This window comes from Streptomyces sp. NBC_01314, from assembly GCF_041435215.1.
Taxonomy (GTDB): Bacteria; Actinomycetota; Actinomycetes; order Streptomycetales; family Streptomycetaceae; genus Streptomyces.
In genome coordinates this window covers 7,181,216-7,238,293 of the sequence record NZ_CP108394.1, presented here as the reverse complement: position 1 = coordinate 7,238,293, position 57,078 = coordinate 7,181,216, and the positions used below count along the sequence as shown (strand labels likewise).

Sequence of the window (57,078 nt, the reverse complement as noted above, 5' to 3'; positions counted from 1 at the left end):
CCGATCTCGCGGGTGGTGCCGTCGAGGTGGTCGACGCGGGACGCCCCCGCGCCCGCCCGGACGTCGGCCGTGCCGGAGAGGGTCCACCGGATGCGGGCTCGGCGCGGGGTGCCGTGTTCGCCGGGGACGAGGAACTCGCACTGCCAGACGTTCTCCGGCAGCCGGATCTCGTCCCCGTTGCCGCAGGAGCGGACCTTGGCACGGGCGAGCCACTGCTGGAGCCGGTCGATGTGGAGCCCTGCCCTGGTGGGCGGCTGGCCCTCGGCCTGGACGACGAGGGGGATCTTGCTGTTGCCCCAGGCGTAGAAGAAGAAGCGCTCCACACGCCGGGAGTACACGGTCGTCAGGTAGAGGCGGACCAGGTGGTCCGCCGCCCTGTCCGCGTCCAGCGGGTCGTTCAGCTGGATCATCTGCGTGGTGCCCGTCCGCCACATCGGCAGGTGGTAGCCGGCGAGTTGGAAGGTCCGTTCCACGTCCCGGATGGACTCCAGCAGGGTCTCCGGGGGATCCGTGACGCTCCGCTGGTAGAGATTGACGGCCGCCACGTCGCAGTGCTGGTAGGCGCCCGCCGCCGCGAAGCGGAGCAGGTACGCGTGCGACTTCTTCTCCCAGAGGTCGGTGATCGAGGGACAGACCACGGTCGCACCCTCGTCCTCCTGCCGGATGATGAGGCTCGCGCGACGGGTCATCTCTGCGAGCGTCTCCACGCTGCCGTTGTAGTGGTGCGGGTGATTGGCCGTGATCCACGTCTCGTACGCGTCGATACGGTCGCCCGCGTGCCGCACCACCGCGCGCACGAAGGCGTCCCAGTCGGCCAGGTCGTCCGGGGGCGCGGCGCGGGAGTCCTCCTTGTAGGCGGCCTTGCGGCCGTTCGGGGCGGCCCACGGGGGCGCACCGCCGAAGACGAAGACCGTGGGCAGACCTCGCCGTTCGGCGCCGTCGAGCAACCGGTCGAGGGTGGACCAGTCGAACTCGCCCCGTTCGGGCTCCACTTGGGACCAGCGGGTCTCGCTGTCCCACAGCCGTACCGTGCCCACCCGGAACCCCGGCATGGTCCCGCTGAAGCTGTTCATCGTCATTCCGAACAGCTCGGGTTCGACCGGCAACGGCTCCTGGGTCCAACTCGCCGCCACCTCGGCCGGCACCGCGACACCGCCGTCCGCCCCGCGCCCGTCCGGGACGAGCAGGACGGCGGCCCCCAGCACGACGAGCGCCAGCGCGACGGCGAGGACGAGCCGGCCGATCAGGCGACGCCGGCCCGTGCGCGTCTTCGGGCCGGGCGGGGCCGCCGCCTCGGTGGGCGAGGCCGTCACGGTGGGCGCGGTGGCGGCGTCGGACGAGGCCGGCCCAGCGGGTCGCGCGGCCGGGAAACCGGTGTCCGGGGAACCGGTGTCCGGGGAACCGGTGTCCGGGGAACCGGTGTCCGCCGCCCCCTCCCCGGTCGCCGCCTCCCAGTACCGCAGCAGGTCGTTCAGCTCGGCCGAATCCGCTCCGCACTCCCTGGCGATCCGGACGACGGCGCCGTAGTCCCCCGGTACACCCTTGCCCGTGCAGTACCGGTGCAGCGTGGAGCTGCTGATGAAGACCCGTTGCCCCAACTCCTGGTAACTGAGCCCGCCGCGCTCCTTCAGCCGCCGTAGCGCCTCGGCCAACTCCCGTTCCCCGTCAAGCCTGTTCAAGACCCTCACCCCCGGAGACGCCCTTGCCACGTCCACCCCAGCGTCCCAGGCCCGTCCCGTCCCGGCCACGTCTTTCCTGGTCAACGGCGTGGCGCGCATCCCGCGACGGAATGGGACGCGGGAGTTCTGGCTGGTCGGCGGGGTGCGTGGCGATAGTCGGACGGCCATCACCGATCACGAATGGCCATCACCGATCGTGATCGGCCGACACGAGGAGACACATGATGAAGCTGCGCAGAAGGACTGCCGGGCTGCTGGCCGCGACCGCCGTGGCCGCCGGCTCGTTACTGGCGACCTCCGCGCCGGCCCAGGCCTACGACCCGGACCCGAGCGGCCGGTACGCCCAGGTGGACACCGGCAACTGCAACCGGCTGAACGGTGACCTGCCGGTGGAGGAGTGGGACAGCGGCTGCTTCCTGGACGACAGCCACGACAACACGTTCTTCGTGAAGGACCCCGGCGGCATAGGGGCCAAGGCGGAGCTCCGGCACGGCGGGGACCTGATCGGGAAGGCCGAGTTCCATCCCGACGACGAGCTGCTGTACCTCTACGACACGAAGGCCGACGGCGACGGGATCTACGCCCGCCTGTGGGTGGAGGGCCTCGGGTTGTCCCGTGTGTACTCGGCGACCGGCGCCTCCGATCCGATCAACCGGGACATCGCCGACGGCGCCGACGTACGGGTGATCATCTACGACGACGCCGACGCCACCGACGTGATCTACAGCGTCGGAGGCCGCGCCTGACACCTGTCTCCCGAGCCCGTACCGGCGCCCACCCGCCGGTACGGGCTCACCCCTGCGCCCGCTCCCCCGCCGCCGCCTCGAACGCTCCCCGGGCCATCCTGTGCAGCAGCTCGGCCGTGGTCGCCCGCCCGGGCAGGGACCCCGCCCGGCCCAGGTGCGGCGTCGAGTTCAGCAGTCCGAACACCGAGTGGACGGCGGAGCGTGCGGCGGGCTCCACCAGCCCGGGGTACACCTCCCGCAGCACCCCGACCCACAGCTCGACGTACTGCCTCTGCAGCTGCCGCACGAGCTTGCGGTCGCTGTCGCGGAGGCGGTCCAGCTCGCGATCGTGCAGGGTGATCAGGGGACGGTCGTCGAGAGCGAAGTCGATGTGCCCCTCGATGAGGGAATCGAGGATCGCCTCGGCGTCGCGCCCGACGGACGCCCCGCCCGCCCCGCCCGGCCGGCCGGACGCGTCGGCCCCCCGGCCTGACCCGTCGGCCTCCGCCACCCTGCGCTTCGCCCCTGTCAGCAACTGCCCGCTGATCCCCACCAGCAGCTCCGCGAGCATCGCGTCCTTGCCCGCGAAGTGCCGGTACAGACCCGGCCCGCTGATGCCGACGGCCGCCCCTATCTCGTCGACTCCGACACCGTGGAAGCCACGCTCGGCGAAGAGGCGGGCGGCTTCCTTGAGGATCTGCTCGCGGCGGGTGGGCGCGTCGGTTCTCATGGCCATGAAGTCAATTCTAGACAGGGAGGTTAGCGGTCGTTAACCTGATGGAAACGCGTTAACGCTCATTAACAGGTGACCACAGGTGACCACTGGGTGAGGGGACCGCACGATGGACCAGGCACCGGAGCTGACGACCGCGGCAGATCCCGCGGCGGAGGCGTATCGGGCCAACGAGGCCGCGCACCGCGCGCTGGGCGAGGAACTGCGGGCCAAGCTGGCCGCGGCGCGCCTCGGCGGCGGCGAGAAGGCGCGCGCCCGGCACACCGCACGCGGCAAGCTGCTGCCGCGCGACAGGGTGGACACCCTCCTCGACCCCGGCTCGCCCTTCCTGGAGCTGGCACCCCTGGCCGCGGACGGCCTGTACGAGGGCCAGGCCCCGGCCGCGGGCGTCATCGCCGGGATCGGGCGGGTCAGCGGCCGTGAGTGCGTGGTCGTCGCGAACGACGCCACCGTCAAGGGCGGCACGTACTACCCGATGACGGTGAAGAAGCATCTGCGGGCCCAGGAGGTGGCCCTGGAGAACCGCCTCCCCTGTCTCTATCTCGTGGACTCCGGCGGCGCCTTCCTGCCCATGCAGGACGAGGTCTTCCCCGACCGCGAGCACTTCGGCCGGATCTTCTACAACCAGGCCCGGATGTCGGGGGCGGGCATCCCGCAGATCGCCGCCGTCCTCGGGTCGTGCACGGCGGGCGGCGCGTACGTCCCCGCCATGAGCGACGAGGCCGTCATCGTCCGGGGCCAGGGGACGATCTTCCTCGGCGGCCCCCCGCTGGTGAAGGCCGCCACGGGCGAGGTCGTCACCGCCGAGGAGCTGGGCGGCGGCGAGGTCCACTCCCGGATCTCCGGCGTCACCGACCACCTCGCCGAGAGCGACGCCCACGCCCTGCGCATCGTCCGCACCATCGTCTCCACCCTCCCCTCCCGGGGCCCGCTCCCCTGGTCGGTCGAGCCGGCCGTCGAGCCCAAGGTCGACCCGTACACGCTGTACGGCGCCGTGCCGGTCGACTCGCGCACCCCGTACGACGTGCGCGAGGTCATCGCGCGCGTGGTCGACGGTTCGCGGTTCGCCGAGTTCAAGTCCGAGTTCGGACAGACCCTCGTCACCGGCTTCGCCCGGATCCACGGGCACCCGGTCGGGATCGTCGCCAACAACGGCATCCTCTTCTCCGAGTCCGCCCAGAAGGGCGCCCACTTCATCGAGCTGTGCGACCAGCGCGGCATCCCCCTCGTCTTCCTGCAGAACATCTCCGGCTTCATGGTCGGCCGGGACTACGAGGCCGGTGGCATCGCCAAGCACGGCGCGAAGATGGTGACGGCCGTGGCCTGCACCCGCGTCCCCAAGCTGACGGTCGTGATCGGCGGCTCGTACGGCGCGGGCAACTACTCGATGTGCGGCCGGGCGTACTCCCCGCGCTTCCTGTGGATGTGGCCCAACGCCAAGATCTCGGTGATGGGCGGCGAACAGGCCGCGTCCGTCCTCGCGACGGTGAAGCGGGACCAGCTGGAAGCGCGCGGCGAGGACTGGCCGGCGGCGGACGAGGAGTCCTTCAAGGACCCGATCCGCGCCCAGTACGAGCGCCAGGGCAGCGCCTACTACGCCACCGCCCGCCTCTGGGACGACGGCGTGATCGACCCGCTGGAGACCCGCCAGGTCCTGGGCCTCGCCCTGACCGCCTGCGCCAACGCGCCCCTGGGTGACCCCCAGTTCGGCGTCTTCCGGATGTGAGGGGGAACCGATGAATCCGACGAAGTCGATGGAACCGAAGAAGCCGACCATGTTCGACACGGTGCTGGTGGCCAACCGGGGCGAGATCGCCGTCCGCGTCATCCGCACCCTCCGCGCCCTCGGCGTCCGCTCCGTCGCGGTCTTCTCCGACGCGGACGCCGACGCCCGGCACGTCCGGGAGGCCGACACGGCGGTACGGATCGGTCCGGCGCCGGCGGCGATGAGCTATCTGTCGGTGGAGCGGCTGCTGGAGGCCGCCGCCCGCACCGGCGCCCAAGCCGTCCACCCCGGGTACGGCTTCCTCGCCGAGAACGCCGGGTTCGCGCGGGCGTGCACCGACGCGGGCCTCGTCTTCATCGGCCCGCCCGCCGACGCCATCTCCCTCATGGGCGACAAGATCCGCGCCAAGGAGACGGTACGGGCGGCCGGCGTGCCGGTGGTGCCCGGTTCGAGCGGCAGCGGCCTCACCGACTCCCAACTCGCCGACGCCGCCCATGAGATCGGCATGCCGGTACTGCTGAAGCCCAGCGCGGGCGGCGGCGGCAAGGGCATGCGGCTGGTCCGGGACGCGGAGCTGCTGGCCGACGAGATCGCCGCCGCCCGCCGCGAGGCCCGCGCCTCCTTCGGCGACGACACCCTCCTCGTCGAGCGGTGGATCGACCGCCCCCGGCACATCGAGATCCAGGTCCTGGCCGACGGTCACGGCGACGTCGTCCACCTCGGTGAGCGCGAGTGCTCCCTCCAGCGCCGCCACCAGAAGGTCATCGAGGAGGCGCCCAGTGTGCTCCTCGACTCCGCCACGCGTGCGGCCATGGGCGAGGCGGCCGTCCAGGCGGCCCGCTCCTGCGGCTACTCCGGCGCGGGCACGGTCGAGTTCATCGTCCCCGGCGGCGACCCCTCCTCGTACTACTTCATGGAGATGAACACCCGCCTCCAGGTCGAGCACCCGGTGACCGAGCTGGTCACCGGTGTCGACCTGGTGGAGTGGCAGCTCCGGGTCGCGGCGGGCGAGCGGCTGTCCTTCGGGCAGGAGGACGTACGGCTGACGGGGCACGCGGTCGAGGCGCGGATCTGCGCCGAGGACCCCTCACGCGGCTTCCTCCCCTCCGGCGGCACGATCCTGCGCCTGCGCGAGCCGGACGGCGACGGTGTCCGTACGGACTCCGGCCTCACCGAGGGCACGGAGGTCGGCTCGCTGTACGACCCGATGCTCTCCAAGGTCATCGCCTACGGCCCCGACCGGCCCACCGCCCTGCGCAGACTCCGCGCGGCCCTCGCGGAGACGGTCACCCTGGGCGTCCCGACGAACGCGGGGTTCCTGCGGCGGCTGCTGGCCCATCCGGCGGTGGTGGCGGGCGAGTTGGACACGGGGCTGGTGGAGCGGGAGGTCGAGGAGCTGGTCTCCACGGAGGTCCCGGAAGCGGTGTACGAGGCCGCGGCGGCCGTACGGCTCGACGGGCTGAGGCCTCGCGGGGACGGCTGGACCGACCCCTTCTCCGTCCCGAGCGGCTGGCGTCTCGGCGGTGCGCCCCTGCCGCCCGCCTTCGACCTGCGGGCGCCGGGACTCGAACCCGTCACCCACCACCTCCGGGGCACCCACACGGTCACCGGCGACCAGGTGTCCGTGACCCTGGACGGCATCCGCCACACCTTCCACCGCGCCGCCGACTGGATCGGCCGCGACGGCGACGCCTGGCACGTGCGCGACCACGACCCCGTCGCCGCCGCGCTCACCGGTGCCGACCGCGCCGGCGCGGACTCACTGACGGCGCCGATGCCCGGGACGGTCACCGTGGTGAAGGTGGCCGTGGGGGACGAGGTGGCCGCCGGACAGAGCCTGCTGGTGGTCGAGGCGATGAAGATGGAGCACGTCGTCTCCGCACCGCACGCCGGGACGGTCACCGAGCTGGACGTCACGCCGGGCACGACCGTCGCCATGGACCAGGTGCTGGCCGTCGTCGCGCCCCACCCGGCCGAGGAGGCCGCCGTATGAGCGGCACGGATCCGGGCCTGCCGATGACCGTCCCCGCCCCGGACCTGCCCGCGCGCGTCCGCATCCACGAGGTGGGCGCGCGGGACGGCCTGCAGAACGAGAAGAGCACGGTCCCGACGGAGGTGAAGGCGGAGTTCATCCGCCGTCTGGCCGGCGCGGGACTGACGACGATCGAGGCCACCAGCTTCGTGCACCCCAAGTGGGTGCCCCAACTGGCCGACGCGGAGCAGCTGTTCCCGCGGGTGCGCGAACTGCCGGCCGACCTCCCCGTCCTGGTGCCGAACGAACGCGGCCTGGACCGCGCCCTCGCCCTCGGCGCCCGCCGCGTCGCCGTCTTCGCCAGCGCCACGGAGTCCTTCGCCAAGGCCAACCTCAACCGCACGGTGGACGAGGCGCTGGCCATGTTCAAGCCGGTGGTGACCCGGGCGAAGGCCGAGGGCGGCCATGTCCGCGGCTATCTCTCCATGTGCTTCGGCGACCCCTGGGAGGGCCCCGTCCCGATCCCCCAGGTCGTACGGGTCTGCCGAGCACTCCTGGACCTGGGCTGCGACGAACTGAGCCTCGGCGACACGATCGGCGTGGCGACCCCGGGCCACGTCGAGGCCCTGCTCGCCGCCCTCGACGAGGCGGACGTACCCATCACCTCCCTCGGCGTGCACTTCCACGACACCTACGGCCAGGCCCTGGCCAACACCCTCGCGGCGCTGCGACACGGCGTCACGACGGTCGACGCGTCGGCCGGCGGCCTCGGCGGCTGCCCGTACGCGAAGTCCGCCACCGGAAACCTCGCCACCGAAGACCTCGTGTGGATGCTGCGCGGCCTCGGCATCGACACGGGCGTCGACCTCGGCCGCCTCGTCGCCACGAGCACGTGGATGGCCGGACACCTGGGCCGACCCAGCCCGTCCCGCACCGTTCGAGCCCTGTCCCACGAGGACGCCGAGGGCCACGAGGACCACAAGGAGCCGTGACGTTCATGAACCACCGCCTCTCCCCCGAGCTGGAAGAACTCCGCCGCACGGTAGAGAAGTTCGCGCACGAGGTCGTCGCACCCAAGATCGGCGACTTCTACGAGCGGCACGAGTTCCCGTACGAGATCGTGCGCGAGATGGGCCGCATGGGGCTGTTCGGGCTGCCGTTCCCCGAAGAGTACGGCGGCATGGGCGGCGACTATCTGGCGCTGGGCATCGCCCTGGAGGAGCTGGCCCGGGTGGACTCGTCCGTGGCCATCACCCTCGAAGCCGGGGTCTCCCTGGGCGCGATGCCGATCCATCTCTTCGGCACCCGGGCGCAGAAGGAGGAGTGGCTGCCGCGTCTCTGCTCCGGCGAGGTGCTGGGCGCGTTCGGCCTCACCGAGCCCGACGGCGGCTCGGACGCGGGCGCGACCCGGACGACGGCCCGCCTGGACGAGTCGACGAACGAATGGGTCATCAACGGCAGCAAGTGCTTCATCACCAACTCGGGGACGGACATCACGGCCCTGGTCACGGTCACCGCGGTCACCGGCCGCACCCCGGAGGGCAAGCCCCTCATCTCCTCGATCATCGTCCCGTCCGGCACCCCGGGCTTCACGGTGGCAGCCCCCTACTCGAAGGTCGGCTGGAACGCCTCCGACACCCGTGAGCTGTCCTTCACGGACGTCCGGGTCCCGGCGGAGAACCTCCTCGGAGAACTCGGCCGCGGCTACGCCCAGTTCCTGCGCATCCTCGACGAGGGCCGCATCGCCATCTCGGCGCTCGCCACGGGGCTCGCCCAGGGCTGTGTGGACGAGTCGGTGAAGTACGCGAAGGAACGGCACGCCTTCGGCCGCCCGATCGGCGCCAACCAGGCCATCCAGTTCAAGATCGCCGACATGGAGATGAAGGCCCACACGGCCCGCCTCGCCTGGCGCGACGCCGCCTACCGCCTCGTCGCCGGCGAACCCTTCAAGAAGGAGGCGGCCCTGGCGAAGCTCCACTCCTCCACCATCGCCGTCGACAACGCCCGCGACGCCACCCAGATCCACGGCGGCTACGGCTTCATGAACGAGTACCCCGTCGCCCGCATGTGGCGCGACTCCAAGATCCTGGAGATCGGCGAGGGCACGAGCGAGGTACAACGCATGCTGATCGCACGGGAGTTGGGACTGACCGGCTGACCGGCTGACCGACAGGATATGTTCGAATAACGGCCGGAGGCAGCCATGACGACCCGGCTCCGGCACCCTCCCACCCGGCCCGCCACACGCGAGCCGGGTGCCCTTTTGTCCCGCATGGAGGCTCGACCGGACCACTCCGGGGCGCCCTGCGCATTGGTGACACAACCCACAGGTTCAAGACCTGTCAACACCCCACGAACCCCACCCACCTTTGATTCACAGGCAGTTCAAAGATTAGAACGGATGGGGACCCGGGTGTTCCACTTCCTGGAACCACCCTCTGGACAACTAGTGAGGTTAGGCTAACCTACCTTCGAACTCACCCCCGGGCGACGCTTCGCCCCGTTCGAAAGTAGCCATCACATGTCCAACGCCAGAGCCGCTCACCTCACCCGCCGTGGCATCCTCGCCGCCGGTGGCGCACTCGGTCTCGGGGCCGTGCTCGCCGCCTGTGGGGACGAGGACGCGACGAGCAGCAGCACTGGCTCCGGCAAGGAGACGGCTGCCGCCAAGTCCGGCCCCTGGTCGTTCAAGGACGACCGCGGCGTGACCGCCAAGACCGACAAGGTTCCGGCGAACATCGTCGCGTTCGTGGGTGTCGCCGCCGCGCTGTACGACTACGGCATCGACGTCAAGGGCGTCTTCGGGCCGACCAGGACGACCGACGGCAAGGCCGACGTCCAGGCCGGCGACCTCGACATCGGCAAGCTCACCATCCTCGGCAACGTCTGGGACGAGTTCAACGTCGAGAAGTACGCCGCCCTCGCCCCCGACGTCCTCATCACCACGCTGTTCGACGACGCCGGCACCCTCTGGTACGTGCCCGAAACCTCCAAGGACAAGATCGCCCAGCTCGCCCCGAGCGTCGGCATCTCCGCGTACGACCGTCAGATGACCGAGCCCCTGCAGCGCATGCTGGAGCTGGCCAAGTCCCTCGGCGCCGACGTGGAGTCCGAGAAGACCGTCGCGGCCAAGAAGCGGTTCGAGGACGCGGCCGCACGGCTGCGCGCGGCCACCAAGTCCAAGCCCGACATCAAGGTGCTCGCCGGCTCCGCCAGCCAGGACATCTTCTACGTCTCCGGCTCGAACCTCTCCATCGACCTGGAGTACTTCAAGGCCCTCGGCGTGAACTTCGTGGAGCCGAGCGCCGCCGCGCTGAAGGCCAGCGGGGGCTGGTTCGAGAACCTCAGCTGGGAGAACGTCGACAAGTACGACGCGGACGTCATCATCATGGACAACCGCACGTCGGCGATCCAGCCGGACGCGATCGAAGAGGCGACGTGGAAGAAGCTGCCGGCGGTGAAGGCGGGGCAGGTCATCGGGCGTAACCCCGAGCCGATCCTGTCCTACGACAAGTGCGCGCCGCTCCTGGAGGGGCTGGCCGAGGCCATCGAGAACGCGAAGAAGGTCGGTTAAGGCCGAGGCCGTGGGTGAGCTGCGGGTCCGTTGTGGCCGGTCGCGCCCACGCGGCGGAGCCGCACATGTCAGCGCCCCCCGCCCCCGGGTTGCCTGGGGTCGCCCTCTCCCGCATACGCACCGCCCCTGATCCAGGAGCCCATCACATGACGACGGCCATAGCCGCCCCCTTCCGTTTCTTCTCTCTTCAGGTCGTACGGACGGAGCGGCTGGGGCCGTCTCTCGTGCGTGTCTCGTTCGCGGGGGACGATCTGAGGTACTTCCACTCCGACGGCCGGGATCAGTCGCTGTCCCTCTTTCTGCCGCATCCGGGGCAGGACGCCCCGGCCATCCCCTTCGAACTGGGCGACGGCTGGTGGCAGGCGTGGCGGGAACTGCCGGACGGCGTAAGGGCGGTGATGCGCTCGTACACCCTGCGGGGACTCCGCCCGGACGAACACGGCGACACCGTCGAGATCGACATCGACTTCGTGCTGCACGGGGTGGAGCCGGGGGCCGCCGTGCCCGCCGGGCCCGCGTCCCGGTGGGCGTCGGCGGCGCGGGCCGGTGACCGGGTCGTGCTGCTCGGGCCCGCCGTCGCCGACAACCGCGCGATCCGTTTCCGTCCCCCGGCGGACACCGATCTGGTGCTGATCTGGGGTGACGAGACGGCCCTGCCCGCCGCCTCGGCGATCCTGGAGTCACTGCCGGCCGGCATGCGGGCCCGGGTCTGGCTGGAGGTCCGCCACGCGGGGAACATCCAGGACCTGGCCACGGACGCCGACGCCGAGATCACGTGCCTGGTGCGGACCGAAGGGGCACCGACCACCCTCGACACCATCCGTGCCGCCCAACTGCCGTCCAGTGAGCTGCCGTACGCGTGGATCGCCGGTGAGTCCGGCCGCGTGAAGGAACTGCGCCGTCATCTCGTGCGGGAGCGCGGGCTCGACAGGCGGCGGGTGACCTTCGTCGGGTACTGGCGTGAGGGCCTGACGGAGGAGCAGTTGCGGGAGCGCGGCGAGTAGACCGAGTCACAGAGACCCCGGAGTCACTAGAGCCGTAGAGCTACTGGAGCTACTGAAGTGACCACGGTCACGGCTGAGTCCGGGTTTCTCTTGAGTTAGTTAGGTTAGCCTTACCTAAGTTGGACGACGTGATGTCACCCCCCTCACCTCTCCGTCCCGCCCGGACCGCCCCGCTCGGAGGATCTCCCCATGCGCTCGCACCTGCTCAATGACACGACCGCGGAGCGGTACCGCCGCACCGTGACCGAAGGCGTGGAGCGGGTGGCGGCCAGACTCGCCACCACCGACCGACCGTTCACCGGTGTCACCGTCGACGCCCTCTCCCCCCACATCGAGAAGATCGACCTCGACAAGCCGCTGCACGACACGGCCGCCGTCCTCGACGAGCTGGAGGACGTCTATCTGCGCGACGCGGTGTACTTCCACCACCCGCGCTATCTCGCCCACCTCAACTGCCCGGTCGTCATCCCGGCCGTGCTCGGCGAGGCCGTCCTCTCCGCGGTCAACTCCTCCCTGGACACCTGGGACCAGTCGGCCGGCGGCACCCTGATCGAGCGCAAACTGATCGACTGGACCAACGAGCGCATCGGGTTCGGGCCCTCCGCCGACGGCGTGTTCACCTCCGGCGGCTCGCAGTCCAACCTGCAGGCCCTGCTCCTCGCCCGTGAGGAGGCCAAGACCGACGACACGGCCAAACTGCGGATCTTCGCCTCCGAGGTCAGTCACTTCAGCGTGAAGAAGTCGGCGAAACTGCTGGGCCTCGGCCAGGACGCCGTCGTGTCCATCCCCGTCGACGGCACCAAGCGCATGCAGACCGTCGCCCTCGCCCGTGAGCTGGAGCGCTGCAGGAACGACGGCCTCGTCCCCATGGCCGTCGTCGCCACCTCCGGCACCACCGACTTCGGCTCCATAGACCCGCTGCCCGAGATAGCCGAACTGTGCGCCCAGTACGACACCTGGATGCACGTCGACGCCGCCTACGGCTGCGGTCTGCTCGTCTCGCTCAAGCGCCGCTACCTCCTCGACGGCATCGAGCGCGCCGACTCCGTCACCGTGGACTACCACAAGTCCTTCTTCCAGCCGGTGAGTTCGTCCGCCGTCCTCGTCCGCGACGCGGCCACCCTGCGCCACGCGACCTACCACGCGGAGTACCTCAACCCGCGCCGCATGGTCACCGAACGCATCCCCAACCAGGTCGACAAGTCCCTGCAGACCACCCGCCGCTTCGACGCGCTCAAGCTGTGGATGACGCTGCGCACGATGGGCGCCGACGGCATCGGCCAGCTCTTCGACGAGGTCTGCGACCTGGCTCAGGAGGGCTGGAATCTGCTCGCCGCCGACCCGCGCTACGACGTGGTCGTGGAGCCCCAGCTGTCCACCCTGGTCTACCGCTACATCCCCGAGGCCGTCACCGACCCGGCCGAGATCGACCGCGCCAACCTGTACGCCCGCAAGGCCCTGTTCGCCTCCGGTGACGCCGTGGTCGCGGGCACCAAGGTCGGCGGTCGCCACTACCTGAAGTTCACCCTGCTCAACCCCGAGACCACGGCCGAGGACATCGCCGCCGTACTCGACCTGATCGCCGGCCACGCCGAGCAGTACCTGGGAGAATCCCTTGACCGCGTCGCTTCCTGAACCCGCCGTGAAAACACACGACTTCATCGGCATCGGGCTGGGACCCTTCAACCTCGGCCTCGCCTGCCTCACCGAGCCCATCACCGAACTCGACGGGATCTTCCTGGACTCGAAGCCCGCCTTCGAGTGGCACTCGGGGATGTTCCTCGACGGCGCCCACCTGCAGACCCCGTTCATGTCGGACCTGGTCACCCTCGCCGACCCGACCTCCCCGTACTCCTTCCTGAACTACCTGAAGGACTCGGGCCGTCTGTACTCGTTCTACATCCGCGAGAACTTCTACCCGCTGCGGGTCGAGTACGACGACTACTGCCGCTGGGCCGCGAACCGGCTGAGCAACGTCCGCTTCAACACGACGGTGACGGAGGTGACGTACGAGAACGACGTCTACGCCGTGAGGACGGCCGACGGCGATGTCCTCCACGCCCGGCACCTCGTCCTCGGCACCGGCACGCCCCCGTACATCCCGGAGGCGGTGCGGGGCCTGGACGGCGACCACATCCACAACTCCCGCTACATGGCGCACAAGCAGGAGCTGCAGAAGAAGAAGTCGATCACCCTCGTCGGCTCCGGGCAGTCGGCCGCCGAGATCTACTACGACCTGCTGAGCGAGATCGACGTCCACGGCTACCAGCTGAACTGGGTCACACGCTCCCCACGCTTCTTCCCCCTGGAGTACACCAAGCTCACGCTGGAGATGACCTCCCCGGAGTACGTCGACTACTTCCGCGAGCTGCCGGAGCCGACCCGCTACCGCCTGACCCAGGAGCAGAAGGGCCTCTTCAAGGGCATCGACGGAGACCTCGTCAACGAGATCTTCGACCTGCTCTACCGGAAGAGCCTCGGCGGCCCGCTCCCCACCCGCCTGCTCACCAACTCCGCTCTGCACAGCGCGAGTTACGAGAACGGCACCTACACTCTCGGCCTGCGTCAGGAGGAGCAGGAGAAGGACTACGAGATCAACTCGCAGGGCCTGATCCTCGCCACCGGGTACAGGTACGCCGAGCCGGAGTTCCTCAAGCCCGTCCGCGACCGGCTGCGCTACGACACACGGGGCAACTTCGACGTGGCCCGCAACTACGCGATCGACACCACCGGCCGGGGCGTCTTCCTGCAGAACGCGGCCGTCCACGCCCACAGCGTCACCTCGCCCGACCTGGGCATGGGCCCGTACCGGAACGCGTACATCATCCGCGAACTGCTCGGCACCGAGTACTACCCGGTGGAGAAGAGCATCGCGTTCCAGGAGTTCGCGGTATGAGCGGCACCAGCGATTTGAGCGGCACGAGTGGCACGGATGGTGGGGACTTCACCTTCCGCCCCCTCGACCCGCTGAGCGACGCCGAGCTGTTGCACCGCTGGGTGACGCACCCGAAAGCGGCGTACTGGATGATGCGGGACGCCAGGCTGGAGGACGTCGAGCGGGCGTACATGGAGGTCGCGGCCGACCCGCACCAGCAGGCCCTGCTGGGGCTGCTGGACGGCGAACCCGTGTTCCTCATGGAGCGGTACGACCCCGTCCACCGTGAACTCGTCGGCCTGTACGAGCCCGAGCCCGGAGACGTCGGCATGCACTTCCTGGTGCCGCCGACGGACACCCCGGTGCACGGGTTCACCAGGTCCGTGATCACCGCCGTGATGGCGCACCTCTTCGAGGACCCGGCCACCCACCGGGTCGTCGTCGAGCCGGACGTGTCCAACAAGGCCGTCCACGCCCTCAACGAAGTCGTCGGTTTCGTCCCCGACCGCGAGATCGACAAGCCGGAGAAGCGCGCGCTGCTGAGCTTCTGCACGCGAGAGCGCTTCGTCAAGCGGCACAGCCTTGCCAGCCTTGCCGCCCGAGGAGTAGCCGTATGACCCTGTCCGATGCCGTAGCGCACCTGTCCCCCCACCGCTGGGCACGGGCCAACCGCCTGCTCATCCGCAAAGCCCTCGCCGAGTTCGCCCACGAGCGGCTCATCACGCCGGAGGCAACCGCCGACGGCCGCTTCGAGGTCCGCGGCGACGACGGCTCGACCCGCTACGGGTTCACCGCCGTCCGGCGCGCCCTCGACCACTGGCAGGTCGACGCCGACTCGATCACCCGTCAACGGGACGGCGTCGACCTCCCTCTGGCCGCCCTGGACTTCTTCATCGAGCTGAAGAAGTCCCTCGGCCTGAGCGACGAGATCCTCCCGGTCTACCTGGAGGAGATCTCCTCCACCCTCGCCGGCACCTGCTACAAACTCACCAAGCCGCAGACGCCGGTCGCCGAGCTGGTGGACGGCGGCTTCCAGGCGATCGAGACCGGGATGACCGAGGGCCACCCCTGCTTCGTCGCCAACAACGGCCGCCTCGGCTTCGGCGTCCACGAGTACCTCTCGTACGCCCCCGAGACGGCGAGCCCGGTCCGCCTGGTCTGGCTGGCCGCGCACCGCTCACGGGCTGCGTTCACGGCGGGCGTGGGCATCGAGTACGAGGCCTTCCTCCGGGACGAGCTGGGCAAGGAGACGGTCGACCGCTTCAACTCCGTGCTCAGCGAAGGGGAGTTGGACCCCGCCGACTATCTCTTCATCCCGGTCCACCCCTGGCAGTGGTGGAACAAGCTCACCGTCACCTTCGCCGCCGAGATCGCCCAGCGGAACCTGGTGTGCCTCGGCGAGGGCGACGACGAGTACCTCGCCCAGCAGTCGATCCGGACGTTCTTCAACAGCTCCAGCCCCGAGAAGCACTACGTCAAGACGGCCCTGTCCGTCCTCAACATGGGCTTCATGCGCGGCCTCTCGGCGGCGTACATGGAGGCGACCCCGGCCATCAACGACTGGCTCGCCGGTCTCATCGACAGCGACCCGGTCCTGAAGTCGACCGGCCTGTCGATCATCCGCGAGCGCGCCGCCGTCGGCTACCGGCACCTGGAGTACGAGGCCGCCACCGACAAGTTCTCCGCGTACCGGAAGATGCTGGCCGCGCTGTGGCGCGAGAGCCCGGTCGCCTCGCTCCAGGAGGGCGAGTCCCTGGCGACGATGGCCTCCCTGGTCCACACCGACCACGAGGGCAACAATTTCGCCGCCGCGCTGATCGAGCGCTCGGGCCTGACCCCCACGGAGTGGCTGCGCCGCTACCTGCGGGCGTACTTCACTCCGCTGCTCCACTGCTTCTACGCGTACGAACTCGTCTTCATGCCGCACGGCGAGAACGTCATCCTCGTCCTGAAGGACGGTGTCGTCGAGCGGGCGATCTACAAGGACATCGCCGAGGAGATCGCGGTCATGGACCCGCAGGCGGTACTGCCGCCGACGGTCGAGCGGCTGCGCGTCGAGGTCCCCGAGGACAAGAAGCTCCTGTCCCTCTTCACGGACGTCTTCGACTGCTTCTTCCGCTTCCTGGCCGCGAACCTCGCCGAGCAGGGCGTCCTGGACGAGGAGGAGTTCTGGCGCACGGTCGCCGAGACCGTCCGCGACTACCAGCACGCGATGCCCGAACTCGCCGACAAGTTCGCCCAGTACGACATGTTCGCCCCCGAGTTCGCACTGTCCTGCCTCAACCGCCTCCAACTGCGCGACAACAGGCAGATGGTCGACCTGGCGGACCCGGCGGGCGCGCTGCAACTCGTCGGCACCCTGAGGAACCCCATCGCGGACCTGTAGCCCCCGGCACGGTCCCACAACAGCAGACGGGCACCTCGGAGTACGGTCCTCCGAGGTGCCCGTCGTATGCGGCCGGTTGTTCGGCCTGGAAGACCTGGCCGAACGGGCCTGAAAAGCACGGGGCGCAGCCCCTGCTTTTCAGGGGCGCGGGGAACTGCGCGAGAAGCCCCACCGCACCCGCACCCGCCGACGCACCCGAACCCCCGCTCCCCCGAGCCCTACCGCGCAGGCCAAGGCACCTGAGGCGCACGGAAGTACCCGACCCCGAGCGCATCCCACCGAGCCCCCTGCGCGGCAAGCCGCACCTTGTACCCACCCCAGCCATGCGTCGACGCCGACGACCAGCCGAGCTCGGCAACCCCCGGCAGACGGGGAAACGCCATGTACTCGACATCCGCCGACGTCGCGAGCGTCTCGGTCCACAGCGGCGCCTCGACCCCCCGGATCGCGGAGCCGGGCGCGCCCGCCAGATAGTCGCCCGGATCCCAGTCGTAGGACCGCCGCACATCCACGTATCCGGCCCAGTCGAGCCCCAGCGGCGTGTCCTTGTCGTACTTCATGTCGAGGTAGATCCGGTCGGCGGGCGAGAGGATGATCCCCGTCCCGTTCCGCGCGGCCGCCGCGACCCGCTCCTTCTCCTCGGCGCCCGTGCTGTCCAGCCCCCAGTACTGCGCGAGCGCGCCCCGCGCCGGAGCGGCCCCGGTCAGCTGATGCCAGCCGATCACGGTCTTCCCGTACTTCTCGACGACCGGCTGCACCCGGTCCATGAACGTCACGTAGTCCTCGTGGCTGGTGGAGTTCGCCTCGTCACCCCCGATGTGTAGATACCGGCCGGGCGTGAGCGCGGCCAGCTCCCGTACGACGTCCTCCACGAAGTCGTACGTCACGTCCTTGTCGACGCAGAGGGAGCTGAAGCCGACCTCGGTGCCGGTGTAGAGCGGGGGCGCGACACCGTCGCGGTTCAGCTCGGCGTAGGAGGCGAGGGCCGCGTTGGTGTGGCCGGGCATGTCGATCTCGGGGACGACCTCAAGGTGACGCGAGGACGCGTACCGGACGATCTCCTGGTAGTCGGCCTTGGTGTAGTAGCCGCCGGGGCCGCCGCCGACCTGCGTGGAGCCGCCGTACGGGGCGAGGCGCGGCCAGGAGTCGATGGCGATGCGCCAGCCCTGGTCGTCGGAGAGGTGCAGGTGCAGCTTGTTGAACTTGTAGAGCGCCAACTGGTCGATGTGGCGCTTGACCTGGTCCACGCCGAAGAAGTACCGGGAGACGTCCAGCATCGCGCCGCGCCAGCCGTAGCGCGGGGTGTCCTTGATGGTGCCGCCCGCGATCAGCCAGGGGCCCGGCTGCACGGAGTCCTTCTCGACGGCGGCGGGCAGGAGTTGGCGCAGGGTCTGGACGGCGTGAAAGAGCCCGGCGGGCGCGCGGGCGGTGAGAGTGACACCGGAGGGGCCGCTCTCCAGCCGGTAGCCCTCCTGGCCGAGACCCGTCTCCCCGGAGGCCAACCGCAGGCGGATTCCGGCCTCTCGTCGCTCGGTGACCGGCAGCCGGTAGCCGGTCGAGGGCCGCAGGATCCCCGCCAGGTACTCGCCCACCGGGAGAACTTCAGGCCCGCCGTCCACGACGATGTGCGTACCACCGGTCAGCCGGTACGGCGTTCCGTCGGCCCGGACGGAGGCAGGGGCCGGGATCACCTGCCCGAGCGGGATGGTGGCGGCTTCGGTGTTCTCGGACACGGGCGTGGCTCCCACGATGAAGGTCCCGGCCGCCACCAGCAGCAGCGAACCGAGAAGTCGGGTCGATCTGTGGTGCGGTCTCACAACGAGCTCCTCCACCCATCGAACTGTGCGCTCCCCACCATCGCCCCTCCACCCCCTTCAGGTCTAGACCACCTCTCGCCGCAGCCGGTGGAACAATCCTGTTTCATGGCGGAAATCCTGCAGCGGGACGGCTCTTGGACCTTCGACGGCGACACACTGCGGCTGACCCCGGGCCGCGACAAGGGCGTGAGCCTGCTCCGCAGGACCCTGGGTGAACTCGCCGTCCCGCTGGGCGCGTTGGCGGGCGTCTCCTTCGAGCAGGGCAAGAAGTCGGGTCGGCTGCGCCTCAGGCTGCGCGACGGCTCCGACCCTCTCCTCCAGGCCACCGGCGGCCGGCTCGCCGACTCCAACGACCCGTACCGGCTGAGCGTCGACTCCGACCGGTACGGAGTCGCCGAGTACTTCGTGGACGAGATCCGGAACGCGCTGCTCCTGGACGAGGTACCGGCCGACGCGGTGGACGCCTACCTGCTCGCCGGCCCCGCCGTGCCGCTCTCCGTCTCCGCCGGGGACGGCACCGCGAGCTTCGACGGCGACCACGTACGCCTGGAGTGGAACTGGAAGACGGAGGACTCGAAGGCCGCGTCCGGTGCGCGGACGCTGCCGCTGGCGGACATAGCGGGCGTCGAGTGGCACCCCTCGGTCGGCCTGGAGAACGGCAGCCTCCGCTTCACCGTGCGGAACGCGCCGACGAAGGCGCCGCCCAAGTACGACCCCAACTCCGTCGAGCTGTGGGGCTTCAAGAAGGACCCGCTGATGGCCCTGGTCGCGGCGGCCGTGCAGGCCCGGCTCCCGCATCCGGCGGCCCCGGCGCCGAAGCAGCTGACACCGCCCCCGCCGGCGCCGGACCGGCCGGCCCCCGAGGAGGACCACGACGCCCTGCTGCGCCGCCTCCGTGAGCTGGGCGACCTCCACCGGTCAGGTGTGCTCACGGACGAGGAGTTCACCATGGCCAAACAGGCGGTCCTCAGACGCATGTAGGGCGTAGGACGCGTACGACGCCCATGGCGGGCGCGTATGAGAACCGCCTGCCATGGTCACTTGGCCCTGCGCGCCACCGTGAAGTGGTCGACCTGCGCCCCCGTCTCGGCGATACCGCGCACGGTCAGCGTGGCGTAGTGCCCCTTCGGCGCGGGCTTCACGTCCACCCGGAGGAAGGAGTAGTCCAGGTAGCGCACCCGTGACCACGTGACGGTCTCGTTCTGCTTGCCCTCCTTGGTGTTGATGTAGGACGGGACGGACTCGACCTCGTTCTCGTGGCCCTCGTACGACAGCGGGGCGGTGAAGGAGTAGAGGCTGCGGCCGGCCGCGCCCGCCGTCACGTACACCACGCCCTCGGTCTCCGGGTACGTCGTGCCGCCGATCGGGAGCTTCTTGGTGACCGCGCCCGCCTTGATGACGTCGGTGCGCTCGTACTGGTGGTTGTGGCCGTTGATGACCAGGTCCACCGAGTACTTCTCGAACAGTGGCACCCACTCCTGGCGCACACCGCCTTCCGAGGCGTGCGCGGTGGAGGTGCAGTAGGCGCAGTGATGGAAGAAGATCACGACGAAGTCGATGTCCTTGGACGCGCGGAACCTCTTGAGCTGCGCCTCCAGCCACGTGGTCTGGGTGCCGCCGGAGATGCCGAGGTTGGCCGGGATCTCGAAGGAGATGTCGTTGGCGTCGAGCGAGATGACGGCCGTGCCGCCGTAGACGAAGGAGTAGACGCCCGGCAGGTTCTTCCGGTCGGGGCCGTTGTCGGGGAGGTTCCAGCGGGCCTCCTCGCCGCCGTAGCCGTTGGGCGCGTACCAGGCCTCCATGTCGTGGTTGCCGTAGGCGGGCATCCACGGGACGGACTTGGCCACGGCCTCGGTCTGGGCGAGGAACTGGTCCCACACGCGGGAGTCGAAGCCGGCGTCGGCGGTCTTGCCCTGGCCGGCCGGGTCGGCGTAGGCGATGTCGCCGGCGTGCAGGTGGAAGGCCGGGTTCTGGCCGAGGAGGAGGCTGTTGTTGGCGAGGCCGTGGTAGCCGACGCCCTCGTCGCCGAAGGCCGTGAAGGTGAAGGGCGCCTTGCCGGCGGGGGCGGTGGTGAAGGTGCCGATGGTGCCCGCGAACCGCGGCGAGGCCGGGTCGAAGCCGTCGTGGCCGACGCCGTAGAAGTAGGTTCTGCCGGGCTTGAGGTGGGTGAGCTCGGCGTGGACGTAGTACTGGGTGTGATCGGCGCTGACTCCGACGCCTGCCGGGGTGTAGAGGGTGCGGACCTCGGCCTCGATCTTGACCGAGAGGTGCGAGGCGTGGGTGCCGATCCGGACGAAGGGCTTCTTCACCGGGAGCGGGACCTGCCAGGAGATGGTGATCTCGGTGCGCGGGTCGTTGCCGTAGGCGAGGTGGCGGCCGAAGGGGGCGACGAGGGAGCCGTCGACGCGCTCGGCGCTCGCGTCGGCCTGGGTCGGAACCGAGGTGCGGAGGGCGGCCGGGCCGGCCGCCTGGGCCGTGGCCGGGACGAACGCGCCACCCGCGACGGCGCCGAGCGTGACGGCGCCGCCTCTGATCATCGAGCGCCGGGAGAACTTGGAGCGCAGGTACTCGTGCTGCTCGGCCATGCTCATGCGCTCGGCCAGCTGCTCGGGTACGCCCATGCGAGGTATGTCCATGGCGTCCGAAACTCGTCGCCCCAGGCGACGTGATGCGGGACGCCGGATGGACAGCGCACGAACAGCCACTCATAACACATTCAACATTCCCCCAAGGGCCGGTAACAGCACCCTGCCCGATATCGGGCAGAATTCTTGCGTAACGCCCGCACGTACCTCAGGATCTACCGAGTGCACGACGAACTTGTTGATCATTTGACGCGATCCTCGCCCCTCAACCGGGGCGAGGCGCTGCGGGTGATCCAGGACGTGCTCGCCTTCTTCGACGAGACGACCGAGGCCTACGTCCGTCGCCGCCACCGCGAGCTCCAGGCCCAGGGTCTGGTCAACGCGACGATCTTCGAACGGATCGAGGCGGACCTGAAGTACCGGGCGGTCGCACCGCCGGAGCTCACGCTCAGGCAGCTGCGCCGCATCGTCTACGGCTGATCACCAGCGGCTGACTCATCCGCGACCGATCGGCCACTGCTGAACAACTACGGCTAGGGGATACGTATATATGTGCGGGATTGTCGGTTACATCGGCAAGCGCGATGTGGCGCCGCTGCTCCTTGAGGGCCTGCAGCGCCTGGAGTACCGGGGCTACGACTCGGCGGGCATAGTCGTCACCTCGCCCAAGACGGCCGGCCTGAAGATGGTCAAGGCCAAGGGCCGGGTCCGTGACCTGGAGGCCAAGGTCCCGGCGCGCTTCAAGGGCACCACCGGCATCGCCCACACCCGCTGGGCCACCCACGGCGCCCCGTCCGACGTCAACGCGCACCCGCACATGTCGGGCGACAACAAGGTCGCCGTCGTCCACAACGGCATCATCGACAACGCCTCCGACCTGCGGAAGAAGCTCGAAGCGGACGGCGTCGAGTTCCTGTCCGAGACGGACACCGAGGTCCTCACCCACCTCATCGCCCGCTCCCAGGCCACCACCCTGGAGGAGAAGGTCCGCCAGGCGGTCCGCATCGTCGAGGGCACGTACGGCATCGCCGTCATGCACGCCGACTTCAACGACCGTATCGTCGTGGCCCGCAACGGCTCCCCGGTCGTCCTCGGCATCGGCGAGAAGGAGATGTTCGTCGCCTCGGACATAGCCGCTCTGGTCACCCACACCCGCCAGATCGTCACCCTGGACGACGGCGAGATGGCCACCCTCAAGGCCGACGACTTCCGCACGTACACCACGGAGGGCACCCGCACCACGGCGGAGCCCACCACCGTGGAGTGGGAGGCCGCCTCGTACGACATGGGCGGCCACGACACGTACATGCACAAGGAGATCCACGAGCAGGCCGACGCCGTGGACCGCGTGCTGCGCGGCCGCATCGACGACCGCTTCTCCACCGTGCACCTCGGCGGCCTCAACCTGGACGCCCGCGAGGCGCGCCAGATCCGCCGCGTGAAGATCCTCGGCTGCGGCACCTCGTACCACGCGGGCATGATCGGCGCCCAGATGATCGAGGAGCTGGCCCGTATCCCCGCGGACGCCGAGCCGGCGTCGGAGTTCCGCTACCGCAACGCGGTCGTCGACCCCGACACCCTCTACATCGCCGTCTCCCAGTCCGGCGAGACGTACGACGTGCTGGCGGCCGTGCAGGAGCTGAAGCGCAAGGGCGCCCGCGTCCTCGGCGTCGTGAACGTCGTCGGCTCGGCGATCGCCCGTGAGGCGGACGGCGGCATCTACGTCCACGCCGGCCCCGAGGTCTGCGTCGTCTCCACGAAGTGCTTCACCAACACCACGGTGGCCTTCGCGCTCCTCGCCCTGCACCTGGGCCGCACCCGCGACCTCTCCGTCCGCGACGGCAAGCGGATCATCGCGGGCCTGCGCAAGCTCCCCGCCCAGATCTCCGAGATGCTGGAGCAGGAGGAGGAGATCAAGAAGCTGGCCCAGGGGTACGCCGAGGCCCGCTCGATGCTCTTCATCGGCCGCGTCCGGGGCTACCCGGTGGCCCGCGAGGCCTCCCTGAAGCTCAAGGAGGTCTCCTACATCCACGCCGAGGCCTACCCCGCCTCCGAGCTCAAGCACGGCCCGCTGGCCCTCATCGAGCCCGCCCTCCCGACGGTCGCCATCGTCCCCGACGACGACCTCCTGGAGAAGAACCGCGCCGCCCTGGAGGAGATCAAGGCCCGCAGCGGCAAGATCCTCGCCGTGGCCCACCGCGACCAGGAGAAGGCCGACCAGACGATCATCGTCCCCAAGAACGAGGACGAACTCGACCCGATCCTCATGGGCATCCCCCTCCAACTCCTCGCCTACCACACGGCGTTGGCCCTGGGCCGCGACATCGACAAGCCCAGGAACCTCGCGAAGTCGGTCACGGTCGAATAGAGGCGCGCCGGCTTCTGGCCTTGAGGGGCGCGGGGCTGCATCGATACGCGGCTCCGCCGCGTGGGCGCGAGCAACCCCCACCCACCCGCAGAGGCCACACAACAAGGACGGACCCCCACGTGATGCCACCCATCACGTGGGGGTCCGTTCGACACGCCGGGGCCGCCCAACGCCCCGACGCCGCTGCCAACTACCCGTGGCCGTCACGCCACTCCGTCAGGCATCACGCGGGTTATGCCCTTCACAAGGGCACAAACACCTCTACGCGTCAGTAGACTTACGGGTTTCCGGAAGCGACGCGGAGCGTCACGGATTGACGCCGCGGAACGTCACGGAACAGCGGCGCCGAACGTCACGGAATGACGATGACCGGCCGCTGCGCCCGCTTGGCGAGCCGCCCCGCGACCGACCCGAAGAGCCGGCCGACGAGCCCGTGCGTGGACCCGACGACGATCGCGTCGGCCTCGTACTCCCGGCCCACCTCTTCGAGTTCGTGGCAGATGTCGCCGCCTCGCTCGACGAGGATCCAGGGCACCTCGGCCAGATAATCGGCGCAGGCGAGCTCCAGCCCGAGGACCTCGGTCCGGTGGTCGGGAACGTCGACGAACACGGGTGGCTCGCAGCCGGCCCACACGGTCGTGGGCAGCCGGTTGGCGACATGCACGATGATCAGGCCCGAGCCGGAGCGGCGGGCCATGCCGACGGCGTACGCGAGGGCGCGCTCACTGGACGTCGAACCGTCGAAGCCGACGACGACGCCGTGCTTGAAGGCAGGATCGCAGGAAGGGCGTGTCTCTTCCGCCGCAAGGGGCTCGGCCGCCGTGTGATCGGCGACGGGCCACCGCTTGCGGTCCGCGGATTCGAAGAATTCTTGACCGGCCATGGGTGTCTCGGCGTTTGGATCCTCGTGTGGGGACGACGTGGATGGAACGTCGGTGTGGACGGGATGTCAGTGTGCGGCGGAGCCGTGTCCGGGAATCATCTTCCCCACCCCATACCCCCAAGGGTACGACCGCACGCCTCCTCCGCCCAGTTCCCGCACCGGCTGCGCGGGGTTCCAGGGAGCATGCACGAGCACCGCCCCGTAACGCAATGGTTGCTGCCACGTACAGCCGGTTTACACAGGAATACAGACGCCGCGGAAGCACGGGCGAGCGAGAACACCCCGATGACAACCCGATGGCAACCCGATCCGACGGCACCAGTGACCGACAGGTCGAACACGCGTTGAACTCCGGTAAGCCGAACCCGAGGGAGCCAGGAGGGAGCCCGCAGTGTCCGCGCACCGCACCGCGCCCCAGTCCGCCCCCGAAGCGGACGCACTCCCCCCAGCCCCTCCAAGCACCCCCGAAAGCGCCCTCCAGTCCTCGGCCCACCCGATCGACACCGCCACGGACGTGGTCCGCTGGGCGGCTTTCAGCTGCGTCCTGGTCCCGGTCGTCCTCGTCTGGTACGGCACCTCCCTCGCCGGCGCGACGGGCACGGCCCTCGGCCTCGCCGCGGTCACCGGCGCCTGCCGCGTCCTCCTCCGCCAGTCGGAACGCGGAGCGGCCCGTGCGGCACGCACGACGGCCACGCGCGCGACAGCCCCGCGCGCGAGGACCAACCGCGCGACAGCGACCCCCAGGGCGCCCGCCCGTTCGATGGCCGAAGATCGCACCCCCCAGCGCGGCCGAAGGGGACGCTCCCCTTCCGGGGCGCACAGGGGCGGACGGAACTCCGGTCCGAGTACGCCGGTCGACTGACCGGTTTCCGCGCACACCCCCGTATCTTTTCAGCCAACTTCGGTTACCTGCGCATCCCTTGGTCGAACACCCCTCCACCCCCCGTTCGACCTGCACTGAAAGGGGCCAAGGGGCCGCGCGCACCCTACGTGGACCGGCCACTGGGACGAGGCGTACTTCCCTGCACGGCCCACGAGTGCAACGCTTCGTGATCGAATGCTTCACGCCAAGTTGCCATGTCGACAATGCACCGGGTGGCGAACTGGTCACGCCGGCACCATGGGACACAGTAGATTCGATCATGACTGTCTTACGGCGGGGGACTCGTGCAGGACCAAGGGGAAACGTGCAGGAGCGACACAACCGAGGAGCCGCGACCACCGAGGGGGGCTTAGCAGTATGAGCCACGACTCCACCGCCGCGCCGGAAGCCGCGGCCCGGAAGCTGTCCGGGCGACGCCGCAAGGAGATCGTCGCGGTGCTGCTGTTCAGCGGCGGCCCCATCTTCGAGAGTTCCATACCACTGTCGGTGTTCGGGATCGACCGCCAGGACGCCGGCGTACCGCGCTACCGCCTGCTGGTGTGCGCGGGCGAGGACGGCCCGCTGCGGACCACGGGGGGCCTGGAACTCACCGCACCGAACGGCCTTGAGGCGATCTCGCGGGCGGGCACGGTGGTCGTGCCCGCATGGCGTTCGATCACCTCACCGCCGCCGGAGGATGCGCTCGACGCACTGCGCCGAGCGCACGAAGAGGGGGCCCGCATAGTCGGGCTGTGCACCGGCGCCTTCGTGCTGGCCGCCGCCGGCCTGCTGGACGGCAGGCCCGCGACGACACACTGGATGTACGCGCCGACGCTGGCCAAGCGCTATCCGTCCGTACACGTCGACCCACGAGAACTCTTCGTGGACGACGGCGACGTACTGACGTCGGCCGGCACCGCGGCCGGAATCGATCTATGTCTGCACATCGTGCGGACCGACCACGGGAACGAGGCGGCCGGCGCGCTGGCCCGTCGTCTCGTCGTCCCACCGCGTCGATCGGGCGGCCAGGAGCGCTACCTCGATCGATCTTTACCAGAGGAGATCGGCGCCGACCCGCTCGCCGAGGTCGTCGCCTGGGCACTGGAGCACCTCCACGAGCAGTTCGACGTGGAGACGCTCGCGGCACGGGCGTACATGAGCCGTCGTACGTTCGACCGCCGGTTCCGCTCGCTCACCGGGAGCGCTCCCCTGCAGTGGCTGATCACCCAGCGCGTACTGCAGGCGCAGCGCCTCCTGGAGACATCGGACTACTCGGTGGACGAGGTCGCGGGGCGTTGCGGCTTCCGTTCGCCGGTGGCGCTGCGCGGGCACTTCCGGCGACAGCTGGGCTCGTCCCCGGCGGCGTACCGGGCGGCGTACCGGGCCCGGCGTCCGCAGGGTGAGAAGCACAGCGATCACCACCACGACGGCCCGCACGGCGTCCCGGGGCCCTCCCCGGTGTCGCCGGAGCACGCCCCGGTGCCGCTCCAGGCCCGGCGCACGGCCGCGGCGAGCGCCCTGGCGCCGTCGGCGTCCCTCTCCACGGAGGGCGCCAAGCCCGAGCTGTACGCGACGGGCCGCCTGCCGGGCCAGCGCAGCGCGCCGTAGCACCAACCGGCCCGTACGGCCCGGTCCCGCACCTGATCACCCTGGTGCAGGGCTGGGCCGTACGGCTGTCACGGGCCGTAAGGTGAGACACATGAACGATCGCATGGTGTGGATCGACTGCGAGATGACCGGCCTCTCGCTGTCCGACGACGCGCTCATCGAGGTGGCCGCCCTCGTCACCGACTCCGAGCTCAACGTGCTCGGCGAAGGTGTCGACATCGTCGTCCGCCCGCCGGACTCGGCACTGGAGACCATGCCGGAGGTGGTGCGCGCGATGCACACCGCGTCCGGCCTGCTCGACGCGCTGCCCGGCGGCACGACGCTGGCGGACGCCGAGGCGCAGGTCCTGGCATACGTACGGGAGCACGTGAAGGAACCGGGCAAGGCCCCCCTGTGCGGCAACTCGGTGGGCACCGACCGCGGCTTCCTGCTCCGGGACATGCCCACGCTGGAGGACTACCTCCACTACCGCATCGTGGATGTCTCCTCGGTCAAGGAGCTGGCCCGCCGCTGGTACCCGAGGGCGTACTTCAACAGCCCCCAGAAGAACGGCAACCACCGCGCTCTCGCCGACATCCGCGAATCCATCGCCGAGCTGCGCTACTACCGCGAGGCGATCTTCGTCCCGCACCCCGGCCCCGACTCGGACACGGCCCGCACGATCGCCGCGAAGCACGTCCTGCCCGCGCTGTAGCCCCGTTCAGGGGCCCGTCCGGGCCCCCGAACACCCTCCACCGAAACGCGTGCGCGGGCACCCCTTCAGACCCTGTACACTTTTTCTCGGCCGGTCGGTAAACCTTCGGATGAACCGCCGGTCATGGTGGGTGTAGCTCAGCTGGTAGAGCACCTGGTTGTGGTCCAGGATGCCGCGGGTTCGAGTCCCGTCACTCACCCTGATCGAACAAGCCCCGACCTGGGAACCAGGTCGGGGCTTGTTCGTGTGCCATCGGGAGGCGAGGTGCGACTCAGCAGTCGTCGTAGCGCCAGACGCCGGCCTCTCGGGTCCACGGCTCCTGCTTCTGGTCGAACTTGGGCATGCCGACGCCGTACGAGACGCGCGCCACATCACCGGACATCTCGTCGACCTCGAACCGCTTCACATCCTGCGGGCCGTAGTCCCCGACGGCCCGTTCGGTCAGCGCGGCCATGCCCGCGAGGGTGATCCGCTTCTTGCAGCGCGCGGACAGCATGCCGTGGGTGGTGTCGGGCTTGTTCGCGAAGTACGCCGCGGTGTACTCGCGGACGGCCGCTTCGAGGCCCGCGGTGTCGGCCGGGCTGGGGGTGGCGCTCGGCTGCCACGCCCCGACGGACGGCTCGGCACTCGCGGACGGCTTGTCGTCGGCGCTGCCGGGCTCGTCGTCGGACGTGCACGCGGTGAGCGCGAGGAGCGTGGCGGCGAGTACGACGGTGGCGCGGGTGCGCATGGTCCCCCCTGGGATCGGTGTGCAACGCAAAGGGGCATCGTGGCACGGCTGGATGACGGTCGGCCTCAGCACCCCGCGGCCCTCAGCCACGCGTCCGCGAACTCCCGTACGCTCGCGAAGCGTTCACCGGGATCGGGATGCGTGGCCCGCTCCAGTACGGCCAGTTGGGCCGCAGTACCCCGCCAGGCACGCTCCTCGTCCCCCGCGTCCAGCAACAGCCGTGCGGTGCGGTGCGGCCCAGTACGTGGACCGTGGTGCGCAGGTCGATCGTGGAACCTCGCTCGAACTCCTCCGGCGCCATGAAACGGGTGGAGCCCGGCAGCCGCTCGGCGTCCAGCACGAAGGGGCCGGGCCGGTACTCGTCGAGGTCGACCAAATACATCTCGTGCGCCGCGAAGTCGTACAGCAGGGCACCGTCGTAGAGATCCACGGCGACGTGTCCGGCCGCCTCTACGGCGAGGTGGGCGTCGAGGACACGGGCGAAGGCCGCTTCGACCCGGGCGAGGGGCAGGGCCCGGAAGCGCGCCATCGGACTGCCGGGGCCCGTACGGTCCCCGCTGCCACGCTCGGCGGGGTGGTACAGCACCTCCCCGTCCCGCCAGGGCATGACCACGGCCGGCCGCCCGTCCCGCACGGCGATGCGGTGCACCTGCGGGACGATCACCGGGTGCCGCACGGCACGGTGAAAAGCCCACGCCCGCTCCAGCGACCGCGCCCCCACCCCCTCGACCGCGGTCTTCACGAACCACCGCTCATCACGGTCGGGCAATCGCACCCCGTACGCCACACACCCCGAGTCCTGCTTCTCGAAGACCCGGAAGACCTCCCCGATCCGGGCCAGACACTCCGCCACCGGGCCGTCGATCCGTTCCAGGCCCAACAGCGGGTGGCTGCCCGCGCTTTGCCCTCCACCAAGCTTCTCCATGGAGGTCAGGTTGCCAGCAGCACGCCCCAGCCACGGCGGGGCGTGCTGCTACAGGCGCCCGGACGTCAGGCCCGCCGCTACAACCTCTCCCCCTTCGACCGGGCGTTGCTCCTGGCGACGCCTTCGCTCAACGCTTCGGACCGGGTCACCGGCCTGAGCCGTTCCGGTCGGGCGTCCCACTCCCGGCCGCCACCGACCGGCCGCAGTTGCACGAACGGGCCGACGAACCCCATCACCCTGCCGATCCGCCCGCTTCCAGCGTCCCGAACGGTGTCGCCGAGGCTCACCGGCAGCAGGCCGGGGCGGCGGGGAGGTTCGCAGGTGCTCATCACGCCACCGCCTTCGCGCCGATCACATGCTCGTCGAGATCGATACCGAAGTCCGCCGCGAGCACCAGGGCGAGCCTCCGCCGAGACTGCCAGGCCTGCTCCCGCTCGGACTCGACGACGTACGGCCGGACCATGACGGTGGCGCCGCCGTCGAGCGGGCCGTGGAGTCCGTACGGGGACCGCTGGGCCAGGAGCCGCTGCGGGGCCGTGGCTGTCGTACGCGGTCGAGGGGCCGGAGGCGATACGGCAGGGCAGGAAGCGGCCCTTCGCCTGCCGGTGCCGGGGGCGAGTAGGCCCAGGGCCCATCGCAGAAACGCGTGGATAATGCTCACTGTCGTCAGCTCCTCTGAAGCTGGTGGCCATGCCCCGGGAGGTCGCACAACCTCGCCGGGGTCTTTTCATGTCCAGAGATTACGCCACTTGTAAGGTGCTGTAAGGTGATGTCACATGACTCCAGATATCGATAGGCATCGTCGCAGGTCAAATAGGGTCGACATATGACTGTAGACCTTGAAGGACCTGAGCCGCTGTACGAGCAAATCGCCGTCATACTCGGCGCGCGCATCGCTGACGGCACATATCCGCCCCGTCGCCGGGTCCCCTCCGAGGCGGCCATCTGCGACGAGTTCAGCGTCTCGCGCCCGACCGCACGATCCGCCCTTCAGCTCCTGAGTCAGCGCGGCCTGATCGTCACTGTGCGCGGGAAGGGGTCGTTCGTCATGGAACACACGAACCCGAGCACGGCCGAAGACAGCGAATCCACCGGCTGACGCTCGGCGACTCACTTGCGCGCAACCACAGCGCCCTCCAGCAACAGAGCAATGTGCGGTTGGAGGGTCAGATGACACTGCGGTTCATCGGAACCACGTCGGACAACGGCAACTGCCCAACGCTTTACGAGGTGGTGGAAACCGGCGAGATCCTCGTGCAGGGCGAGCGGGACACCGCGTCCGACAAGTCCCAGGCGCATGGCGGGCGCGGGCATCGGCGAAACGGGTGCGGTCGTCACCGATCTCGGCTCGCCCTCGTCCGGGCCGGGGCCCGCTTCGAACGCGGCCACCTCGTCGAACGCCGCCAAACCCCGCAGGCTGAGAGGGCGGTTCGTGAGTCTTTGGGTGGTCGTTGATCGAGCCTGTGATCACGGCGTGTAAGACCGGCACCGCTCGGTCAGCGGCCATCAGGGCGCCTACGCGATGCAGGAGATCGTAAACGCGATTCTCTACCAGGGCCGGACCGGCTGCCAGTAGGCCTACCTTCCCAACGACCTACCGCCCGAGGGCGCGACGTACTACTACTTCGCCACGTGGCGAGACGACGGGACTGACCAGGTCATTCATGAACTCCTGCGCTGCCAGGTCCGTGAGAAGGCCCGCCGATTAGAGGACCCGACCGCTGGACACCCAGAGTGTCCACGCGGCTGCCGGGGTCCCCGCCTCCACGACCGGCCGGGACCCGGCGAAACGGATGCCTGGCCGCAAGCGGGGACTGGCCGTGGACGTGCTGGGCCTGGTCATCGCCGTCACTGTCCTCGCCGCGAGCGCATACGACAACGCCGCGGGCATCGCCCTGCTGGACCAGGTCGCCAAGCACGCCGGCGGCACCGTCGGGAAAGCCCTCGTCGACCAGGGTTTCAAGAACCAGGTTGCCGCCCACGGCACCCTCCTGGGCATCGATGTCGAGACCGTCCAACGCAACCCGTGGGCAAGCCGCTTGCGTACGCCAAATGCGGCGAGCGCCCCAGTAGTGCACCAAGCGCTCGTTGGGTACGCCTGTTCAGCGTGCTGGCAGTCGCCTTTGCTGGAGGTGTGCCAAAACCTCTATGTCCGCGTATCAGGCTGCGTGCAGGGCCTGTTCCCGTCCACAGGCCAACGCGTGACATGTCGTATCGGGCGCCCGCCGTTCAAGAGCGGAGCGTAGCGGTGACCGTTCTACAGGGAGCCGCGGTCGTGACCGGGGGAGCGAGGATGCCCTGGTGTCCGGGCCCGGTACTTGCTCCGACGCCTGGGGGCGTGTCGGCGTGCGCCGAGGAGCCCCGTGCGTTCCTGGTCGAGGAGACCTTGTATCCCGTCCGGAGAGCCCCGGCCACCTCGCTGGGGGAGGCGAGTTGATCGCGGGTGTTGCCGAGCTGCCGGGCGCGGCCGCCTTGCGCAGACGGGTCACCAGCGTGCTCGACGGTTTCTTGGAGCACAAGGCCGGTACCGCCGCGAAGCTGCGGATGCCCGCCGAGGTGACCGAGTGCCTGCGTGATCTCCTGGCCGCCGGAGGGAAACGGTTGCGGCCTCTGCTGTGCGTGAGCGGCTGGGAGGCCGCCGGCGGTCACGGCACCCCCGAGACGCTGATCAAAACGGCGGCGTCGCTGGAGATGTTCCACGCCTTCTGCCTCATCCACGACGACATCATGGACAACAGCGGCAGCCGCCGAGGCGTCCCCACCGTCCACCGCCGCCTCGCGGAGCACCACGCCGGCGGCCGTACTGTCCTCGCCGCCCGGCAGGTGGGAGTCAGCGGCGCGATCCTCATTGGTGATCTGACACTGGCCTGGTCGGATGAGCTTCTGCACGTGGCCGGTCTTACTCCCCGCCAACTCGACGCGGTGCGGCCGCTGATCCATGAGATGCGCAGTGAGGTGATGTACGGGCAGTACCTGGACGTCACCGCCGCCGGCCGCCCCGCCGCGGATGTGGAGCAGGCGCTGCGCATCGTGCGGTACAAGACCGCCAAGTACACCGTGGAGCGCCCCTTGCACATCGGCGCTGCCCTTGCGGGTGCCCCGCCTGCGGTGCGCGAGGCGCTGAGTGCCTATGCCTTGCCCGTCGGCGAGGCTTTCCAGTTGCGTGATGACCTCCTCGGCGTCTTCGGGACTCCTGAGGTGACCGGGAAGCCGTCGCTGGACGATCTGCGCGAGGGCAAGCACACCGTCCTGGTGGCCCTCGCCCTCGAGCGCGCCGACATCAGCCAACGGCGCGTCCTGCGCTCCCTGCTCGGTGCTCCCCGTCTCGACGAGGCGGGGGCCGACCGCATCCGTGAGCTGCTCACCGCCACCGGCGCCCGGGACGCGGTGGAGGACATGATCGGCACACTCCGGGCACAGGCCCTGCGCGTGCTGAAGACCGCGCCCTTCCCGCCCTGCGCCATCGCCGACCTGCGGCAGTTCACCGCCATCGCCACGGCGAGGACCTCATGAACCCGCTTCCCTCGCAGGGGACTTGGGCCACGGGAGGCCTCTCACTCCGCCCGTATCGCGGCCCCACGAAAACGCACGTCGCCCACCTCTGCGGCGGCACCGCGCCCACCCCCCTCAGACTCCCTGCCTGATGGCACGCCCCTCCTGTACCGAAGTCGCACCCGCCGCCTCAGCAAATGTGGACTCACCCGCACCACGTGACGAAACGGCCAACAGGTTCAGCCCCGGGAGCCAACATGAAGAATCCCAGTCCGTTCCCAACAGCAGCCGGGGAGTGTCGCTGCTACGCGGCCCACTCCGCGTGGCCCCGGCCGTGCCCGCACTCCAGCAGTTGGCCCACAGCGCCGTATGGCGGGTTGCTTGGGAAGCCGTCCACATGCCGAACTTGATCGCTGACTTTTCGCTGACCCAGTTCCCGGATACCGCCGACAACGCTCCTGTCACGCACTTGCGAACAATTGACGAAACTCCATCAGTGCGCTGACCTACCGCCTTGCAGGAGGAACAGATGAACATGATCCCAGCCGACCGTATCAGCTATTTCCTTCCCGCGATCACCTGCCCCTTCCCTTGGGAAAAGAACAAGAACTATGACGAAGAATTCCAAGAAAATGCGGACGACTGGGTTCTCTCCCTGTTCTCCGACAACTCGCGTGTCATCGCTTATCGGAAGTACACGCATATGTGCAGGCTGTACCTGTGGGTGGCCCATGTGCTCCCGCGCCTCCCTCGGAAAGAATACGAACTGTGGAGCAAATACACCGGCGCCGTCACGGTGCTGGACGATGCGCATGAACGAGATTGGGAGGCCTCGGTTGCCAGGGATGGGCGCAGCGCTTTGACGCCCTGGGAACAGCTCACCGAGAACGCGGAATCAATGCGGTCAAGGAGTACGCCACCCCATCCCAAATCCCGCATTTCGTCACCACTGGTGCACGGGATCACTCAACTGGTCGATCAGATCAGCGACAGTATGCCCGACGCTGAGCGCGATGCATTCCTGGCTGTGATCCGGGATTATTTCCACAGCAACATCTACCGCAACGAGCACCGTGCGAGCATGCCCGTTGTGATAGATGTGTCCCTGGATCAGTACCTTTCATTCCGAGATGACGACACCGGGATGTGGCCCTTCATTATCTGCGCACCGCATATCATGGGTGCGCACCTGACCGAAGAGGAATGGAACGACCCCCGCCGTGCACGCCTCGCCTGGCTTGCCAACCGCCACGTCCTGCTGGTCAACGATCTGTATTCGTTCCATAAGGAATACCTGCAGCACAGTCAAAATCTCCCGTCTTTGCTTCACTCCGTCACGGTCATGGTCCTGGGGGAGGGACTGGAATGGCAGGAGGCAATCGACAGGCTGGTCAACCTGGTGTATGTGGCAGAGCGCGAGTACACGGAGATCCGTGATCAGTGGATCGCCGAGGGCGCATCGACAGCCGTACGTGAAGTCTTCACCGGGTTCGAACTTGAGATGGCTGGCAGCCTCAGGTACCACTTGACCTCCCCTCGTTATCACGGGAGGGATTTCAGCGGAGAGTTCATTTCCCAGACCATCACGTGCGATCCCGCGGACGGGCGCTTCCTCTGCAGGTAGAACACGCTCCCATGCTGACCGGCTATCGCGAATGGAAGCAAGAAACCCCTCGGTGTGCGGAGGCGGGCGCCGGTCACGGCCGGGGAATTTCTATCCCTAATCTAGCGCAGGCATAACTCTGGAGAAGAGCCGAAATGTTTGGCAGCAGGGACACGAAATGGTACAAGGTGCCCTCTCATGGCCCAACGCCGGCCGACGAGGCATTCCCTCCGGCGCTACCCAGTCCGAAGGGCTGGTTCTGCATCGGGTTCTCGGACGAAGTCCGTCCAGGGAAAGTGGTCACCAGCAGGTTGGTGGATCAAGATGTCGTCCTATATCGCACCCGGGCCGGACTGCTGCGCGCGGTCGAGCCGTACTGCCCACACCTGGGCGCTCATCTCGGCGTCGGGGGAAAGGTAGAGGGAGAGGATCTGGTCTGCCCGTTCCATGGATTCGGTTTCGGGCCCGACGGCGCATGCGTGCGATCCGGATACGGAAAGCAGCCGCCAAAAGCGAGCGTTCGTCATCTGGAGATCCGAGAGACGAACGGCATCATCTTCGCTTGGCACCATGGCGAAGCGGACAACGGTCCTGAATGGGAGATCGAGAGCGCAGACCTCAAAGGGTACTCCCGCCTAATTCATATCACAGTGGAACTGCCCTCACACCCGCAGGAGATCACCGAAAATGCTGTGGACCTAGGGCATTTTCCTGTCATGCACAACAGCCAAGTACGAGAATTCACGCTTCCGTTGAATCCCGGGAGTCCTGTGGCTGCTATTCACCTCAAGACTCGCATGCCAATCCCTTACCTGCCGTGGTGGCACATGACCACCAGCTACGATGGCGAACTTCGCGGCCTGGGTTGCGCGACCGGGACCGTAACCGTGCAGGGTCTCGGACTCATGATGCATGCCTGGCTCATGCCCACTGTGGTCGGGCCCTGGCGGATCCAATTGCGCTTCGCCGCTTGCATCCGCATATCTCCCCCACATTGGTTGCCTTCTCGGCTAGGCCGGCATGTCGCCCGAACTGTGTCCGGAGTACTGTGCAGCTTCGGGCTTCGCAGCACAATCACCGGCCTCACGCTTGGTGCTGACAGTCCCATCTGGCACACAAAGCAACATCAGCCAGCCCCCCGGATAGCTGATGGTGACGGCCCGATCATGGCATATCGGCGTTGGGCCAAACAATTCTATCCCGCTCGGCCTCACCGGGACGGTGAGCCCGGATCCGCCAACTTGATTTCGGAGTGATCGCTTCAGTTGGTTCGTTGGCGGTCCGAGGTTGGGCTGCGGATTCGGGCACGGGCGGCCTCTGGTCTGTCCGGCTTTCTTACGTGCTTTTCGTGACCCGCAATGGGGCTCCCGACCTCCGGTCCCGACCGTTGCGCGGTACAAGACGTCTGCCGCGAGCGATCCGTACACGGATCCCGGTATCGCCCCGGCACGGGTCGGACTGCCGCGATCAGGCAGAGCCATAGCCGCGGAGCCACGCCTGCAGAGCTGCGGGATCGTTGAGGAGATAGCCGGGGATCAGGCTGCGAGTCCGGTCGGGGAGCGGGCCGAACGGCGGGATCAGCAGCTCGGCGGTGAATGCGGCGTGTAGGTGCGCGGCGGCAGCCATCCGCATCGGGTCAGCCCTGGCCCAGCTTCACACGGAAGCAGACATCAACTCACGAACCGCCCTCTGAAACAGGTCAGTGATCCATAGACCTTGGCCGCTTGGCGGCGACTGCCTCGGTAGGGACTCACGCCGGATCCGGCAGGTCCATCAGCGCGAGTTTGGCCGGGTCGATCACGACCGTGATGTCGGTGATCCGGCCGTCGGCGACGGTGAACGCGAGGACCGAGAGCGGGGTGCCGTCCTCGCGCCAGGAAATGATCCCCGGGAGGCCGTTGACGAGCACCGTCCGCCCCTGCGTGGCTGCGCTGGCGGACAGTTGCGCGCCGGCTGCGACCTTGGTGGCGCCGAGGGTGACGACCACGCCCGACGGGGTGTCGACGGTCAGTTTCACCTCGGGGTCGAGTACCCGCAGCAACTCCTCGAAGTCGCCGCGGCGAGCCGCTGCCAGGAAGGCCTGGACCACCTCTCGCTGCTCCCGTCCGACGCCGGTCGGTCGCTCAATCGTCCGCACCTTCCTGCGGGCGCGGCTGGCGAGCATCTTGGTGGCGGCGGTGGACTTGCCGAGGATCTGGCCGATCTCGTCGAACGGCACCGCGAACAGGTCGTGCAGCACGAACGCCAGCCGCTCGCTCGGCCCGAGTGACTCCAGGACGACGAGGAGCGCGAGCCCGACCGAGTCGGCGAGCACCGCGTGGTCCTCGGGAGCAGGGTTGTCGTCGAGCGTGACCACGAACTCGGATGGACCGTCGTCGTAGGACGCCTCCGGGCGGGCCTGGCGCGATCGCAGGACATCGAGGCTGATCCGGCCGACCACCGTGGTCAGCCAGCCGGCGAGGTTGTGGATGGTCGCCGTGTCCTGGCGGGAGAGACGCAGCCAAGCCTCTTGGACCACGTCCTCGGCGTCGGCGTGCGATCCGAGCATGCGGTGGGCGACCGCGCGCAGCCGGTCGCGCTGGGCCTCGAACGTCTCGGCTATCGGGTCCGTCGGGCTGGTGTCGGACATGTTGTTACCTTCCTCGGTTCTGCTCCGTCATGGGGATGACGGGCCCGGAGGGGCGCAGGTAACCGATGAACCACCGATGAAGGAGTCAGACCGATGGAAGCACGTGTGAAGAGCCCGGCCAATCCTGACGTGATCACAGCGATCCAGCACCTCTACAAGGCGATTCACGCCGGAGGCGTGGACAAGCACCTGCTGTCGCTGGTCCATCTGCGTGTCAGCCAGATCAACGGTTGCAGCCCGTGCGTCTTCGCCACGATCCAGTCGGCGCAGCAGGCCGGTGAGACGGAGGAGCGGCTGCACAACGTGGTCGCGTGGCGCGAGACGCCCTTCTACACCGAGGAGGAGCGGGCGGCCCTCGCCCTGACCGAGGCCGCAACCCGGCTCCAGGACGGTGCACCGGGCGTCACCGACGAGATCTGGGACGCCGCCGCCGACCACTTCAGCGAGGAGCAGCTGGGCGCCATCACCCTGGAGATCGCGATGACCAACTTCTTCAACCGGATCAACCGGACGGTCCGGGAGCAGGCCGGCAAGACCTGGTGAGCCGGACGGGGCGTCATCCCCCGGAGGCCGCGCCTTCCTGACGTCAAGGGATGACGCCCCCGCAGACCGAAACCCCGGGGTCTGTGGCATTCGTGACAAGCACCCCGCTCCACAGGTCTTGCTATTCCTCAGGTTTTGGTGCCGCTGTCACTCGCTGTCACTCTGGGAGCACGCTTCGCCTCAGACCCGGCCTTTGGTGTCCTTGACCGTTCCGCGCGACAAGATCTCGCTCACCGATATCGTCCCGGGAACCGCGATTCTCAGTGCCAGTGGGTCGCCGAGCAAAGCTTCCTCGCCACCCATCGGGTAACCAGTCCCTGGATCGATGAGCAGCGAGTCTCGGAAAGTCGCGGCCTCGTGCCTGCCTTCCTGAGTGACAGCAAGGGCCTGTCGGCCCTTCCATGTGGTCGTCCTCGTCACCACCACGTCGGTCCGGTCGGCGAGGACCCGCAGCGCTGCCGCGCGCAACTCCGGTTCCACAGTGCCGCCCGAGGCTCGCTGCGCCGCCGCCAGCATCGCTGAGACACCCCAGACCAACCGTCCTCCCTCCCAGTTGACCTCTTTCAACTGCGCGAGCAGCCGATCCGGATCGGTCGAGAAGGGAAGGAGTGCCTCCCACTCGGAGTCCTGCGCGAAATGGCCCGGCCCGTAGGTCTCGTCCCGAACCCCCTGGCCCTCGATCAGTCCTGCTTCGCGAGCATCCCGTTCCTGATCCGGATTGGGAAAGTACGGCTTTCCGTACCTGCGGCGCTCGCGCCCCGCCGCGTCGGACGTCCTGATCCACTGCTCCGTCACTGTCGGTACGGCCGCGTTGGCGACACCACCCGGAACGTCACCGGCTGAGTTCAGTACCCACGCCCAGCTCTTGATGTAGAGGTATGGGCCCTGCACACCCTCCGGAGCGAGGTTCCGGACCTTCTCGGACAACTGGGTCAGCACTTGGCGCGACGACCTCCCTGCGATCTCACGAAGGTCCAGAACCGGTGGGGTTGTCATCGCCTGAGCCTCGCCGCCGGCGGATCCCAGCAAACGGTCCAGCTCACCTGATGCAGCCACCGCGGTGACCGATGCCACTACTCCGCCGGCCAGCAGAACCCGTCGGCGGGACATACCCACTCGCGGGAGAGGAGGCGTCGTCGCATCATCAGCGACCAGCAGGGCCGTAAGCTCCCGCTCGCCACGTTCCGGGATTATCCCGTCCCGCCCGAACTCGTCCTGCGGATCGGGCGGCATCAACTCCCGCACCTTCCTGAGATCTCCCTTCACCGTGCCCTCCCGTCCACCGGCAGTCCCACCTTGGGTACTTGCGCCTCGTCCGTGGCCACCGCCTCTTCCAGCATTCGGCGTGCCCGATGCATGCGGACCCGGAATGCCCCGGCGCTGCAGCCCAGGACCTTGGCCGCGTCACGCACGGACAGTCCGTCCCAAGCCACCAGCAGCAGCACTTCCTGTTCGTGTGCCGGAAGTCGGTCCAACACGCGTTGCGCGCCCAGCCTGTGCAGGACTGCTTCCTCAGCGGCAGGTTCAGCTCCGTGATCGTGGTGGGCACGTATGCGGTCGCCCAGACGATCGGCGCGATCTCTCGCGCGCACGGTGTTGGCCGCTATCCGTCGAGCGATGCCGAACAGCCAGGGCAGTTCCTTGCCACGTACGTCGTGGCGGTTCCGCCAAGCCACCAGGAACACCTCCGCTGCCGCGTCCTCCGCCGCAGTCGGTGGCAAGCGCCTGCGCAAGAACCGCAGTACAGGCAGGTAGGTGCGCCGGTAGACCTCCTCGAACCCCTGTGGGTCGTCCATCGGTCTGCTCACGCCCGCCCTCCCCACGCGATGCCGTCACCTTGTTTGTGTCCGGCACCGCGCCAGAGTTACGCGGCAGACGCCATCTCTCCGATTCGGCGGCACGAAACGATGACGCACCTCTCCGTCAGACGCAGGCCGTTCCACGGCGTGGAAAGCAACCGAATGGTGACCATCGGCGATGACGGTCGTGCCGTCCATGTCGAGGCCCCGGTGTGCAAACAGGGCCGGCCTCAGGAAGAAGCCCGCGTCACCAGCTCCGTGGGCAGCATTACCTGCCGCCGCTCCAGCCCCCGGGACACCGCCGGGCGGCGGTCCGCGATCTCGTCGAGGAGGAGGTCGATCATGGCGCGGCCCATTTCCACTATGGGCTGGCGGACGCTGGTGAGGGGTGGGTCCATGTGGCGGGCGATCGCCGAGTCGTCGTAGCCGACGAGGGCGACGTCGTCGGGTATGCGGCGGCCCGCCTCGCGGAGGACCTGCCGGGCGCCGGCGGCCATGACGTCGGACTCGGCGAAGACCGCGTCGAGGTCGGGGCAGCGGGTCAGGAGTTCCGTCATCGCCCGGCGGCCGCCCTCCTCCGTGAAGTCGCCGGGGACGATCAGGCGCTCGTCGACCTCGCGGCCGGCGTCCTCCAGGGCGTCCCGGTAGCCCACGACGCGCCGCTGGGCGCCGTAGACGTCCAGGCGGCCGGTGATGGTGCCGATTCGGGCGCGACCCCGCTCGATCAGGTGTTCCACCGCCGAGCGACCGCCGCCGTAGTTGTCGGAGTCGACGGAGGGGAGCGTCTCGTGCTCCGAGCGCGGGCCGCTGATCACCGCCGGGATTTCCAGTTGTGACAGCAAATCGGGGAGCGGATCGTCCGCGTGGACCGAGACCAGAAGGACTCCGTCGACACGGTGCGCGGCCAGGTACTGGGCCAGGCGGCGTCGCTCCCGGTCGCTGCCCGCGAAGATCAGCAGCAGCTGCATCTCCGTGTCGGACAGCTGCGCGCCCACACCCTTGAGGATGTCGGAGAAGTACGGCTCGGCGAAGAAGCGGGTCTCCGGCTCGGGGACGACCATCGCGATCGCGTCGGTGCGGTTCGCCGCGAGTGCGCGGGCCGCCGTGTTCGGGACGTAGCCGAGCTCCGCGACGGCCACCTCGACCGCCGCGCGGGTCGCGTCACTGACCCGGGGCGAGCCGTTGATCACCCGGGACACCGTCCCCCGGCCCACGCCGGCCCGTGCGGCGACCTCTTCCAACGTCGGCCGCCCACCGCTCCGGCCCCGTGCTCCGTGGCCTGCCACCATGGTCGCCTCCCGTTCACACCGCGCTGGCGTGGAATCTAACAGTCCTGATCGTCGTACGACGTCCGGGAAGTGCTCATCCGGGTTTCGGCGCCGTCGGTGACACCGGCCCGGCTCCTGCGACGTCGTCCCGTCCGGGACGACTGATTACACGAGTCCAACAGTGCCGACGCCCCGGAACCCGGCGGCCCGGCGACGGGCGGGTGCCGCGAACCCGTCCGCCTGGGCCGGCCCGGGCGCCCTCGGCACCCCGATCCCGCAGACCACTTGAGCCCCAACCCCGCCCCGCCCTACCGTTTCCGGGCATGCCCGGCCGCCGGCCCGGGTTAGTTAACAGCCCGATAACCGAAGGCATCTCTCCGCGCTCGCTCCCTTGACACCCCCGCATGAACCGACGACTCTTCAACACATCACTCGTGGGAGCGCTCCCACAGTACCTGGCACTTACACAACCCGCACGTTCCCCGCCCGAGCCGCAGCATGAACTAACGGGCCCAACAAAGCCGTTGGCCGGGGGGTCGGCACGTCAGGGCATCAGGAGGACGCAATGCGAGCACGTACCCTCCCGCACTCCCGGCTCCGGTCGGGTGGGGGCACCCGCACCGCCCGCAGGACGCGCAGGGCGGTGGTCGTCGCGACCGTCGCCGCGCTGGGCGCCGGGCTGCTGGCCGGCTGTGCCGACGACGGCGATGGCGGCGGCGGTTCCTCTTCGGGCGGCAGTGGCGGCGGCGGTGGCGACAAGACCACGATCACCCTGGGTCTCTTCGGCACCATGGGCTTCAAGGAAGCCGGCCTCTACACCGAGTACGAGAAGCTCAACCCCAAGATAAAGATCGCCGACAACGTGATCCAGCGGAACGAGAACTACTACCCGCCGCTGCTGAACCACCTCACGACCAACAGCGGTCTGCTGGACGTCCAGGCAGTCGAAGTCGCCAACATCGCCGAGATCGTCAACACCCAGGCCGACAAGCTCTCGGACTTCTCCAAGGTCTCGGGGGTGGACAAGAGCAAGTGGCTCGACTGGAAGTGGGAGCAGGCCACGACCAAGGACGGTCAGACGATCGGCCTCGGTACCGACGTGGGCCCGATGGCGATCTGCTACCGCACCGACCTCTTCAAGGAGGCCGGCCTGCCCACGGACCCCGCGGAGGTCGGCGCGCTGTGGGCCGGTGACTGGGCCAAGCTGATCACCGTCGGCGAGCAGTACAAGAAGAAGGCGCCCAAGGGCACCGTCTTCATGGACTCCCCCGGCGGTCTGCTCAACGGGATCATCGGCAGCGAGAAGGAGAAGTTCTACGACTCCTCCGGCGAGGTCATCTACAAGACGAACCCTGCCGTCAAGGCCGCCTTCGACCTGACCGCCGAAGCAGCCGAGAAGGGACTGGTCCAGTCGCAGACGCAGTTCCAGCCCGCCTGGAACTCGACGATCGCCAACAACAAGTTCGCCGCGATCTCCTGCCCGCCGTGGATGCTCGGCACGCTGAAGGACAACTCGAAGCCGGAGGCGAAGGGCAAGTGGGCCGTCGCCACCGCGCCCAAGAGCGGTAACTGGGGCGGCTCCTTCCTGACCGTGCCCAAGAGCGGCAAGAACGTGGAGGAGGCCCAGAAGTTCGTGGCCTGGCTGACCGCGCCGGAGCAGCAGGCGAAGCTGTTCAAGGTGCAGGGCAGCTTCCCGAGCGCCCCGGCCGCCTACACCTCACCCGAAGTCACCGGCGCGGTCAACGAGATGACCGGTGACCAGCCGATCGGCACGGTCTTCGCCGCAGCCGCCAAGTCCGCCCCGGTCCAGGTGATCGGCCCGAAGGACCAGATCATCCAGCAGGGCCTGTCGGACAACGGCGTCATCCTGGTGACGAAGGGCAAGTCGGCGAAGGAAGCCTGGGACTCCGCGGTCAAGTCCATCGACAACAAGCTGGATCAGTGACCCGGATGACCACCCCTCACGACACCGCCGCGCCCCCCTTGAAGGAGGGGGGCGCGGCCCCGGGCCGCCCGCCCGGTGACGACACCTCCGCCGCGGCGCAGCAGAAGCGGGCCCGGCTGTCCCGGCGCTGGCAGCGGGACATGCGCTGGAGCCCGTACGCCTTCGTCTCCCCGTTCTTCCTGCTGTTCGTCGCGTTCGGCCTGTTCCCCTTGCTCTACACCGGCTGGGCCTCGCTGCACCAGGTGGAGCTGACCGCGCCGACCGACATGAACTGGGTGGGGCTGCGCAACTACACCCGGATCTTCGACGACGAGTTCTTCTGGAACGCGGCGTGGAACACCCTGACCATCGGCATCATCTCCACCGTTCCGCAGCTGTTGATGGCGATGGGCATCGCCCACATCCTCAACTACAAGCTACGGGCCTCGACCTTCTTCCGGGTCGCGATGCTCGCGCCGTACGCGACCTCGATCGCCGCCGCTTCGCTGGTGTTCGTCATGCTGTTCGGCCGCGACTACGGCATGATCAACTGGGCGCTCGACGCCGTCGGCATCAACCCGGTCGACTGGCAGAACGACAAGTGGGCCTCGCAGATCGCCGTGTCGTCGATCATCATCTGGCGCTGGACCGGTTACAACACGCTGATCTACCTCGCCGCGATGCAGGCGATCCCGCACGACCTGTACGAGTCGGCGGCCCTGGACGGGGCCAGCCGCTGGCAGCAGTTCATCCATGTGACCGTGCCCGCGCTGCGTCCGACGATCCTGTTCACGTGCGTGGTGTCGACGATCGGGGCGAGCCAGGTCTTCGGAGAGCCGCTGCTGTTCGACGCCAACAAGGGCACCTCCGGCGGCGCGGAACACCAGTTCCAGACGCTCGGCCTGTACCTGTACGAGCAGGGCTGGGTCGCCCAGCACCTGGGCCGTGCCTCGGCGATCGCCTGGGCGATGTTCCTGATCCTGATCGTCATCGGCATCATCAACTACGTCATCTCGCGCCGGCTGCGCGCCAGTAGTTAAGGAGTTCCGGCCGTGACGACTACAGTGACGCCCACCGACGCGAAGCCCGCCGACGCGAAGCCCACGGACAAGTCCAAGCGCCCGCGCCTGCCCAAGGCCGCGCGGGCCGGCGGGCAGCTGCACGGCGGCCCGATCGCGTACGCGATCCTCATCCTGTTCACGATCGTCTCGATCTTCCCCCTGGTCTGGTCGGCGATCGCCGCCTCTCGCGACAACAACCGGCTGGCGCAGACGCCGCCACCGTTCTGGTTCGGCGGCGGCCTCTTCGACAAGATCGAACTGGCCTGGACGGACGCCAATCTGGGCGAGGCGTTCTTCAACACCACGGTGGTCGCGGGAGTTTCGGCGGCGACCGTCGTCTTCCTGTCGACGATCGCCGGGTTCGCCTTCGCCAAACTGCGGTTCAGGGGCCGTGGCGCGCTGATGCTGATCGTGATCGGCACGATGATGGTGCCGCCGCAGCTGAGCGTCATCCCGCTGTACATGATGGTCGCCAAGCTGGACTGGACCGACCAGTTGCAGGCAGTCATCTTCCCGTCGCTGGTCAGCGCGTTCGGGGTGTTCTTCATGCGGCAGTACCTGATCCAGGCACTGCCGGACGAGATCATCGAGGCCGCCCGGGTCGACGGGGCGAACAGCTGGCGGGTCGTGTGGCACGTGGTGTTCCCGGCGGCCCGGCCGGCGATGGCCGTGCTCGGCATGCTGGTCTTCGTACAGACCTGGAACGACTTCCTGTGGCCCTTCCTGGTCCTGACCCAGACCGGCAATCCGACCGTGCAGGTCGCGGTCGCGGCCCTGGGCCGCGGGTACACCCCCGACCAGTCCCTGATCATGGCGGGCGCGCTGCTGGGCACCCTGCCGTTGCTGCTGGTCTTCGCCTTCTTCGGCAAGCAGATCGTGGGGGGCATCATGCAGGGCGCGGTGAAGGGCTGAGGCCCGGATTCACCTTCGTTCGCTTCTTCCGGATACTCGTTCGCTTCTCGTTCCGGGTTCTCGTTCCGGATTGTCGATCGTTTCTCGTTCGGTATCTCCGGGGGTCGGGTCACCGCCGCCTCGACCCCTGTTTCTCTCCTCCCTTTCTCCCCCCACCAATCCTCCGTCGGTCCACCCGACCACCCAATGGGAGCGCTTCCATGCCTGAACCCGTGAACCCGGTGACCCCGGTGACCTTTCCCCCCGCCTTTCTCTGGGGCGCGGCCACCTCCGCTTACCAGATCGAGGGAGCGGTGCGGGAGGACGGCCGTACGCCCTCCATCTGGGACACCTTCAGCCACACCCCGGGGAAGACCGCCGGTGGTGAGACCGGTGACATCGCTGTCGACCACTACCACCGCTACCGCGACGACGTGGCGATGATGGCGGACCTGGGCCTCAACTCGTACCGCTTCTCCATCTCCTGGTCGCGGGTGCAGCCGACGGGCCGGGGTCCCGCGATCCAGCGCGGACTGGACTTCTACCGCCGTCTGGTCGACGAGTTGCTGGACAAGGGCATCAAGCCGGCCGTCACCCTCTACCACTGGGACCTTCCCCAGGAGCTGGAGGACGCGGGCGGCTGGCCCGAGCGGGACGTCGTCCACCGTTTCGCCGAGTACGCGCGGATCGTGGGCGAGGCGCTCGGCGACCGTGTCGAGCAGTGGATCACCCTCAACGAGCCGTGGTGCACCGCGTTCCTCGGGTACGGCTCCGGCGTGCACGCGCCCGGCCGTACGGACCCGGTGGCGTCGCTGCGCGCGGCCCACCATCTGAACCTGGCGCACGGGTTGGGCGTCTCGGCGCTCCGCTCGGCCATGCCCGCCCGCAACTCGATCGCCGTGAGCCTCAACTCGTCGGTGGTACGGCCGATCACGAGCTCCCCCGAGGACGTGGCCGCGGCCCGGAAGATCGACGACCTCGCGAACGGCGTCTTCCACGGGCCGATGCTGCAGGGGGCGTACCCGGAGACCCTGTTCGCCGCCACCTCGTCGCTGACGGACTGGTCGTTCGTGCAGGACGGTGACGTGGCGGCGGCCAACCAGCCGTTGGACGCGCTGGGGTTGAACTACTACACGCCGACGCTGGTGGGCGCGGCCGACGCCGACGCGATCGGGCCGCGTGCGGACGGCCACGGGGCGAGCAACCACTCGCCGTGGCCGGGCGCGGACGACGTCCTGTTCCACCAGACCCCGGGCGAGCGTACGGAGATGGGCTGGACCATCGACCCGACCGGTCTGCACGAGCTGATCATGCGGTACTCGCGGGAGGCGCCGGGGCTGCCGATGTACGTCACCGAGAACGGGGCGGCGTACGACGACAAGATGGACTCGGACGGTCGCGTCCACGACCCCGAGCGCATCGCCTACCTGCACGGCCACCTGCGGGCGGTCCGGCGCGCGATCGCCGAGGGGGCGGATGTGCGCGGGTACTACCTGTGGTCCCTGATGGACAACTTCGAGTGGGCGTACGGGTACGGCAAGCGGTTCGGGGCGGTGTACGTCGACTACGCGACCCTCGCTCGTACGCCGAAGTCGAGTGCGTACTGGTATGCGCAGGCGGCGAAGACGGGGGCGCTGCCGCCGCTGGTGACGACCTCGGCGTAGGGGACGTCGGGGTGTAGAGCCGGGGGCTGGGGGAGCCCTCCGGGGGGACGGGGGAGCGGGGGTCCGGGGCGTGGCGCGATTAGGGGAGCGCCGCGCCCCGGACGGCTGTCGTCAGAGTTGGCGGTAGTAGTGCACCGTCGGGAACGGGACGCAGCCGAGGCTCTCGTACAGGGCGCGGGCGGGGGCGTGGAAGGCGTCGGCGCCGGTCCCGATCTCGACGAGCCGCGTGCCGCGCCCGCGCAGGTCGGCGAAGGCGTGTTCGCACAGGGCGGTGCCCGTACGGTCGCCGCGGTGGTCCTGGTCCACGGCGAGCAGTGTGATCTCGCCGTGCCGACGGGTGAGGTCGGCCCGCCAGGCTACATAGCCGGCGATGACGCCGGCGGCCTCGGCGACCGCGACGTACTTGTGCTGGGCCGGGTCGTGCAGCGCGGGGACCTGTTCGCGGTAGTCGTCACGCCAGTCGGTGTGCAGGGTGGCGAGGACGAGTCCGTCCAGCAGCGTTCCGACGGAGTTCTCGAAGAAGGGCCGGAACGTGTCGATGGTGAGCTGGGTCAGTCGGGCCACGTCGTCCGGGACGAACGCGCGAATGAGCATGGAGTGGACCTCTCGGTGACTGAGGGAGAAATATCCGGAGCAGGACATGTCTGGCCCGCCGAGCACGCGGGACGTGTCGGTGGGCCGATCCTCAGTGGCGAGTACGCCAGGAAGCGAAGCACTCCATGCGCGGCATGCTAGCGGTCTACGAAGGGACAAGTCCCATGACCCTGCTGGTCGCCGCCGTCATCGTCCACGACCGGGCCGCGGGCCGTGTCGTCCTCCTCCAGCGGGGCGAGCACGCCAGGTTCGCCCGGGGGAGGTGGGACCTCCCCGTCGGGAAGAGCGAACCGGGAGAGCCCGTCACCGAGACCGCCGTGCGTGAGCTGTACGAGGAGACCGGCCTGACCGTGCGGCCGGAGGCGCTGGAGGTCGTGCACCTCATCCACGCGGCCCGGGGCGTCGAGGCACCGGACGGCTTCCTCACCGTCGTCTTCGTCACCCACGAGTGGACCGGCGAGCTGGAGAACCGGGAACCGCACAAGCACGCCCAGGTCCGCTGGGCCGACACCGGTTCCCTCCCCGAGGACTTCGTCGAGGGCAACGCCGACGCGCTCCGCGGCTACCTCGCCGACGGCCCCCGGCTGTCCCTGTACGGCTGGGCCTGAGCGCGGGAGGCCGCGCGGGTGTGAGTGCCTGCTGTGGGCGGCAACCGGCGTTGCCGCCCACAGGAGAAAGGCGGTTCGACCGGCGTCAGCGCGGTTCCCGCACCACCAGCACGTCCCCGGCCGCCACCGTCACCGAACCGCTGCCGTCGCCGACGACAACGCCCTTGCCCGTCAGCAGTTCGGACGCGTCGGCCGCGACCTCGATCTCGGCCGACGATTCCCCGTGGTTGATCAGGAAGAGGTAGTCCGCGTCCGCGCCCCGGCGCAGGGCCGCCTCCACCCCGGCGGGGGTCGTACGCACCGACGCCACGCCCGCCTCCTCGCGGATGCGGTTCAGGAGGGAGGTGAGAGTTGTCGGGTCCGGGCGGGTGGACAGGTACCAGGCCGTGCCCGAGCCGTGGGTGTTGCGGGTGACCGCCGGGACGCCGGTGAGGGGGCCGGAGGTGTACGACGTCACCGCCTCCGCGCCCGCGAGGGCGACCCGCTCCGACCACAGTCCGGCCGTACCGCCGTCACTGAGCCCCACCGACTCCCCCGGCAGCAACGGGAACAGCTCGTCCGTGCGCACGCCCAGCGCCTCGCGGAACGCACCGGGGTAACCGCCCAGCCGGACATGGCAGTTCTCGTCCACCGCGCCGCTGTGGAAGCCGACGGCCAGCGTGCCGCCGGCCGCCGCGAAGCCCGTCAGGTTCGCCGTTCCCTCGTCGTCCACCAGGTACAGGCTCGGCGCCAGGACCAGCTTGTACGCGGAGAGGTCCGCGTCGGGGCGGACGAAGTCCACGGCCACGCCGGCCCGCCACAGGGGCTCGTACCAGGCGCGGACCAGGTCCTGGAAGCGGAGTTCGCCGCTCGGCTGGGACGGGAGTTCCACCGCCCACCAGGCGCTCCAGTCCCAGACGATCGCCACCTCGGCGACGCCCGTGCTGCCCCGCACCTCCGCCAACGACCCCAGATCCGCGCCCAGTCGGACCACGTCACGCCAGATCTGGCTGTCGGTGCCCGCGTGCGGGAGCATCGCCGAGTGCCACTGTTCGGCGCCCGCCCTGGCGGCCCGCCACTGGAAGTAGGCGATGCCGTCGGCGCCCCGGGCCACGTGGGAGAGGGCGTTGCGGCGCAGTTCGCCGGCCGTCTTGGCCCGGTTGACCGGCTGCCAGTTGACCGCGCCGGTGGAGTGTTCCATCAGCAGCCACGGACTGCCGCCCGCCAAGGACCGCACCAGGTCGCCGCTGAGCGCGATGTCGATCTCGGACTCGGGGTCCGTCGACTGGAGGTAGTGGTCGTTGGAGACGATGTCCAGCTCCGGCGCCCAGCGCCAGTAGTCCAGCTTGTCGAAGTTGTACATCACCATGAAGTTGGTGGTGGCGGGGGTGGCGGGGGCCGCCTCCAGCAGCACCTCGCGCTCCGCCTTGCACAGCGACAGCAACGCGTCGCTGCTGAAGCGGCGCCAGTCCAGCTGATGGGTGGGGTTCGGGACCGCGCCCGTCGGGCGAGGCGGGATGATCTCGTCCCAGTCGTAGTACCACTGGCTCCAGAACGTGGTGCCCCAGGCGTTGTTCAGCGCCGCCAGGTCGTCGTCGTACTTCTCCCGCAGCCAGACCCGGAACGCCGCCGCGCTCGTGTCGCAGTAGCACTCGCCGTTGTGGCAGCCGTACTCGTTGTGGATGTGCCACATGACGACGGCCGGGTGGTCCGCGTACCGCTCGCCCAGCACGCGGGCGATCCGCAGGGCCGCCTCGCGGTAGGCGGGACTCGACGGGCAGAAGGTCTGGCGGCTGCCGTACGAGAGGGTGCGGCCGTCCTTGTCGACCGGCAGGGCGTCCGGGTGCGCGACGAAGAACCAGGCCGGCGGAGCCGCCGTGGGTGTCGCCAGGTCGGCGGCTATCCCGTTCTCGTGGAGGAGCGCCAGGATGCGGTCGAGGCGGGAGAAGTCGTACTCGCCCTCCCTCGGCTCCAGCAGCGCCCACGCGAAGATGTTGACGCTGACCATGGTGACGCCCGCCTCGCGCATGAGGCGTACGTCCTCGGCCCAGACCTCCTCGGGCCACTGCTCGGGGTTGTAGTCACCGCCGTAGGCGATGCCGGGGACCTTCAGTTCGCGCTTCATTCGGGGGCCTCCGTGCCCTTGGCCAGCAGACGGCGAGTCGTGTCCACGCCCCAGACGTCCAGCGACAGCAGGCGGTCGCTGGAGGCCATGAGGCCACCCGTCGCCTCGACGTGCGCCGCCCAGCGTTCCCGTGTCTCCACGGCCGGGCGGGCCATCAGGCAGTCGGGGTCGTTCACCCAGAGTCGGCCGTGCTGCCACTGCCGGCCCGCGCCCGTGAACTCGGCGGAGTCCTGGCCGGGCTGACTGTGGTCGTCCGCCTCGGGACGGCGGTGCGGGGCCGTGTCGGGGCTGACCCGCATGGCGTCGAACAGGCCGATGGACGGGAGGATCGGCGCGCCGCAGCCCAGGAGGTAGGCGTCGGGGCCGATCGCGTCGCGGATCAGCTCGATGCCCTGGCGGTACGCCGTCACCGCGTCCACGGAAGCGTGCCGTACGCCGTCCAGCGCGCCCGCGTACAGGAAGTCGACCTTGAAGTAGTCGTAGCCCTCGGCGCGCAGGGTCGTGAAGACCTCGGTCAGGTACGCCGCCGCCTCGGGATGCGTGGTGTCGAGGACGTACAGGTCGAGGACGTACAGGTCGTGGCCCCAGTTGTGGCCGGCGTGCAGCGGCCGGCCCGCTGAGTCCCTGACCAGCCACTCCGGGTGCTCGGCGGCCAGGGTGCTCGACGGGTCGACGAGGAAGGGGGCCGTCCAGATGCCCGCTCGGCGGCCCCGTGCCCGGATCGTGTCGGCGATGCCCGCGCGGGAGCGGAAGCGGCCGGAGAGGGCGAGCCAGTCGCCCAGGGCGCGCTGGTAGCCGTCGTCGATCTGGACGACGTCGATGGGGAGGTCGAGGGTCTCCATCGCACGGATGTTCTCGTGGATGTCGTCCTCGGTGACGGAGGTGAAGTACTCGTACCAGGAGCACCAGACGGTGGGGGCCGGGCGGGGGGCCGCGAGGCCGAGGCCGGCGGCCCAGTCGCCCAGCACCGACTGGATGTCCGGGCCCGTCCACTCCTTCACCGGGCTGTCGGAGCTCACCTCGGCGACCCCGTCCCGCACCACCAGGCGGATGGACGGGACCTCACGTACGGGGTCGGGCGCGGCCCAGAGGCGGACCGCTGTGCCGTCGCCGGGGTCGAGCGCCAGCAGGCCCTCTCCCTGGAAGGTGCCGGCGGGGGCGGTGACACCCGGGCGGTAGCAGACCGTCGCCCAGTTGTCGTTGGTCGGACGGTACGGGGCCGCGTCGAGGGCGTAGGCGCCGCTGGGGCTCCAGGACTGCCAGCCCTCCTCGTGGACCCGTGCCGTACTGGTGTCCACGGGCACGGAGACCACGTGGGTGAAGGGGTGGTGCACGAAAAACTTCTCTTTCGAAACGTGGGCTGCCGAAGGGGCTGTCAGCCCTTGTTGGCGCCGAGGGTCAGACCACTCACGAACTGCCGCTGGAGCGCGAAGTACACGACCAGCGTGGGGATCGCGGTGAGGAGCGCACCTGCGGCGACCAGGTTGGGGTCGGTGAAGTACTGCCCGGAGAGGTTGTTCAGGGCCGAGGTGATCGGCATGTTCTCGCCGGTGGAGATCAGGACGAGGGCCCAGAAGAAGTCGTTGTAGATCCAGATGGAGAGCAGGGTTCCCAGGGCGGCCATCGCGGGCTTGCACAGCGGGAGCACGATCTGCCAGTACAGGCGCCACACGGACGCGCCGTCGACGAGCGCGGCCTCGGTCAGCTCGTGCGGCAGGGAGCGCATGTAGTTGCTGAGCACGAAGGCGCAGAAGCCGGACTGGAACGCCACGTGGATGAGGACCAGGCCGAGCGCGGAGTCGTACAGCTTGCCGCTCATCGTGATGCCGGGCAGGTCGATGAGCAGGTACAGGCGGTACAGCGGGGTGATGATGACCTGCTGCGGGAGCAGGTTGCCCGCCGTGAAGACCAGCAGCAGGAAGATGTTGACGCGGAAGTCGAAGCGGCTGACGTAGAACGCCACCATCGACGACAGGAACAGCGTCACCAGCACCGCCGGGACGGCGACGATCAGCGTGTTCACGAAGTAGTGCGTCATGTCCGACTGCGTGAACGCGTTCGTGAAGTTGTCGAAGCTCAGCTTGTCGGGCCACGAGACGTAGCCCTTCTCGCTGGTCTCGCCGTACGGGCGCATGGCGGCGTACAGGGCCCACAGCAGGGGTCCCAGCCACGCCAGTGCCATACCGGCGAGGAAGACGTGCAGGAGGACCCGCGCGGGGCGCAGGGGGGTGCGCTCCTTGGGAGCGGCGGTCGCGGCGGTGGTGTCGACGGTGGTGCTCATGCGCGCCGCTCCTTCCGGAAGGTCGAGATCAGATACGGGATGATCACGACGAGGGAGATCACCAGGAGGACGACGGCGATCGCCGATCCGTATCCGATACGGCTGGACTCTCCGATGATGTTGTTGGTGACGAGGATCGACAGCAGTTCCGTGCCCTCGGCGCCCTTGTTGAAGACGAAGACGAGGTCGAAGGCGCGCAGGGCCTCGATGATGGTGACGACCAGGACGACGGTGTTCGTCGGGCGCAGGGTCGGGAAGATGACGTTCTTGAACGTCTGCCACTCGTTGGCGCCGTCCAGCGCGGAGGCCTCCCGCAGGGACGGGTCGACGCCCTTCAGGCCGGCCAGGTACAGGATCATCATGTAGCCGGTGTGCCGCCAGGACGCGGCGATGAGGATGGCCCAGAGGTTGAGGTCCGGGTCGCCGATCCAGTCGATGTAGTGGCCCGGCTCGTTGGCGCCGATCAGGCTGTTGATCAGGCCCGTGTCGGGGTTGTAGATCAGCTGCCAGACGAAGCCGATGACCGCGAGCGACATCACGACGGGCAGGAAGAAGGCCGTCTGGTAGACGCGGCTGAACCGGATCTGCTTGTCCAGCTGCACGGCCAGGAACAGGCCGAGCGGCGTGGGGATCAAGATGAGCGCCACGAACCAGATGATGTTGTGCTCGACGGCGGGCCAGAACTGCGGGTTGTTGGTGAACAGTTCCTTGAAGTTGTCGAACCCGACCCACTTGATCGAGTCGAAGCCGATGCCGTCCCAGGTGGTGAAGGCCAGCGCGATCGAGGCGAAGGCCGTCACCCAGACGAGGGCGACGTGCAGGATCGTCGGCAGACCCGCCATCAGGCCCAGCGTGAGCCTGTCTCGGCGGGTGAGGAGCCGCCGGTGCCCCCGGGGCACCTTCGCGGCTTTTGCGGTCTTGGCGGCAGGGCCGGAGCCCGGAGGCGGCGTGGCCGCCTCCGGGCTCTCGGTGGGGGTGGTCGTCATGTCAGGAGGTCATCCAGTCGTGAGGACGGTCGATCGTCAGGACAGTCGGTCGTCAGGACGCGAAGATCGTCTTCTTCTGGCGCTCGATGGACGAGAGCAGGCTGTCGATGCCCTTGGGGTCGCGGATGAACTTCTGCAGCGCCGGCTGCATCACCGTCGAGGTGAAGTCCGGACGGCTGTCGCGGTCCATGAACTGGGTGAGGCTCTTGGCGCCGGAGATCATCTCGAACGCCTTCTTCTGCATCGGCGTGTACGAGGAGGTGTCGGCCTTGGTGGAGGCGGCGACGACGTTCGGGTCGGCCTTGAGGTAGATCTGCTCGGCCTCGGGGGTGCCGAGGAACTCCATGAGCTTGACCGCGCCCGCCTTGTTCTTCGGGCTCTTGCTCATCATGAAGCCGTCGGTCGGGGCCTCGACGGTGTCCTGGCCGTACGCCGGGTCGATCTCCGGGAAGGCGAAGAAGTCGAGGTCGTCGAGGTCTTCCTTGTTGGTGAACTGCTGGCCCACGAAGGTGCCCAGCAGGTACATGCCCGCCTTCTTCGACGCCAGGGTCTGCGCGGCGTCCTGCCAGGTACGGCCGACCGCGCCCTCCTGGTGGTACGGCAGCAGCTCGGACCACAGGTCGAAGACCTTGCGCACCTTGGCGTCGGTCCAGGACGCCTTGCCCGCCATCAGCTCGACGTGGAAGTCGTAGCCGTTGGTCCGGAAGTTCAGCTGGTCGAAGGTGCCCATCGCCGGCCACGCGTCCTTGTCGCCGAAGGCGATCGGGACGAGCTTGTCCTTCTCCATCTGCTTGCACAGGGCGATCAGCTGGTCCCACGTGGTGGGAACCTCGTAGCCCTTCTCCGCGAAGACGCTCTTGCGGTAGAAGAGGGCCCAGGGGTAGGTGTACAGCGGCACGAAGTAGAACTTGCCGTCCGCGCCCTGGCTGAGCTTCTTCATCGCGTCGGGGAAGTTGCCCCCGATCTTGTCCCACACGTCGTCGATCGGGTTGGCGAGGCCCTTGGACGCGAAGAACTGCATGCGGTAGCCCGCGAACCAGTGGAACACGTCGTCCGGCGTGCCCTGCAGATAGGTGTTGATCTGCTCCTGGAACGTGTTGTGGTCCTTGGTGTTCACGTCGACCGTGATCCCGGACTGCTTCTTGAACGCCGCGTAGATCTCGGCGAACGCCTTCTTCGGCACCGCGTCCGACGCGTTCGAGCCGAGGGTGACGGTCTTCGAGTCGCCGGCCGAACTGCCACTGCCGCCGCAGGCGCTGAGCAGGGGGACTCCAGCGCCGAGCGCAGCGGCCCCGCCTATGCCGCGCAGCAGGGTGCGACGGCTCGGCCCGGGGACGGCGAGTCCGGAAGGTGTGAGGTGCATGTACGGCTCCCTGGGGACAGGTGGTTCGGTCGCAATGGCCCTCGTCAGCTACTGATCGAAAACAATCAGAAACCAACTCGACCGAACATCGGTGGCCGCCATAACAGCTCTATGTCATGTCATACGTCAAGGCTTCTTGTCCCCCTTTGTTGAAACGTAATCCGTGGATGTCGAAACGTGACCGACACATATGTGAGCCACTTCACTCACCGTAGGAGCCGCATCCGCGGGGCACCGTGACCGCGCAAGATCAACCACCGAGGTCACCGGCTCGGACCGAGGCCGTTCCGCTGCGTCCGCGTCGGCGTATCGACGCCCCTCGGTGCCCTCTCCGCGCCGACGCCCTGCCGTCCCCCGCCGCGCCCCCGTCCAGCTGGATCCAGACCCGCACCTCGGCGCCGCCCAGCACCGACGGCCCGAGGCGGACGTCACCGCCGGTCGACTCGGCGAGCCTGCGCACGATGTCCAGGCCGAGCCCGGTCGAGCCGTCGCTGCCGGAGCCCCGGCCACGGGCCATGGCGGCCCCGGGGTCGGTGATACCGGACCCCGCGTCGGAGACCAGGACGATCACCGCGTCCTCGCCGTTGTGGACGTCGACCGCGAAGGCCGTGCCCTGAGCCGTGTGCCGGAAGACATTGCCGAGGAGGGCGTCCAGCCCCGCGGCCAGATCGGCTCGGGCGACGGGTATGCGGACCGGGCGCTCGACCCCGGCCACCCGCCACCTGCGGCCCTCGTCCTCCGCGAGCGCCGACCAGAACGCCATCCGCTCCCGGACCACCTCGGCCGCGTCGCACCCGGCGCCGGGCCCCGCCACCGCCGTCTGAGGCTTGGCCTCCCGCGCCGTCCGGATGATCGTGTCGACCTCCCGCTCCAGCTGCTCGACCGCCGCCCGCGTCTGCTCGGCGGCCGGCCCGTCGCCGAGCGAGGCCGCGTTGAGCCGCAGCACGGTCAGCGGTGTCCGCAGTCGGTGCGACAGATCCGCCGCCAGCTCCCGCTCGTTCGCCAGCAGCTGGACCACCTGGTCGGCCATCGCGTTGAACGCCACCGCCGCCAGCCGCAGCTCCTTCGGCCCCTTCTCCGGTACCCTCGCGCCCAACTGCCCCTCCCCCAGTTCCTGCGCGCTCTCCACCAGCCGCCGCGCGGGCCGGACCATGCGCACCCCGAGCCGGTCGGCGACCGCCACCGAGCCGACGATCAGCAGGGCGCCCACCCCGGCGAGCACCGCCCACGCCGTGGCGACGCCGTTGCTCACCTCCGACTCGGGCACATGGACCTCGACGACCGCTATCGCGCCGGAGCTGAGCGCGGTGGGCTGGAGCAGCGCGGACCCGCCCGGCACCTGCGCGGTGGAGGCCCGGCCCAACTTCCGCACGGTCGCGATGTCCTGGTCGGACGCCCGCTGCCGGCCCAGGTCGAGCGCGGTGGCCCCCGCACCGTCCGCCGGTATGTGCACCGCCATCCCGTCGTCCGACCCCGCCGAGGCGACGACCCGCTCCAACTGCTCCCGGTCGGTGGTGATGGAGAGCGCCGGGGCGATCGCGGCCGCCTCCCGCTCGGCGTTGGAGAAGGCCCGGTCCCGTGCCATCTCCTTGATGACCAGCCCGAGCGGCACCGCGAAGGCCACCACGACCATCGCCGTCACCGCCACGCACACCTTGACCAGCGCCCATCTCATGGCCGCACCGCCCCGCACGTCCCGACCGGCCGCCGGCTCATGGCCGCTCCCCCGCCCCCGGCGGCTCCAGCTTCACACCGACCCCGCGCAGCGTGTGCAGATAGCGCGGCTTCGCCGCCGTCTCCCCCAACTTCCGCCGCAGCCACGACAGATGCACGTCGATGGTCTGGTCGTCCCCGTACGACTGCTGCCACACCTCGGCCAGCAGCTCCTTGCGCGGGACGACGACACCGGGCCGGCCGGCGAGGAACGCGAGCAGGTCGAACTCACGCCGGGTGAGATCGAGTCGTACGCCGTCCAGCCCGGCCTGGCGGCGCAGCGGGTCGATCGCGAGGCCGCCGACCCGGATGACCGTGGACGGGAGCGCCTCGCCGGCGGAGGCGCGGGAGCGGCGCAGCACGGCGGCCATCCGGGCGGACAGGTGCTCGACCGAGAACGGCTTGGTCAGATAGTCGTCCGCGCCCGCGTTCAGCAGGCGGACGATCTCCGACTCGTCGTCCCGCGCGGTCGCGATGATCACCGGGACGTCCGTGATGCCGCGCAGCATCTTCAGCGCCTCCGAGCCGTCGAGATCGGGCAGCCCGAGGTCGAGGATGACCACGTCGAAGCGGATGTGCGCGACCTCGCGCAGCGCCTCCAGGGCCGTGCCGACGCTGCGCACGGTGTGTGCGGCGTCCGTCAGATGCCTGATCAGCGCCGAGCGTACGAACTGGTCGTCCTCGACCACGAGCACACTTGCCATGCGCCGCACCGTACGCCAAACGCGGCGGGCCGGTCGGGGCCTGTGGACAACTCACGCGGCCACGACACCGATGGGGCTCGTGAGGCAGTATGGCCGCGATGCGCAGAGGACTTCTCCACGTACTGGCCTGGCTGCTCGCCACGGGCGCGGCGGTCACGTTGACGTGGTGGGGCGTCCACACGGTGATGGCCGGCACGGCCTACGACCCGCCCCGCGCCCTGCCCATCACGGCCGCCGACGCTCAGGCCGGGGGAGCCCCCTCGCCGGTCACCGCGACGGCCCTTCCCGAGCCGGCGAAGAGCACGAAGGCACCGGCGAAGAGAGACGCGGGCGAGCCGTCCCTCACCCCCTCGAAGCCGTCGAAGTCCGTGCGGCCCAGCCCCGGTCCGAGCACCGGTGTCCCGGCCGACGCGGGCGAGATCAAGGGGTACGACACCGAGGGCGGCCGGGTGGTCTTCTCACTCGGCGAGGAGTACGCGACCCTCGTGTCGGCGACGCCCGGCTCGGGCTGGTCGATGCAGGTGTGGAAGACGGAGACCTGGATCCGGGTCGACTTCGCCGCCGGTGCGGACCGGGTGTCGGTCTTCTGCACCTGGCACGACAGCGCGCCCCGGGTGGACGTCCAGAACTTCTGAGGCCCGGTGCGTTCCGCGGACCGGCACGTTCTGCCAACCGGCACGTTCTGCCAACCGGCACGTTCTGCCG

The 57,078-nt window shown here is 69.1% G+C and carries 51 protein-coding genes, 1 tRNA gene and 1 pseudogene (1 of these 53 running past the window's edge); 30 read left to right on the top strand and 23 right to left on the bottom strand.

Translation table 11 applies throughout. The features are described 5' to 3' along the window. Positions 1-1,679: the 5' portion of a helix-turn-helix domain-containing protein gene (locus OG622_RS31980; protein WP_371580082.1), read on the bottom strand. Its footprint begins 55 nt before the window's first position; 1,679 of the gene's 1,734 nt are visible here — the first part of the coding sequence; it begins with the start codon at positions 1,677-1,679; the stop codon falls past the left edge of the window. 224 nt (positions 1,680-1,903) lie between these two features. On the opposite strand from OG622_RS31980, the gene OG622_RS31975 reads away from it, so the two are divergent. Beyond that, the gene (locus OG622_RS31975; RefSeq protein ID WP_371580081.1) at positions 1,904-2,425 is read left to right on the top strand and encodes a hypothetical protein; all 522 of its coding nucleotides are present in this window, start codon (positions 1,904-1,906) and stop codon (positions 2,423-2,425) included. Between the two features lie 46 nt (positions 2,426-2,471). On the opposite strand, the gene OG622_RS31970 is transcribed toward OG622_RS31975, so the two are convergent. Further along, on the bottom strand, positions 2,472-3,140 hold the full coding sequence (locus OG622_RS31970; protein WP_371580080.1) for a TetR/AcrR family transcriptional regulator: 669 nt from the start codon (positions 3,138-3,140) through the stop codon (positions 2,472-2,474). A gap of 106 nt (positions 3,141-3,246) precedes the next feature. On the opposite strand from OG622_RS31970, the gene OG622_RS31965 reads away from it, so the two are divergent. The 10 genes from OG622_RS31965 (at position 3,247) to OG622_RS31920 (ending at position 16,674) form a co-directional block, all read left to right on the top strand. Beyond that, positions 3,247-4,863, top strand: coding sequence for a carboxyl transferase domain-containing protein (locus OG622_RS31965; RefSeq protein ID WP_371580079.1), 1,617 nt, complete (start codon positions 3,247-3,249; stop codon positions 4,861-4,863). Between the two features lie 49 nt (positions 4,864-4,912). After that, positions 4,913-6,856, top strand: a complete 1,944-nt coding sequence (locus tag OG622_RS31960) for an acetyl-CoA carboxylase biotin carboxylase subunit (protein ID WP_371584288.1) — start codon at positions 4,913-4,915, stop codon at positions 6,854-6,856. Then, positions 6,853-7,827 carry a hydroxymethylglutaryl-CoA lyase gene (locus OG622_RS31955; protein WP_371580078.1) on the top strand — a complete coding sequence of 325 codons (975 nt, stop codon included), beginning with the start codon at positions 6,853-6,855 and terminating at the stop codon, positions 7,825-7,827. Before OG622_RS31960 ends, OG622_RS31955 begins: the two co-directional genes overlap by 4 nt. 5 nt (positions 7,828-7,832) lie before the next feature. Further along, on the top strand, positions 7,833-8,993 hold the full coding sequence (locus OG622_RS31950) for an acyl-CoA dehydrogenase family protein (RefSeq protein WP_371580077.1): 1,161 nt from the start codon (positions 7,833-7,835) through the stop codon (positions 8,991-8,993). Positions 8,994-9,356: 363 nt separating this feature from the next. Then, positions 9,357-10,409, top strand: a complete 1,053-nt coding sequence (locus OG622_RS31945) for an ABC transporter substrate-binding protein (RefSeq protein ID WP_371580076.1) — start codon at positions 9,357-9,359, stop codon at positions 10,407-10,409. Between the two features lie 146 nt (positions 10,410-10,555). Further along, entirely contained in the window at positions 10,556-11,413 is an 858-nt protein-coding gene (locus OG622_RS31940; RefSeq protein ID WP_371580075.1) for a siderophore-interacting protein, read from the top strand. 189 nt (positions 11,414-11,602) lie between these two features. Then, positions 11,603-13,048: a lysine decarboxylase DesA gene (gene desA / locus OG622_RS31935; protein WP_371580074.1), complete on the top strand. Its 1,446-nt coding sequence runs from the start codon at positions 11,603-11,605 to the stop codon at positions 13,046-13,048. Beyond that, a complete protein-coding gene (locus OG622_RS31930) occupies positions 13,029-14,309 on the top strand; it encodes a lysine N(6)-hydroxylase/L-ornithine N(5)-oxygenase family protein (RefSeq protein ID WP_371580073.1) in 1,281 nt (426 codons plus the stop codon). Before desA ends, OG622_RS31930 begins: the two co-directional genes overlap by 20 nt. Next, entirely contained in the window at positions 14,306-14,905 is a 600-nt protein-coding gene (locus OG622_RS31925; RefSeq protein ID WP_371580072.1) for a GNAT family N-acetyltransferase, read from the top strand. The genes OG622_RS31930 and OG622_RS31925 overlap by 4 nt, the downstream gene beginning before the upstream one ends. Beyond that, positions 14,902-16,674, top strand: a complete 1,773-nt coding sequence (locus tag OG622_RS31920; protein WP_371580070.1) for an IucA/IucC family siderophore biosynthesis protein — start codon at positions 14,902-14,904, stop codon at positions 16,672-16,674. Before OG622_RS31925 ends, OG622_RS31920 begins: the two co-directional genes overlap by 4 nt. A gap of 218 nt (positions 16,675-16,892) precedes the next feature. Here OG622_RS31920 and OG622_RS31915 read toward each other — a convergent pair whose 3' ends face one another. Continuing rightward, on the bottom strand, positions 16,893-18,491 hold the full coding sequence (locus OG622_RS31915) for a beta-N-acetylhexosaminidase (protein WP_371580069.1): 1,599 nt from the start codon (positions 18,489-18,491) through the stop codon (positions 16,893-16,895). A 105-nt stretch (positions 18,492-18,596) separates the two neighbouring features. On the opposite strand from OG622_RS31915, the gene OG622_RS31910 reads away from it, so the two are divergent. After that, positions 18,597-19,472: a DUF4429 domain-containing protein gene (locus OG622_RS31910; RefSeq protein ID WP_371580068.1), complete on the top strand. Its 876-nt coding sequence runs from the start codon at positions 18,597-18,599 to the stop codon at positions 19,470-19,472. A gap of 56 nt (positions 19,473-19,528) precedes the next feature. On the opposite strand, the gene OG622_RS31905 is transcribed toward OG622_RS31910, so the two are convergent. Next, positions 19,529-21,112, bottom strand: a complete 1,584-nt coding sequence (locus OG622_RS31905) for a purple acid phosphatase family protein (protein WP_371584287.1) — start codon at positions 21,110-21,112, stop codon at positions 19,529-19,531. 186 nt (positions 21,113-21,298) lie between these two features. Here OG622_RS31905 and OG622_RS31900 point away from each other — a divergent pair, with 186 nt between their 5' ends. Together OG622_RS31900 and glmS are read left to right on the top strand one after the other, a co-directional pair. After that, complete coding sequence (locus OG622_RS31900) at positions 21,299-21,556, top strand: hypothetical protein (RefSeq protein ID WP_086749226.1); 258 nt, start codon at positions 21,299-21,301, stop codon at positions 21,554-21,556. Between the two features lie 70 nt (positions 21,557-21,626). Further along, positions 21,627-23,444, top strand: a complete 1,818-nt coding sequence (gene glmS, locus OG622_RS31895; RefSeq protein ID WP_371580067.1) for a glutamine--fructose-6-phosphate transaminase (isomerizing) — start codon at positions 21,627-21,629, stop codon at positions 23,442-23,444. A 352-nt stretch (positions 23,445-23,796) separates the two neighbouring features. On the opposite strand, the gene OG622_RS31890 is transcribed toward glmS, so the two are convergent. Beyond that, positions 23,797-24,327 carry a universal stress protein gene (locus OG622_RS31890; protein ID WP_371580066.1) on the bottom strand — a complete coding sequence of 177 codons (531 nt, stop codon included), beginning with the start codon at positions 24,325-24,327 and terminating at the stop codon, positions 23,797-23,799. 391 nt (positions 24,328-24,718) lie between these two features. On the opposite strand from OG622_RS31890, the gene OG622_RS31885 reads away from it, so the two are divergent. From OG622_RS31885 to OG622_RS31870, 4 genes are all read left to right on the top strand, one after another. After that, positions 24,719-25,189 carry a hypothetical protein gene (locus OG622_RS31885; RefSeq protein WP_371580065.1) on the top strand — a complete coding sequence of 157 codons (471 nt, stop codon included), beginning with the start codon at positions 24,719-24,721 and terminating at the stop codon, positions 25,187-25,189. Positions 25,190-25,567: 378 nt separating this feature from the next. Beyond that, positions 25,568-26,797 carry a helix-turn-helix domain-containing protein gene (locus OG622_RS31880; RefSeq protein ID WP_371580064.1) on the top strand — a complete coding sequence of 410 codons (1,230 nt, stop codon included), beginning with the start codon at positions 25,568-25,570 and terminating at the stop codon, positions 26,795-26,797. Positions 26,798-26,888: 91 nt separating this feature from the next. Next, entirely contained in the window at positions 26,889-27,491 is a 603-nt protein-coding gene (orn, locus tag OG622_RS31875) for an oligoribonuclease (protein WP_046704821.1), read from the top strand. Between the two features lie 126 nt (positions 27,492-27,617). Continuing rightward, positions 27,618-27,690 (top strand) — tRNA-His (locus OG622_RS31870). Positions 27,691-27,762: 72 nt separating this feature from the next. On the opposite strand, the gene OG622_RS31865 is transcribed toward OG622_RS31870, so the two are convergent. From OG622_RS31865 to OG622_RS31850, 4 genes are all read right to left on the bottom strand, one after another. Next, positions 27,763-28,221 (bottom strand): hypothetical protein, encoded by a 459-nt coding sequence (locus OG622_RS31865; RefSeq protein WP_371580063.1) that lies wholly within the window; start codon positions 28,219-28,221, stop codon positions 27,763-27,765. Positions 28,222-28,303: 82 nt separating this feature from the next. Next, positions 28,304-29,146 carry a serine/threonine protein kinase gene (locus OG622_RS31860; protein WP_371580062.1) on the bottom strand — a complete coding sequence of 281 codons (843 nt, stop codon included), beginning with the start codon at positions 29,144-29,146 and terminating at the stop codon, positions 28,304-28,306. A gap of 77 nt (positions 29,147-29,223) precedes the next feature. After that, on the bottom strand, positions 29,224-29,475 hold the full coding sequence (locus OG622_RS31855; RefSeq protein ID WP_371580061.1) for a hypothetical protein: 252 nt from the start codon (positions 29,473-29,475) through the stop codon (positions 29,224-29,226). Then, positions 29,475-29,807: a hypothetical protein gene (locus tag OG622_RS31850; RefSeq protein WP_371580060.1), complete on the bottom strand. Its 333-nt coding sequence runs from the start codon at positions 29,805-29,807 to the stop codon at positions 29,475-29,477. The genes OG622_RS31855 and OG622_RS31850 overlap by 1 nt, the downstream gene beginning before the upstream one ends. 165 nt (positions 29,808-29,972) lie before the next feature. Between OG622_RS31850 and OG622_RS31845 the strand changes: the two genes are divergently transcribed. Continuing rightward, complete coding sequence (locus tag OG622_RS31845) at positions 29,973-30,245, top strand: GntR family transcriptional regulator (RefSeq protein WP_371580059.1); 273 nt, start codon at positions 29,973-29,975, stop codon at positions 30,243-30,245. An 11-nt stretch (positions 30,246-30,256) separates the two neighbouring features. Here the strand turns inward: OG622_RS31845 and OG622_RS31840 are convergent, their stop codons facing one another. After that, positions 30,257-30,553, bottom strand: a complete 297-nt coding sequence (locus OG622_RS31840; RefSeq protein WP_371584477.1) for a hypothetical protein — start codon at positions 30,551-30,553, stop codon at positions 30,257-30,259. Between the two features lie 44 nt (positions 30,554-30,597). Here OG622_RS31840 and OG622_RS31835 point away from each other — a divergent pair. From OG622_RS31835 to OG622_RS31820, 4 genes and pseudogenes are all read left to right on the top strand, one after another. Beyond that, positions 30,598-31,173 (top strand): annotated as a pseudogene (locus OG622_RS31835) (transposase); the annotation flags it as partial. A gap of 406 nt (positions 31,174-31,579) precedes the next feature. Continuing rightward, positions 31,580-32,659, top strand: coding sequence for a polyprenyl synthetase family protein (locus OG622_RS31830; RefSeq protein WP_371580058.1), 1,080 nt, complete (start codon positions 31,580-31,582; stop codon positions 32,657-32,659). 508 nt (positions 32,660-33,167) lie between these two features. Continuing rightward, a complete protein-coding gene (locus tag OG622_RS31825; protein ID WP_371580057.1) occupies positions 33,168-34,262 on the top strand; it encodes a hypothetical protein in 1,095 nt (364 codons plus the stop codon). A 134-nt stretch (positions 34,263-34,396) separates the two neighbouring features. Beyond that, positions 34,397-35,497 (top strand): Rieske 2Fe-2S domain-containing protein, encoded by a 1,101-nt coding sequence (locus OG622_RS31820; protein ID WP_371580056.1) that lies wholly within the window; start codon positions 34,397-34,399, stop codon positions 35,495-35,497. Between the two features lie 211 nt (positions 35,498-35,708). Here OG622_RS31820 and OG622_RS31815 read toward each other — a convergent pair whose 3' ends face one another. Further along, positions 35,709-35,867: a hypothetical protein gene (locus OG622_RS31815; RefSeq protein ID WP_371580055.1), complete on the bottom strand. Its 159-nt coding sequence runs from the start codon at positions 35,865-35,867 to the stop codon at positions 35,709-35,711. Positions 35,868-35,991: 124 nt separating this feature from the next. Further along, on the bottom strand, positions 35,992-36,870 hold the full coding sequence (locus tag OG622_RS31810; protein ID WP_371580054.1) for a sigma-70 family RNA polymerase sigma factor: 879 nt from the start codon (positions 36,868-36,870) through the stop codon (positions 35,992-35,994). A gap of 93 nt (positions 36,871-36,963) precedes the next feature. Between OG622_RS31810 and OG622_RS31805 the strand changes: the two genes are divergently transcribed. Continuing rightward, entirely contained in the window at positions 36,964-37,413 is a 450-nt protein-coding gene (locus tag OG622_RS31805; protein WP_371580053.1) for a carboxymuconolactone decarboxylase family protein, read from the top strand. A 180-nt stretch (positions 37,414-37,593) separates the two neighbouring features. On the opposite strand, the gene OG622_RS31800 is transcribed toward OG622_RS31805, so the two are convergent. From OG622_RS31800 to OG622_RS31790, 3 genes are all read right to left on the bottom strand, one after another. Beyond that, entirely contained in the window at positions 37,594-38,679 is a 1,086-nt protein-coding gene (locus OG622_RS31800) for a hypothetical protein (RefSeq protein WP_371580052.1), read from the bottom strand. Next, positions 38,676-39,209, bottom strand: coding sequence for an RNA polymerase sigma factor (locus tag OG622_RS31795; protein WP_371580051.1), 534 nt, complete (start codon positions 39,207-39,209; stop codon positions 38,676-38,678). Before OG622_RS31795 ends, OG622_RS31800 begins: the two co-directional genes overlap by 4 nt. Positions 39,210-39,442: 233 nt before the next feature. Continuing rightward, positions 39,443-40,498: a LacI family DNA-binding transcriptional regulator gene (locus OG622_RS31790; protein ID WP_371584286.1), complete on the bottom strand. Its 1,056-nt coding sequence runs from the start codon at positions 40,496-40,498 to the stop codon at positions 39,443-39,445. Between the two features lie 547 nt (positions 40,499-41,045). On the opposite strand from OG622_RS31790, the gene OG622_RS31785 reads away from it, so the two are divergent. From OG622_RS31785 to OG622_RS31770, 4 genes are all read left to right on the top strand, one after another. Continuing rightward, complete coding sequence (locus OG622_RS31785; RefSeq protein WP_371580050.1) at positions 41,046-42,425, top strand: extracellular solute-binding protein; 1,380 nt, start codon at positions 41,046-41,048, stop codon at positions 42,423-42,425. 5 nt (positions 42,426-42,430) lie between these two features. Further along, positions 42,431-43,444: a carbohydrate ABC transporter permease gene (locus OG622_RS31780; RefSeq protein ID WP_371580049.1), complete on the top strand. Its 1,014-nt coding sequence runs from the start codon at positions 42,431-42,433 to the stop codon at positions 43,442-43,444. A 12-nt stretch (positions 43,445-43,456) separates the two neighbouring features. Next, positions 43,457-44,377: a carbohydrate ABC transporter permease gene (locus OG622_RS31775; protein ID WP_371580048.1), complete on the top strand. Its 921-nt coding sequence runs from the start codon at positions 43,457-43,459 to the stop codon at positions 44,375-44,377. Positions 44,378-44,577: 200 nt separating this feature from the next. Next, complete coding sequence (locus OG622_RS31770) at positions 44,578-46,020, top strand: GH1 family beta-glucosidase (RefSeq protein WP_371580047.1); 1,443 nt, start codon at positions 44,578-44,580, stop codon at positions 46,018-46,020. Positions 46,021-46,131: 111 nt separating this feature from the next. On the opposite strand, the gene OG622_RS31765 is transcribed toward OG622_RS31770, so the two are convergent. Continuing rightward, complete coding sequence (locus tag OG622_RS31765) at positions 46,132-46,614, bottom strand: N-acetyltransferase family protein (RefSeq protein ID WP_371580046.1); 483 nt, start codon at positions 46,612-46,614, stop codon at positions 46,132-46,134. Positions 46,615-46,778: 164 nt separating this feature from the next. Between OG622_RS31765 and OG622_RS31760 the strand changes: the two genes are divergently transcribed. After that, positions 46,779-47,222 carry an NUDIX domain-containing protein gene (locus tag OG622_RS31760; protein ID WP_371580045.1) on the top strand — a complete coding sequence of 148 codons (444 nt, stop codon included), beginning with the start codon at positions 46,779-46,781 and terminating at the stop codon, positions 47,220-47,222. Positions 47,223-47,307: 85 nt separating this feature from the next. Here the strand turns inward: OG622_RS31760 and OG622_RS31755 are convergent, their stop codons facing one another. The 7 genes from OG622_RS31755 to OG622_RS31725 form a co-directional block, all read right to left on the bottom strand. Continuing rightward, complete coding sequence (locus OG622_RS31755; protein WP_371580044.1) at positions 47,308-49,326, bottom strand: beta-galactosidase; 2,019 nt, start codon at positions 49,324-49,326, stop codon at positions 47,308-47,310. Next, entirely contained in the window at positions 49,323-50,660 is a 1,338-nt protein-coding gene (locus tag OG622_RS31750; RefSeq protein ID WP_371580043.1) for a glycoside hydrolase family 36 protein, read from the bottom strand. Before OG622_RS31750 ends, OG622_RS31755 begins: the two co-directional genes overlap by 4 nt. A 41-nt stretch (positions 50,661-50,701) precedes the next feature. Then, positions 50,702-51,607, bottom strand: coding sequence for a carbohydrate ABC transporter permease (locus OG622_RS31745; protein ID WP_371580042.1), 906 nt, complete (start codon positions 51,605-51,607; stop codon positions 50,702-50,704). Further along, positions 51,604-52,593, bottom strand: coding sequence for a carbohydrate ABC transporter permease (locus OG622_RS31740; RefSeq protein WP_371580041.1), 990 nt, complete (start codon positions 52,591-52,593; stop codon positions 51,604-51,606). Before OG622_RS31740 ends, OG622_RS31745 begins: the two co-directional genes overlap by 4 nt. A 52-nt stretch (positions 52,594-52,645) precedes the next feature. Further along, positions 52,646-53,956, bottom strand: coding sequence for an ABC transporter substrate-binding protein (locus tag OG622_RS31735; RefSeq protein ID WP_371580040.1), 1,311 nt, complete (start codon positions 53,954-53,956; stop codon positions 52,646-52,648). 250 nt (positions 53,957-54,206) lie between these two features. Beyond that, a complete protein-coding gene (locus tag OG622_RS31730; RefSeq protein ID WP_371580039.1) occupies positions 54,207-55,631 on the bottom strand; it encodes a sensor histidine kinase in 1,425 nt (474 codons plus the stop codon). 37 nt (positions 55,632-55,668) lie between these two features. Beyond that, positions 55,669-56,373, bottom strand: a complete 705-nt coding sequence (locus OG622_RS31725) for a response regulator transcription factor (protein WP_371580038.1) — start codon at positions 56,371-56,373, stop codon at positions 55,669-55,671. Positions 56,374-56,462: 89 nt separating this feature from the next. Between OG622_RS31725 and OG622_RS31720 the strand changes: the two genes are divergently transcribed. Next, on the top strand, positions 56,463-57,008 hold the full coding sequence (locus tag OG622_RS31720) for a hypothetical protein (RefSeq protein WP_371580037.1): 546 nt from the start codon (positions 56,463-56,465) through the stop codon (positions 57,006-57,008). Positions 57,009-57,078: the final 70 nt, after the last annotated feature.

Excerpts from the sequence above, each read along its gene's own strand:
- OG622_RS31975 (WP_371580081.1), top strand. The coding sequence starts at position 1,904 with ATGAAGCTGCGCAGAAGGACTGCCGGGCTGCTGGCCGCGACCGCCGTG.
- OG622_RS31970 (WP_371580080.1), bottom strand. The coding sequence starts at position 3,140 with ATGGCCATGAGAACCGACGCGCCCACCCGCCGCGAGCAGATCCTCAAG.
- OG622_RS31965 (WP_371580079.1), top strand. The coding sequence starts at position 3,247 with ATGGACCAGGCACCGGAGCTGACGACCGCGGCAGATCCCGCGGCGGAG.
- OG622_RS31960 (WP_371584288.1), top strand. The coding sequence starts at position 4,913 with ATGTTCGACACGGTGCTGGTGGCCAACCGGGGCGAGATCGCCGTCCGC.
- OG622_RS31955 (WP_371580078.1), top strand. The coding sequence starts at position 6,853 with ATGAGCGGCACGGATCCGGGCCTGCCGATGACCGTCCCCGCCCCGGAC.
- OG622_RS31950 (WP_371580077.1), top strand. The coding sequence starts at position 7,833 with ATGAACCACCGCCTCTCCCCCGAGCTGGAAGAACTCCGCCGCACGGTA.
- OG622_RS31945 (WP_371580076.1), top strand. The coding sequence starts at position 9,357 with ATGTCCAACGCCAGAGCCGCTCACCTCACCCGCCGTGGCATCCTCGCC.
- OG622_RS31940 (WP_371580075.1), top strand. The coding sequence starts at position 10,556 with ATGACGACGGCCATAGCCGCCCCCTTCCGTTTCTTCTCTCTTCAGGTC.
- desA (WP_371580074.1), top strand. The coding sequence starts at position 11,603 with ATGCGCTCGCACCTGCTCAATGACACGACCGCGGAGCGGTACCGCCGC.
- OG622_RS31925 (WP_371580072.1), top strand. The coding sequence starts at position 14,306 with ATGAGCGGCACCAGCGATTTGAGCGGCACGAGTGGCACGGATGGTGGG.
- OG622_RS31920 (WP_371580070.1), top strand. The coding sequence starts at position 14,902 with ATGACCCTGTCCGATGCCGTAGCGCACCTGTCCCCCCACCGCTGGGCA.
- OG622_RS31910 (WP_371580068.1), top strand. The coding sequence starts at position 18,597 with ATGGCGGAAATCCTGCAGCGGGACGGCTCTTGGACCTTCGACGGCGAC.
- OG622_RS31905 (WP_371584287.1), bottom strand. The coding sequence starts at position 21,112 with ATGGGCGTACCCGAGCAGCTGGCCGAGCGCATGAGCATGGCCGAGCAG.
- glmS (WP_371580067.1), top strand. The coding sequence starts at position 21,627 with ATGTGCGGGATTGTCGGTTACATCGGCAAGCGCGATGTGGCGCCGCTG.
- OG622_RS31890 (WP_371580066.1), bottom strand. The coding sequence starts at position 24,327 with ATGGCCGGTCAAGAATTCTTCGAATCCGCGGACCGCAAGCGGTGGCCC.
- OG622_RS31880 (WP_371580064.1), top strand. The coding sequence starts at position 25,568 with ATGAGCCACGACTCCACCGCCGCGCCGGAAGCCGCGGCCCGGAAGCTG.
- orn (WP_046704821.1), top strand. The coding sequence starts at position 26,889 with ATGAACGATCGCATGGTGTGGATCGACTGCGAGATGACCGGCCTCTCG.
- OG622_RS31865 (WP_371580063.1), bottom strand. The coding sequence starts at position 28,221 with ATGCGCACCCGCGCCACCGTCGTACTCGCCGCCACGCTCCTCGCGCTC.
- OG622_RS31860 (WP_371580062.1), bottom strand. The coding sequence starts at position 29,146 with ATGGAGAAGCTTGGTGGAGGGCAAAGCGCGGGCAGCCACCCGCTGTTG.
- OG622_RS31855 (WP_371580061.1), bottom strand. The coding sequence starts at position 29,475 with ATGAGCACCTGCGAACCTCCCCGCCGCCCCGGCCTGCTGCCGGTGAGC.
- OG622_RS31845 (WP_371580059.1), top strand. The coding sequence starts at position 29,973 with ATGACTGTAGACCTTGAAGGACCTGAGCCGCTGTACGAGCAAATCGCC.
- OG622_RS31825 (WP_371580057.1), top strand. The coding sequence starts at position 33,168 with ATGAACATGATCCCAGCCGACCGTATCAGCTATTTCCTTCCCGCGATC.
- OG622_RS31820 (WP_371580056.1), top strand. The coding sequence starts at position 34,397 with ATGTTTGGCAGCAGGGACACGAAATGGTACAAGGTGCCCTCTCATGGC.
- OG622_RS31815 (WP_371580055.1), bottom strand. The coding sequence starts at position 35,867 with ATGGCTGCCGCCGCGCACCTACACGCCGCATTCACCGCCGAGCTGCTG.
- OG622_RS31810 (WP_371580054.1), bottom strand. The coding sequence starts at position 36,870 with ATGTCCGACACCAGCCCGACGGACCCGATAGCCGAGACGTTCGAGGCC.
- OG622_RS31805 (WP_371580053.1), top strand. The coding sequence starts at position 36,964 with ATGGAAGCACGTGTGAAGAGCCCGGCCAATCCTGACGTGATCACAGCG.
- OG622_RS31795 (WP_371580051.1), bottom strand. The coding sequence starts at position 39,209 with ATGGACGACCCACAGGGGTTCGAGGAGGTCTACCGGCGCACCTACCTG.
- OG622_RS31785 (WP_371580050.1), top strand. The coding sequence starts at position 41,046 with ATGCGAGCACGTACCCTCCCGCACTCCCGGCTCCGGTCGGGTGGGGGC.
- OG622_RS31780 (WP_371580049.1), top strand. The coding sequence starts at position 42,431 with ATGACCACCCCTCACGACACCGCCGCGCCCCCCTTGAAGGAGGGGGGC.
- OG622_RS31770 (WP_371580047.1), top strand. The coding sequence starts at position 44,578 with ATGCCTGAACCCGTGAACCCGGTGACCCCGGTGACCTTTCCCCCCGCC.
- OG622_RS31765 (WP_371580046.1), bottom strand. The coding sequence starts at position 46,614 with ATGCTCATTCGCGCGTTCGTCCCGGACGACGTGGCCCGACTGACCCAG.
- OG622_RS31760 (WP_371580045.1), top strand. The coding sequence starts at position 46,779 with ATGACCCTGCTGGTCGCCGCCGTCATCGTCCACGACCGGGCCGCGGGC.
- OG622_RS31755 (WP_371580044.1), bottom strand. The coding sequence starts at position 49,326 with ATGAAGCGCGAACTGAAGGTCCCCGGCATCGCCTACGGCGGTGACTAC.
- OG622_RS31745 (WP_371580042.1), bottom strand. The coding sequence starts at position 51,607 with ATGAGCACCACCGTCGACACCACCGCCGCGACCGCCGCTCCCAAGGAG.
- OG622_RS31740 (WP_371580041.1), bottom strand. The coding sequence starts at position 52,593 with ATGACGACCACCCCCACCGAGAGCCCGGAGGCGGCCACGCCGCCTCCG.
- OG622_RS31735 (WP_371580040.1), bottom strand. The coding sequence starts at position 53,956 with ATGCACCTCACACCTTCCGGACTCGCCGTCCCCGGGCCGAGCCGTCGC.
- OG622_RS31730 (WP_371580039.1), bottom strand. The coding sequence starts at position 55,631 with ATGAGATGGGCGCTGGTCAAGGTGTGCGTGGCGGTGACGGCGATGGTC.
- OG622_RS31725 (WP_371580038.1), bottom strand. The coding sequence starts at position 56,373 with ATGGCAAGTGTGCTCGTGGTCGAGGACGACCAGTTCGTACGCTCGGCG.
- OG622_RS31720 (WP_371580037.1), top strand. The coding sequence starts at position 56,463 with ATGGCCGCGATGCGCAGAGGACTTCTCCACGTACTGGCCTGGCTGCTC.